This is a genomic window from Rhodococcus sp. KBS0724 (genome assembly GCF_005938745.2).
Classification (GTDB): Bacteria; Actinomycetota; Actinomycetes; order Mycobacteriales; family Mycobacteriaceae; genus Rhodococcus_F.
On sequence record NZ_VCBX02000001.1, the window covers coordinates 6,493,178 to 6,549,760 of the forward strand.

The window sequence follows — 56,583 nt, forward strand, 5'->3', positions numbered from 1 at the left end:
TCGCTCATAGTCGCCAGTATTGCACCTCTTGACATTTATACCCACGTCGTGGATAAAGGTGTGACGCACGATACCCACACTGTGGGTTTCATGATGCACAGCGGAGGCGACATGACGATCCAAGGCATAACAGCAACGGCGACCGACATCGGACGAAGAATCGATGTGCTGGATTTCGACGGACCTGGCGATCCAGGATCGAACCTCGAACTGGCGCGCGTCCGGGGCGCCGACTTCCGAAAAGAGTTCGCTGCAACGGGAACGCCGACGCAGGTCGACACATGTGACCTTGTCTCACTCCCCTACCCGACACGATTCGGGCTGTTTCGCGCATCACGCGCCGTCGCGCCTTTCCTCTCGATCACCAACCGCATGTTGGTCATTCGCTGGAATGACAGTGACGGCCGGCCTCGAGTTCTGCTCTTCGAACCCAGCGATGTCGAACTCGGACGCAACACCGCGTACTTCGCGGAACTGACCCGCCGCACGCCCACCATGATCGGCAACCGCATGGTGACAGAGCACGGGCGCGTCGTCGATCACCTCGCACGCCTCGGTATCGATCCGAGCGAGGTCGACTACCTCGTATTCGATCACTTGCACACACAAGACCTGCGCCGATGGGTCGGCACTTCCACCTTCCAAACAGATCTGGGCTGCCGCCCACCGGCGATATTCCCCAACGCGAAAGTCATCGTGCAGCGGGACGAGCTTCTGGCAATGTCCAATCTGCACCCGCTCCAGAAGCCGTGGTACCAAGCCGAGTCCTATACGGATCTGAATCCGAACGTATTCGCGCCGATCGACGGCTCAGTCCTGATCGGCCCGGGTGTCGCGTTGATCAAGACCCCCGGCCACGTCTTCGGGAATCAATCGCTGGTACTCAACACGTCCACCGGCATCTGGGCCAGCAGCGAGAACGTCATCGCCGCCGAATGTCTGACCCCCGAACATTCGACGATGCCGGGGATCGCGCGCTGGTCCACGCGATGGCAACAAGAAGTCGTGCTCAACGCAAACACCATCGAAACGACTGCACATCAATACAACTCGGTCATCCTCGAGAAGGCGATCGTCGATCGCAGCCAGAAAGACTCGCGCTTTCTCCAGTTCTTCCCCTCGAGCGAACTCACCCCGACGTGGACCGCTCCGGGAACGAAACCGACCTTCTCGCACCAATCCATTACGCATCGCGCCTGAAACAGGAGATCCCATGTCACGCTTCACGCTCCCTCCCGAAGACGTACTCCGCGCACGAGAGAAATTGGTGCTGGACCACTTCCACGACGAGGTCCGCCAAGACTGGGACGACGTCCTCGAGACGTTCCCACACCCTCACTACGAACTGATCGCCGGCATGATCGTGCATGACGGTGACGCCGAAGTGCGCGGCTACTACAACGACACACGCGTGGCGTTTCCCGACCAGGACCACGAAATCATTGCCTTCCGCCACAGCGTTGACGCCGTCATCGTCGAATTCTGGCTTCTGGGAACACAACTGGGACCGTATGGAAAGATCCCACCCACGGGAGGCAAACACCGCACCCGCATGAATGCCTACTTCATCTTCGACGAAGACGAAAACCTCGTGATCGAACGAATCTACTTCGACCGGCTCACTGTGTTGTCACAACTCCTCGGGACGTTGGACAAGAAGAACCCCAAAGATCTACTGACGCTGGGACGGGCAGCGGTCGGCCTGCTGTCCATGTCAGGCGACGCCCCGGATCCTCGCCTGACGAATACCACCGCCCCCGACCTGTCCCACTGACACGCTCACAACACAGGAGAACCAGACATGCGCGCACTCATCGGTGGACTCGACGACAACTGGGCCATGAAGAAGGACAGTGACATTCCGGAGATGAAGCTCGGCGCCCTTCGCGTCCGAGTGATGGCTGCGGCCTTGAACCGGGCCGATCTGTACATGCTCGAAGGAACATACAACCCGAACATGAAGCAGGGCGACGTCTACCCGGCAGGGATGGAGTACGCCGGCGTCGTCGAAACCTCCAGTCCACTCGCTCCGCACCTCCCCGTCGGCACCCGCGTCATGGGAGTCACCATGGGCGCCTTCGCCGACTACGCACTCTGCGACCCGCGCATGGTCCTCCCTATCCCCGAACACCTGTCGTTCGAAGATGCCGCCGCTCTACCGGTCGCGCTTGCAACCGAGAATGACGCCCTCACCCGGGCAGGATTCTCGGCAGGCCAAAGTGTTCTGGTCGTTGGTGGAACGACGGCGATCGGGCTCAGCGCGATTCAACTCGCCAAGGCTCTCGGAGCCGGCACGGTCATCGCAACTACGACACGTTCGGACAAGAAACAACTTCTGCTGGATCTGGGAGCCGACGTTGCAATCGACACGGCCACCGAAGATCTCACCCAACACGTACTCGACGCTACCGAGGGCGCGGGAGTCGACATCGTTCTGGACCACGTCGGCGGCGAACTGTTCGGGCGCCTACCCGCCGCCACCAAGGTCGGCGGATCAATCGTCAATATCGGCCGTCTGGCTGGACCTGCGACCGCCCTCGATCTCGATCAGGTGGCGCTACGACGGATCAACATCATCGGAACCACTTTCAGCGTCCGTACCCAGGACGAACTCGCCGAAGTCTGCAGTGCACTGAACGCAGAAGTCATGCCGGCCGTGGCTGCCGGAAAAATCACCCCTCACATCGACCGTGTCTATGCGGCGGAGGACGCACACGACGCTGCAGAACGGCTGCGCGCCAACGCCGCCCTGGGCAAGATCGTGCTGTCCTTCGCGGAGAATGGGCCCAACGACGAATCACAGCGAGCACCGGTCGCTAACTTTTTCGGAAGCATTGCGCAGCTCGGCTACGTTGTTCGCGACATCGATGCATCCCTGGAAGGGTTTGTTGCATCAGGTATCGGACCGTGGTTCCTCCTTCGAGGTGTGCAACCGGAAAACTTCACATACAAAGGAGTTTCGTCGGCAATGGCAATGGATGTCGCGGTCGCCAACAGCGGCGACATCCAGATCGAGGTCATCTGCCCCGTCAACGACGAGCCGTCGATGTACCGGGACTTCCTCGAGGCCGGCAACGAAGGCCTCCAACACTTTGCCTACTGGTCATCGGACTTCCAGACGCTGTACGACAAAGCCATCGCCGCAGGCTTCACCGTCGGCCAAGAAGGCCAACTCGGCGGCCCTACAGGACGATTCGCCTACCTCAACACCGAACACCACCCCGGCACCTGCGTCGAGATCTCCGACCTCGGTGGAGCAAAAGCCCAACTGTTCGACTACGTCAAGCTCGCGGCAGCTCACTGGGATGGATCCAATCCCCTACAGGTCATCGACCCCAACATGCTAGCGGCACACTGATGCGAGTCCACCACATCAACTGCGGCACAATGCATCCACGACGCACACCCGACGGTCTCGTGTGTCACGTGATCGTCGTGGAGACCGACAACGGCCTTGTTCTCGTCGATTCCGGCTTCGGACTGCAAGATGCCGTCGACCCGAAGAACCGCTTCGGACCCGCACGGTTCTACGTCCGCCCTATCTTCGATCCCGAGGAGACAGCTCTCCGGCAGCTACCCCGCCTCGGTCTCGATCCCGCTGACGTCCGACACATTGTGTTGACTCACTTCGACGCAGACCACGTCGGAGGACTATCGGACTTTCCCGATGCTCACGTCCACCTCACCACCGCCGAGGCGACCGCAGCGCTGCATCCACTCACAGCCACCGAGAAACGGCGATACCTCCCTGCCTTACGGGCGCACCATCCACGACTGACCCAGCACTCGTCGCTGCGAACCGACACGTGGAAAGGCTTCGCCGGTGCGACCGAACTGAGCGACATCTCACCCGGCATCGTCCTCGTCAACCTGCCCGGACACAGTCGAGGGCACGCCGGCGTCGCCGTGGATGCAGGCGACCGTTGGGTACTGCACGCCGGCGATTCCTTCTACCATCACGGCCAAGTCGACGGCACAGTCAAGCCGCCCTTGGCATTACGGATGATGGAACGAATCATTGCCCAAGATTGGGAACGAGTACAAGCCAATCACGAACGCCTCGAGGAGATATGGACGGCAAAGGACCCCAACCTGGTCCTGGTCAACGCCCACGACCCAACACTCCTGAAGACTGCCCAATTACGCAACGGTCGCTAGTCGACTGGAGCCCAGGAACGGAGTGGAGATATCAGTAGTTGGCCAATCGCGTGAGCACTGCCGCTGCTGGTTCCACGGTGGCGTGGCGGTAGCCGGTGCCGGCCCACAGGTGCATTCGCTCCGGATCACTGTGGGCCACCGCAGCTTTACGCATCGGGTTGGTCAGGTGATGGATGGCCGGATATCCGATCGGCGCCTGTGCGTCGTAACGGTCGATGAACTCGTTCCGGAGAGCACGAGCGGGACGACCCGTGAAAGCGCGTGTAACTACGGTGTTTCCGCGAGAAGCGTCGGCCAGAGCTGCCTTGTGAGTAGCCGAAGCGCCGCTCTCCTCGGTACGCAGCAGCACAGTACCGACTACCGCGGCCTCTGCTCCGGCGCGTAATGCCGCTGCGACGTCGGCGGAGGTCGCCAATCCACCAGCCGCCAACAGTGGAACAGCCGTGCGACGGCGGATCTGCGCGATCAAGTCAGCGATCGGCACGTCAGCCGGAATCTGCTGGGGCGTCAACGTTCCGGAGTGGCCACCAGCGGCAGACGCTTGGGCGACAAGGAGATCAGCCCCTGCATCGACGGCAAGGTCGGCCTCATCCGCAGAGGTTACCGTCAGTACGACAAGAGAGCCAGCAGCACGCAGCGCCTTGATCACCGCGGGCCCAGGAATGCCGAAAGTGAAGCTGACCACCGGAACCGGGTTGGCCAGGAGCAGATCGATCTTGTCCTCGAAATAGTCGTCGTCTTCGACCGGTTCGCCCTGGGCAAGAATGACGCCGTAACGATCCGCCTCGACCTGGATCGCCCTGGCATAGGTTCGGAAAGCGTCGGCGTCGACCGGCACCGGGTTGGGCGCAAAGATATTGACACCGAACGGAACTCCCTCGGTGCGCACAGTGTCGATCTGGTCGGCCAGGGCCTGTGGCGTCTTGTATCCGGCGGCGAGGAAGCCGAGACTGCCAGCACGAGAGGCGGCTGCGACAAGAGCCGGTGTTGACGCACCGCCTGCCATAGGGGCCCCGATGACGGGCACCTTCAGATTGAGATCGTTTGTGAGTGCACTCATTCGAACATCTCCAGTCCTACGACGGATAGTGCTCCGGCGGTTTCATCATCTGACATCAAAAACTACCTCCTCATTCGGCGTGGCCGTCCGAGGGTCCGCCTCGAGATCGGAAAGGAATCGGAACCGCACTGCTGCGGCAGCGACTGCCACGGTCAGGACGACGGCCGGAGTCGGTCGAGAAGGTGGCGCCAGACCTTGGAGCAAGTCGAGTACCTGTTGCCTGAAGTGGCCGGTGCGTCATGGCGACAGATCCACGCATCCGGACCTGACACTGCCGAAATACCGGGTGGGGGCGTGCTGTCACGGATCGGGTGGTCTTCTGATCCCGTTTCGCCTTCTCGACGTTTAACCGTCGATCTCAGGCGTGTCCTCACCGCTCCGCCGCCGTGCAATGATTGCGCCGTGGGGCCGGTAACCGCTCCCCGTTCGAGTATATGTCTCGATCACTTCGAAGCCCGCCGTGACCAGTACTTGGCTGAGTTCGGCCACCGACCATCGATAGCCAGTCGTCGCCGCGTGATCAAAGGCCTCTACGGTTGCGCCGTTGAAGAAGCCAACCAGCAATCCACCACCGGGACGAATCACGCGTGCGAATTCCGCGATCGGCACCTCGATATCGTGCGGATTGTGGTGGATGAGCGAGTACCAGGACAGCACGCCACCCATTGATTCTGTCGCGGCGTCCAATGCTTCGAATGCCCCGACTTCGAAGGAAAGATCCGGGTACTGCACGCGGGCTCGTTCAACGAATTGAGGAACCAGATCGATCCCGCTCACAACCAGTCCGCACTGGGCCAAGAAGTCTGTCCACTGCCCCGGCCCGCACCCAGCATCGAGCACGGCACCTGTCAGGGTGGTGGCCCAGCTGGCCATCAGTGCCTGATCGGATGGGTGCGTCGAATCTATGGAGCCGAAGAGATCCATGTACTCCTGAGATCTGGCCGAATACGACTCTCGGACGACATCGCGGTGCATTTCTCTCGAGTTCTCCACGTCGCCAATGATCGTCGATGTGCACCGATCTTCAACGGCAACGCGCCGATCGGAACGAATCCTCCTGCCGCCCTTCAGATCATGCTTCTTATGTCTACTTGTTCTCTCCGTTCGCGCCGCCATTGCGTGCTTCGATCGCCTCGATGGACTTCGTGAACTGCTTTCCCAGCACGCGGGTACCGAAAAGCCCGAGTACTGATGCAAGAAGCCGTCCCTTCAGGTTCTTGCCATCGCGGACCACGACGGCATCTACGTCGGTAATCCCCGTGGGCTGCTGCGTGAGCGTGTAGGTGTGGCCTGAGGCACCGCCCCACAAGTTGGAGTCGGTGGTCGTCATCACGACGCGATGTGGGTCGGTCCAGTCGTAGTGCAGGCGTTCCCAGATGCCGCTAGAGCCCTCCGTGACATCAGCGTCATGCGGGCCTTCGTGGTGCACTTTGAGGTAGCTGTCTGCGCTGCGGCCGAAGATTTCCTCGCGCCCCGGGCCGAAGTCGGTCAGGCCGGCAAGAACCTGCTCTGGCGTCGCGGTGGTCGTCTCGTGAAGATGGATCGTGGTCATGGCGCCTTCCTTGAACTTGGAAAATCCGCTCCGGTCCCAAAACCGAAAGGTGACTCATCCAGCACACCACTCTCGCGAGCGTTGCGAAAGAGGGCAGCCATCCAGAGGTACGGCAGCTCGGTCACCGATCTCACTGGAGACAGCGATGCAAGATCTGCAGACACCACCCGGCAAAAAGCTTCACATCTACTGCAAATGTAGTAGTCGAAGTTGATCCATCTGGACGATTCGCGCTTCGGATGTGCGCGGCATCATCGGTAAGGCAACCGCAGCGCACGAGTGAGTGGGACAGCGCGCAGAAGCGCCCGTGCAGGCAGACAATCCACCTGAGGAGTGACCGATGGCCGCCGAGATACCCGAAGCACCGATCCCCGACACACCCAACGCCCGCCGCTACGAAGGCAAGGTCGTCTTCATCACCGGAGCAGCCCGCGGGCAAGGCCGCGCCGAAGCAGTCCGCTTCGCCGCTGAAGGCGCAGACATCATCGCCCTCGACATCTGCGCAGACCTGCCCACCACCGAATATGCCGGCGCCACAACAGAAGACCTCGAGGAAACAGTGCGGCTGGTCAAGCAGCACGGCCGGCGGATCATCACAAGCATCACCGACATTACCGATTTCGACGCCCTCAAAGCCGCGGTCGAACACGGAGTCGGCGAACTGGGCAGACTCGATGTGGTCGTCGCCAATGCAGGCATGACCACCGCCTCCCTGTCCTGGGAAATCGACCTCGATCACTGGCATGCGACCATCGACAACAACTTGCACGGTGCCTTCTACACCGCCAAAGCGACGGTGCCTATCTTGATCGAACAGGCGACCGGCGGCGCAATCGTCTTCACAAGTTCGGTCGCCGGACTGAAAGGCCTTCCGTTTCTCGGTGACTACGCAGCGGCCAAGCACGGGGTAACAGGCCTGGCGAAGACGATGGCCAACGAACTGGCGAAATATCGAATTCGCGTCAACACCGTCCATCCCCACGGCGTCGCTACCGGTCTCACAGTCCCTGAACTGCATCAAAAGATGGAGACACGCCCGGACCTCGGATTGCTTTTCATGGGAAGCCTTCCCGACCAGGTCAGCCAGTCCGAAGACATCGCAGCAGCCGTCGCCTGGATCGCGTCCAACGAAGCCCGCCACGTCACCGGCATCCAACTGCCCGTAGACCTTGGACGCACCAACCGCTGACGGTCGGCGTACCACCGACAGTGTTGTGGTCCTCGGCATCACTAACCGGGGGAGAATGGCGACTATGTCCTTGCTCGATTTCGAACACCTCATCCGGCGTCCGTGGTTCCGGCAGGCCTCAACTCTGGACCGGATAGCGCTGGTGGTCTCGATACTTGCCGTATGCACCGAGGCGTATCGGATGGTCGTCGAGGCCGCACCGCTCGGTGGGTACGTCGCGATCGCGGTCACCGCCCTAGGTGTCGCGATATCGCGGCGCTACTCATGGGCCGGTTTGATTGTTGTGCTGGCAGGTTCGGTAATCGATGCGGTCTTCTGGGATCCTCTGGTGCCGTGGACTGTTGCGGTCTTCACCGTCTTCTCCCTGACACTGCGTGGGACGTCCGGACTCGGCGCCGGACTGGCCGCAGGATCAGTGGCCTACGCAGCCTCCGTATACGCGAACTCGGCCGGATTTTTCGACGCAGCCGCCATTGCAGGATTCGCTTCCGCGATAGCAGCGGCTGCAGCGGGCAACGCAGTGCGAAACCGCGACCGGTACTGGAAGGCACTCGAAGAACGTGCACTGGACGCGATTGCCGCGCGTGAGAGTGAAACGAATCGTCGTGTCGCAGAAGAACGTGTGCGGATCGCTCGCGATCTCCACGACATGGTCGGACATGAAATCGCCGTAGTGAACATGAATCTTGGTGTGGCTGAAGTAAATCTGCCTCCTGATTCGCAGCGTTCACGGGACGCACTCGACGCGGCCCGCGCCGGCGTCACAGCGGTGCTTCGTGAGACTCAGAGCATTCTCCAAGTTCTACGCGGCGGTTCGAGCGCTGTCGAAGATCAAACTCAACCCGTACCGGGAGTGGATCAGATCTCCGGGCTGATCGACTCCTACCGACGGATCGGTTTGAAGGTCAATGCCGAAATCGACACAGTTGTAGATAAATTGGATCCAACTGTCGACACGGCAATCTATCGAATTGTGCAGGAAGCGCTGACCAACGCGCATCGACACGGCAACAGCGACGTCGACCTGGCGATCAAATCCGCAGCAGGTTTCATCGTCGCCGCGGTAACCAATCGACGCAGCAGTACCGGATCAAGAAATCTGCCGGGCGAAGGCTACGGTTTGGTGGGGATGCGTGAGCGTGCGACATCTGCTGGTGGTGTGCTCGATATCGGAGGCGACGAAACGATGTTCACAGTGACAGCGACTGTACCCATCCACGGCAGGTCGATCCGATGATCCGAGTGATGATTGTCGACGACCAGGAAATGATTCGCCAAGGCCTACGTGCCATCCTCGCCGCGAATGACCGTATCGAAGTCGTCGCCGACGTCGCCGACGGGTACCAGGCAGTCGAGGTGGCGAAGACCGACCAGATCGACGTCATTCTGATGGATATTCGTATGCCGGGCATCGATGGGGTGGAAACAATTCGGCGCATACGCGAATTCGCACCGACAGAGACAATGAAGATTGTGGTGCTGACAACGTTCGATCACGATGCGACAGTGCTGACAGCACTGCAAGCCGGCGCGAACGGGTTCCTGAGCAAATCTGTCAGTCCCACCGAATTGGCTGCGGGTATCGAGGCAGTTTCCAGTGGTGGTGGTGCGCTGTCGGGTTCAGCGGCAGCGTCGGTAATCACTCATGTCTCCGAACAACCCGCGCGAGCAGTGGACACGGCGCTGGCTGCTCGGTTCGCTGCGCTTACTCCTCGTGAGCGTGAGGTGGTAATCGCTGCGGCTGAAGGCAAGAGCAATACCGAAATTGCCACCGTCATGTTCGTGTCTCCGTTCACCGTGAAGACTCATGCCAATCGCGCGATGGCCAAGGTGGGTGCTCGGGATCGGGCGCAGTTGATCGCGTTTGCATATCAGGCCGGGTTGCTCGCCTGATCGGACGCCGTGTTGCGTCGGTTCTACTACATTTGCAGTAGTTTTTTCGGTCCCGATGTACGACGACTTTGGGACGTTCCGCAGGGAAACTGAAACAGTCCACTTCGCGTGTATTGCTGTGCGCGAGATGTTTTCACTTTCCTGTAGGAGAATTATGCCACTCACATTAGCGTGGATCGGGCGATTCAGCGCCCGCCACCGACTCGTTGTAGTCCTCGCCTGGCTTGTCGCATTGTTTGCGTTGACCGGAGTGTTGGTCTCGGGCGGGTCCTCGGACGAGAGTGCGTCTGCCTCGATTCCGGATACCCGAGCATCGCAGGCAATGGCGGTGATGAACGAGCAGTTTCCATCGGATCAGCCCGAAAGATCCCCGGGCAGTTTGCAGTTGGTGCTGCAGACAGCTGGCGGAGCCAGCGTAACGGATCCCGGTGTCAGGAGTCAGATCGACGATGTACTCGGCGCCGCTGCGGCGGTCGCGGATGTCGTCACGGTCAGCGATCCTTTCGACTCGTCGAATCCCTTTGTTTCAGTGGACAAGTCAACCGTCGTCTCGACTCTGACTTTCGCTGCGATGGACGATGATCAGCAGCATGCCGCCTACGACGCTGTCGTAGCAGTCGCGGAAAACGCCCCCGGCACCTTGGAGGCAGAAGTCGGAGGGCAACTCTTCGAACCGGCGACCTCAGTGGGCGGCATCGGTGAGATTGCGGGCATCCTCGTCGCCTTTGTCGTCCTGTTTCTCACCTTCGGTTCACTTCTCGCCGCAGGCGCGAACATGCTTGTGGCCCTGAGCGGTGTCGCGGTCGGCACCGTGGGAGTCCTTGCGTACGGCACGATCAGTCCGATCGAACCGACCACCATCACCCTGGGCACCATGCTCGGTTTGGCTGTCGGTATCGACTACAGCCTCTTCATCCTCACCAGGTTCCGGGCCGAACTACGCGCGGGGCACACGATCGAGAGTGCGGTGGCGCGCGCAGTCGGCACAGCCGGAACGGCAGTCGTGTTCGCCGGCCTGACAGTGATCATCGCACTGGCCGGATTGAGTGTGGTCGGAATCAGCTTCATCACCGACATGGGCATGGGCGGCGCGTTCGGAGTTCTTGTCGCAGTACTGATGTCACTGACCTTGTTGCCGGTGTTGATGCGCACCTTGGGCCTACGGGCGTTGCCACGCAAAGAACGCCACATCGCCGCAGGCGTGCCTGCAGTCGGCTCGCATACTGATGGTGAAAAGCACCGCAGTGGCGCATTCTTCGCAGCCTGGGTCGGATTCCTGGTGCGGCGACCGGTCATCTCGATCGTCGCGGGCATCGGCGTCCTTCTGCTCGTGGCTATTCCGATGCTCGGAATGAAAACCGCGCAGAACGTTCCCGGCGGTCTTGATCCTTCGTCTACGCAGCGCCATGCCTACGATCTGATCGTCGAAGAGTTCGGCGGCATCCAGAGTCCGTTGATGGTGATCGCCGAGGGCGAGGGCGCCGCAACGAATACCGCTGCGGTGCAATCACAACTCGCCGAGCTCGACGGTGTGCAAAGCGTCGATCCGGGCGTAATCAGCGCAGACGGGACGGCGGCATTGTTCCGACTTGTACCAACGGGTGGACCTATCGACGAGAGCACCGAGAACCTGGTCGACGAAATTCGGGACCGAGCCGACATTGCGCCTGGTGTTCATCTCGAAGTGACTGGCGAGAGCGCAATCGGCATCGACATGGACGGCGCACTGCACCAAGCGTTGATCAAATATGTAGTCGTTATCGTCCTTCTGTCCTTCGTGCTACTGACCATCATGTTCCGATCCTTGCTCGTACCGTTGATCGCCACACTCGGATACCTGCTCTCGGTCGGCGCCGCATTCGGTGGCAGTGTCGCGGTGTTCCAGTGGGGCTGGTTGGATGCGATCATTCCTGCACCGCAGGGTGATCCGATGCTCAGCGTCCTTCCGATCATTCTCGTCGGCGTCCTGTTCGGTTTGGCGATGGACTACCAGGTGTTCCTGGTCTCCCGCATCCAGGAAATGCACAGTAGAGGGCTCTCCCCCAAGGATGCGGTGGTATCCGGCTTCAAAACCTCAGGACCTGTTCTGGTGGCGGCAGCGGCGATCATGGTGTTCGTGTTCGCCGGTTTTGCAACCAGCACGATGGCGGTCGCGGCATCGATCGCATTCGGGTTGGTGGTCGGAGTCATCGCGGACGCATTCATCATTCGTATGGTCTTGATGCCGGCGATGCTTGCCCTATTGGGTAAGAGCGCATGGTGGCTCCCGCGCTGGCTCGACAAGATCATTCCCGACCTCGACGTCGAAGGCCGTGCACTCGACGATCATTCCGACGCGGAATCCGAGGAAAGTTCGGAGCAAAGATCGGTGCTGGTTCCGTGACAACGGCTGCTTGACAGTGTATTTCGCGGGGGGGCGGCATCGAGCCGCCTCCGCGGGATCGAACGCCAAGCACTTCAGGAGGGAAGATGGAAGACGATTGTGTGCGAATGACAAATTTGCTCAGTGCGATTCTTCAAGTCGAGATATCGCTGGAGGAGCTGAAGGCAGCTGCTGATCTCTACGCCAGCTACCCGACTCCGATCAGTTCGGCGCTCGTGGAACTGACGCGCGCACAGTTGGTCCTCGTGTCGCGAGAAGTCCCAAGAGTCGTTGATTGAATATTCCCCACGGGTTGTCGCCGGATCGTCAATTTCTCGCGCTGTGCGGGCAAATCCGAGGGTGAAGTAGGGGGTGAAACAGAGGGTGAAAAATGATGTCCAGATTCAAAATGCATTGATGAAACTGGTATTTCGTGCATATGCTCAAACAAATCACTGGCCCGGCACATCTGGGTCTGCTCTCGAATTCGTGACGACGACTGCACTGGAATTGGCTGATTGAAGGCGGCGCGGAACTACCTATCGATAAAGGACACGACCCATGCGTAAAGCCTCGCTAGTCCTCGTTGCATGTGCCGCGCTACTGGCGGCCTGCTCGTCAGCTGCCGATTCCACCGAATCGGCGACAGCATCCGCCGACGACACCCGAGGCGGCATCCCTCCCGGCTACCCGATTGATGCCGATGTGATGGCGCCACTTGTCATTACGACAATCGGTCCGGAACCGATTCCGGTGACCGGAACCGACGGCAAGGTCCATGTCGCCTATGAAATATCGGTGCTCAACCTGTCGCCTCGGCCCGCAACGATCACCGCGCTCGACACGCTGGCAGGTGGGCCGGACGGCGAAGTGGTGGCGAGCCTGACCAAAGACGAAGTGCTCGCTCGGACATTCCCGTTGGCGAATTTCGAAGCGGCGCCGGTCACCGACATCCCGGTCGGGGGCACTGTTGTGTTGGTTCTCGACGGCATCTACGACACCCGCGCCGACGTACCGGCTGAGGTGACCCACCGACTGGTCACTACGTATGGCCCTTTCATCACGCAGGATTCAGGGCTCAATGCGAGGTATCCGGACACCGTGACTCAGATCGGCGGAGCCGTCACGACAGGCACGGGATCGCCCGTGAAGATCGGACCACCGCTCGCCGGTGATGGTTGGGTAGCTGCCAACGGATGTTGCGTGATCACATCACACCGCGGAGCCATGATGGCGGTGGGCGGACGGATCAGCGGAACCGAGCGTTACGCCGTCGACTGGATGCGTATCGATGTGAATAAGCCAGAGCTGAGTTCCAGCGACGGTGACGGATCGAAGAACGAGGACTACTTCGCCTACGACGCACCGCTGTTGGCGGTCGCCGACGGCACCGTTGTTTCAGTGGTATCGAATAAGAAGGACGAGCCACCGCACCACGTCAATCCGAACCTCACGTTCGATCAGCTCGGCGGCAACTACGCGATCATCGATATCGGCAACGGCAACTACGCCTTCTATGCGCACATGATTCCGGGATCGGCGTCGGTGAAAGTCGGCGACACCGTTTCGCGTGGTGACGTGATCGGAAACTTGGGCAACTCGGGAAATACCTCCGAGGTTCATCTGCACTTCCATATCTCTCGAGCCCCGACCCCTCTGTCTAGCGACAACGTCCCTTACGAGATCGACGGCTTCACATTCGTGGGCTCGACGGCCACAGATGCCCTCGTGAAGGGGCCGGATGCGGGAGAGCGCACCGATCAGCTTCCCCTCAATTCGGATGTCGTCAACTTTCCCAAGTAAGGAGACCGACAATGCGTAAGGCTCCGCTCGTTCTTGTTGCGGCCGTTGCACTTTTGGCGGGCTGCTCATCGTCGGTCGAATCCACCGAATCAAACGCATCCCCGGCATCGACAGTCGATCCCCGCGGTGGAGTTCCGCCGGGTTACCCCCTCGACAAAGATGTGGCGACGCCGTTGGTGATCACCGCCCTCGGACCGGATCCGATTCCGGTGACCGGCACCGACGGAAAGATCCACGTGGCCTACGAGATCCAGCTGTTCAACGTCACACCTCGTCCGGTGACGATCACAGAGGTCGAGACTCTGGCCGACGGACCTGACGGCGTGGTGGTCACCACGGTGGGAGAAGCGGAGGTGGCAGCACGAACTCTCCAGTTCCCGGCGGCACCCGTTCCCGTCACCGATATCGCCCCGGGGCGCACAGTGGTGCTACTGCTCGATGACGTCTACGACAGTCGCGATGACGTTCCCGCTGAAGTGACGCACCGCATCACGGCCACGCTGGGCACAGCGTCGCCGGGATCGGAAGCATTCGGCGCGTTGTACCCGGATGCCACTACCCAGATCGGTGGGGCGGTCCGGACGAGTACGGCGTCGCCGGTTGTGATCGGGCCGCCGGTCGCCGGCGACGGTTGGATTGCCGACAACAGTTGTTGCGTGATGAATGCGCACCGCGGAGTGGTGCTGGCATTGGGTGGCAGGATGAACGGCGCCGAGCGCTTCGGCATCGATTGGATGCAAACCGGCCAGGACAATGCAGTCGCTGTGGGTGACGGAACACGTAACGAGGACTACTACGGATACGGCGCCGAACTCTTGGCGGTTGCCGACGGCACGATCGTGACTGTGGTGTCGGACAGGCCGGATGTGCCACCCAAGATTCTGCCCGAGGGCGTCGCCTTCGAACAGTTGGCCGGAAACTACGTGATTATCGACATCGGTGACGGCAACTTCGCCTTCTATGCGCACATGATCCCAGGCAGCGTGTCGGTGGAGGTCGGCGACAAGGTCACTCGCGGGCAGGCTATCGGCAGACTCGGTAATTCGGGAAACACGACTGCGCCGCACCTGCACTTTCACCTGTCCCGAGCGCCGCTGCCGCTGTCGGGTGACAACGTCGCGTACGAGATCGACCGGTTCACATTCATCGGGGCCGTCGACGTGGAGGCTGCGCCGACCGACGAGGGCATTTTTGTCACTGTCTCAGAGGGACCGAACGCCGGAGAGCGCACGAACCAACTCCCGCTCTATTCCACCCTGGTCAACTTTCGGGCATTCCCTGATGTTCCGGCCTGATCGCCGATCATGCGTACTGCTCCGCTCGTTCATGTTGCGGCCGTTGCGCTTCTGTCCGGATGCTCGTCATCTCCCGAACCGGTTTTGGATCAACTTGGAGGAAATTACATGATCATCGACATCGGCGGCGGAAACTTCGCTTTCTACGCTCACACGATTCCGGGGAGCACGTCATGAGGACGCTCGCAGCCACAACACTCGCGATTGCGGTGGTAACTTTGACAGCCTGCGCGAGCGGGGAAGCCGGCCAGACCAACTCGGCGTCAACCGAAGTCGCTGCGACACAGGGCTCGTTAGAGTCCGCCATCCTCCCCATCGTCAACGAGCAGATGGAGGAAATGGGGATACCTGGAGTGGTTGCCGTTGTCGTCAGCCCCGATCGAGGCACCTATGAGGTTGCGGCAGGTGTTGCGAATATCGACACAAACGAACCCATGAAGGTGGAGAACCACTTTCGGATCGGGAGTATCAGTAAGACTCTGACCGCGACGGTGGTTCTACAACTGGCACAAGAGGGCAAGTTCGGGCTCGATGATCCACTGGCACCGTACTTTCCAGCGCTTGACACCAACGGGGCGACGATCAGGCAGGCGCTCAACATGACGTCGGGCATCCCCACCTATACGCCAGATCAATTCCTGAATGATCTTGCGAACAATCCTGCGCGCGTGTGGACTCCGGAAGAACTCCTCGCAACAACGGTCGGTCAGCCGGCCGAATTTGCGGCAGGAGATGGCTGGGACTACTCGAACACCAACTACGTGATGCTCGGCCTCATCGCCGAGCAGCACGGCGGTGCCTCACTCGGCAAACTCGTCGCGGATCGCATCTTCACCCCTTTGCAGATGACCGGCTGTTCGATGCCCGCACAGGCGGATTCGACGATCCCCGCTCCGTACAGCCACGGTTATCAGTACGGCCCTACGTGGGACAACCCGAGCCCGCCGGCTCCGAAACCGGATTTGATCGACGTGACGAACTTCAATCCTTCCTGGGGATTCGGCGCGGGAGAAGCCATATGCACTGCTGCTGACATGGCGATCTGGGCCCGCGCCCTTGTTGCCGGGGATCTCTTGGACCCCGAAATGCAAGGAGAACGACTCGACTTCGTTACCGAAGGAGCGATGCCCTACGGACTTGGCATCGCAAAGCTCAACGGACTCACCGGGCACCAGGGACATATCACCGGCTACCAAACCCAAACGTCGAGTCGCGCGTCCGACGGTACCGTCATCGTTGTTCTGACAAACGTCACGCAGGCACCTGACGGGGAGCTGCCGGCGACCAAGATATCGGAGCTGATCTCGCGGGCGATTCCGGCGCAGGATAAGTAGTTTCCACAACTGACACATCGCGCCAGGATGGCGACACTGCGTCGCGAGGATCGCCGTCAACCTCGATTGACATTCCTGACGAGGGATACCGTGGAGGGGAGTTCGACAAACACACACAAGGAGATTCCATGGCACTGTCCAAGACCGCCGTTTCCGCCCTCGCCGCAGGTGGCCTCGTCGGCGGCTATGCCGTCGCCAGGCAGAGCGGCAACCGTCAACTCGGAGGCGCCGTGCTCGGCGTCGTCGGAGCCGTGTGCGTGACGCACTGGGCACGCACCAGTGGGCCGGCCCGCACCGCAGTACTCGTCGCCACGTACGTGGGCGCGTTCGGCGCCTCGCACCCACTGGCGAAGAAGATCGGCCCCTGGCCATCGGTCGGCGCCGTCGCCGCGGGCACCGCAGTGGCGTCCCAGCTGATCAGCAGGTGATGCCGTCGTGTACCTCGGACATCTAGCCGTTCAGCTAGTCAGACGCTCCACATCACTCAGTGACCATTGCTTCTTCATAACCTCGGGTCCGACGCCGTAGAAGCGGAACATGAGCTCGAAGCGTGTGGATGCACCGGTGTCAATGGAGTTCGCTGCACGTTCGGATGGCGGGTTCGGCCCGAAGTAGACATCGACGGAACCGTCGTCGTTGATGACCAGGCCAGAGGTCTGCGAGGAGACCGAGTATTTGGTGTTGCCCTGAATGAAACCGTGTGTGCCGGCGTCGTACATGGTCACCGACCAGTACTGTGACACCGGCACACCGGCGGGCACCCGCATCCGGTATGTCGCGGCAGAGTCGAAGAGCACACCATCACTGTCACGAAGGTCCACGAGGTAGAACTGGCCCACACCAAGGTGTTTGATGCCGATGAAGGCCATGTGATAGATCACGGCGCGATCGGTGTACGGGTACACCTGGTTGTGGACGTCATACCCGTCCCGCTGTGCCTCGGCAAAATTTTGGGTGGCCGGGAAGAACCACTGAGAGTCTGCGAAGAACGGTTCGAATCCATTCTCGTAGATGTTGCGGACCCACTCGTGCGCTTCGACAACGGCCCGTTCCAGCGTCGCTGCACGTTCGGGGGACGGGGCGAAGGGAGTTCCCCGAGAAATTCCGATGCCGGAAAGTATTTCGGCGAAGGCACGGTCGCGGGCGAGCCACGGCTCATCCTGAATGACTCGGTGCAGCAGTTCGTAAAACCGGAGGTCATACGGAATAGTTGTATCGACTATGTCGCCAAAGAGGTCCCGCGAACGCGTGGGGGGTGGATTGTCGGCCTGCGCCAGCGGGTACACCCGGATACGTTGGCACAGTTCAAGTCCGCGGTCGAGAGCCTGCTGAGTTCTTTCGCTGAGCACCGAGCGAATCAAGGCATAGGTACTGAACGTTTCCGTAACCAGCGGGATGTAGCCCTCGGGGATCGAACCGTCGTAGCCAGGAGGCAGGATCACGTACTTGCCGCCGCGGCCTTGGTCGAGTCCGAAGTGACCGACGTCCTCGAGGGGGACTTGCCACAAGCTGCAGATCGACCCGTTGAGCGCCTGCCCTTCGCTTTCTGCAGGGATTTCCACCACTACGGGGCCGTCATGGGTGTCGAAGAACGCCATGTAGTAGATCAGGTCCGGGTTGGGAGTCAGTGTCTGGTTACGCCAGTCGAGCAGTTGGGACCAGTACACGAACTCATTTGATTTGCCCGACGCCAACACTTCTCGCATCAGTTCGAAGTTGACCGCCGGCATAGCCCAGACCGCTGCCTCCACTGCGCGCCTGAAAATGCCGCGCTCGACAATGTCGCGACGAGAATCATCAGTGGTCATCGTGTCTCCCTACGGTTTACGTTCGAAAAGCCCCTGAGTGTTCGGACCATTGACGAAGGCGCCCTGGGCTGGCTGATCAAGAGGAGCGAAGATCGTCGCCCAGTCACGTTGGACGCTCGCCACGGTGTAACCGCGGCCGACTGCCTCGCCGAGGATGCGCACTGGCTTTTCAGGGCCATCGTCCATGAACTCGAAAGTTGATTCATACCGCACATCATCGATGGCGTTGTCGTATCTCAATCCGAGCGCTGAACCGATGACTCGTTCAGGTGGAATCCCATAGCACTGTTCGACTATGGGTCGCATGAAGTCCCGGTCGCCGACCGAGACGATATAGCAGGTGAAACTGTTGTCCGCCAGAAACCGGAGCAACTCGACCATCGGTTGATACGCCGTCTGAGCGTATGACCGATGCAAGGTCGGATGATGTGCGGCGCTCATGAATTCGGCCACGGATGCGGACTGCCCGCGCCACTTCTCAACGATGAAATGCACCTGAACGGGCATCGGTTTTTCCGGCCACAACGTCCCGTCGTTGTCGAATACAGCTACCCGATCTTCAAGCCGCACAGCGTTCGTCCCGCAAGTTACCGTATCGACGAAGCGCACAATCGCCTCACGGGTGGGCGAACTGCTCCACGATGGCAGCGCCGGTGAGGCCATCGCTCACACCTCTGTCACGTCAAACGACAGTGCGGTTGCGTGCGATTGCCGAAGCATCTGAGCTTCATTCGTCGCCGATCCCCAAAGCGCCATGATCAGAGAGTATTAGAACTCGGGCGCCATTTTTGCTTTTTGCCGGAATTCTCGGTCATGAGAAATACTCCGCAGTGGCACGGGCGACAACGCGCAGGACGACATCACATCAACCTACGCGGCGCCGCCGACAGTTGGTCCGGCCGACTATGTCTTGTTCCAAACTAGTTGTTCGCGATGAAATCGATTACCAGACGATTGAATTCGTCTGGATGCTCGATCATTGCCCAATGCCAGCAGTGATTGAATATTACGAGGCGCAAGTTGGGGATCAGCGCGAGCAACATCAATGAATGTTCGAAGGGGACAACGCGGTCGTCACGTCCGTGGATCAGCAACGTAGGAATGTCGACACCCGGCAGGTTCTCGAGTCTCACCCAGTTCGGGATCGGCGCCCCTTTTGGAAGCCCCGCCAGGTAGTTCTCGAGATGGTCGGGACGTGCCAGCGCTGCGCCAGAGCGTGTCGCGAGCAGTTCCGGCGTCGCGAATTGCTTGTTGTGGACCATGATCTCGATCAGCTTGCCCATGGTCCCGGGGCTTGGGTTCTTGTACACCTCAATGCCCAGCCGAGAACAATTTCGGACCGGGTGTGGGTGACCCCACCGTGATGAGGCGCGAGACTCGGCCAGGACGCACGGTGGCGAATCGCATCGAGGTCGCGCCCATCGAGTTACCGACAAAGGCCGCCTTGTCGATTCCGGAAGTGTCCATGAACTGGAGGGCCGCGTCGACATGATCGAGTTGATCGACGGTTGCGCTGTCGGAGGTTCCCCCATCCGGGCATGTTGTCTCGGTGTCAGAATTCCGCCGGGCCTTCGGTGTTTGCTTTGGGACAAGCGCAGCCGGCAGCATGGGGCAATCTCCAGTCTCGACTGGGATCGATTCGAATCCCTGTGCCCAAGAAGGGTTGTCGCATGTTCGGCACGGATGACATCGTGACAGTGCCCGGCGGAGCGCGGGAGCCGAGGCGAGCACGACCGGCATTCCGCTAAGGACGGTCTATCGGACGGTCCGCGCCTTTTCGAAAACGAGTCGCGGGGCGCGTGTCAGATCTCCGTTCGTAGGGGATTCCCGAAACCCGTCGATGGCGAGGACGGCGAAGCGCCGCGCTGCCGCCTCTCGGCTGGAGGGTGGCGTCGATGACAATCCTCGCCCCGCGAGCAGGACGATCACAAGGTCGTCGATAACGAAGTCGCGGCGCAGCTGACCGGCCGCTCGAGCCCGTCCCGCCAGTTCCGCGAGCATCCGCAGCAGCGAAGCGCGATGAGCGGAGAAGGTGTCGATCCCGGGGTTCGCGGACATGAACGCGTCCACGAACCCCTGGTTCCGGACGTTGAGCAGGCTGATCCGCTCGATAACCGAACAGAACCCTCGCCACGGATCGGGATCGGCGCAGCCGTCGTCCACTATCCCTCGGCACGACCGCAGTTCGTACTCGAAGGCCTCGTCGACGAGTATCTGCTTCGTCGGGAACCGTCGGTACAGGGTCGCGGGCCCCACGTCAGCGCGGCGAGCGATCTGGCGCATCGTTACGTCGATCCCGCGTTCCGCGAACAGAGCTCGAGCGGCTTCGAGGACTCGGTCGCGGTTGTCTTGCGCGTCGGCGCGGAGCATGTGAGGCAATCGATCGGTCATCGTTCTCACTTCCGTAAGTGGACGGAGGCGTCCGTTACCGTTGCGACGGTACCGCAGACAGCGACGAAACGAGATGGAGACGATGGTGCGAGCAGTGGCGATCCAACGATTCGGCGACCCGAGCGGAATGGCGTTGATCGAGACACCGGATCCGGTTCCGGGACCCGGCCAGGTGGTCATCGAAACAGAGGCGATCGGAGTCGGCGGCGTCGACGCGGTGATTCGCCGGGGAACCCTGGGAGGGTACGGGTTCAGCGAGGGACTGGTCCCCGGCAGCGAGGTCGCCGGCACGGTAAAAGCAGTCGGAGCGGGCGTCGACGACTTGTGGGTAGGTAAGCGCGTGTGGGCATTTACAGGCACCGGTGGCGGCTACGTCGAGCAGGCGGTTGCGCGGATCGATGACGTCGTCGGACTCCCCGCGAAGCTGTCGTCGATCGACGCGGTGACACTCGGAAGTGCCGCTCCTGTAGCGTATTTCGCGCTCGCCCACGCGCACCTCGTACCTGGTGAGTCCGTGCTCGTGCGCGGTGCGGCGGGCAGCATCGGCATCGCGACAGTGGAACTCGCGGTGCGCGGAGGGGCGAGCACGGTCGCGGTCACGACGTCATCACCGGAGCGCGGCAGCCGACTCCGAAGCCTCGGAGCGACACATGTGCTCGACCGTGCCGGAGAGGGCGATCCGACTGCGCCCGCATCCTTCGACGTGATCATCGACATTGCCGGCGGGGCGGAGGTGCCGGCGTTCATCGACCGACTCGCCCCGAACGGGCGCATGGTCGTCGTCGGCGTAGTGGCCGGCTTGCCGCCGGCGGACTTCGGCATGCGACTCATGGACGCGTTCCAGCAGTCCCGCTCGTTCTCGACTTTCAGCCTCAACACCGTCCCGGTTCCAGTCAGGGACGCGGTCCGGGCCGAGCAGTTTGCCGCCGCAGCACGCGGCGATCTGCACGCCGTCGTGCATGAGGTCCTGCCCCTGGAACTGGCCGCCGAAGCGCACCGCCAGATGGACCTCGGCAAGGTTTTCGGGCGCATCGTCCTCACCCCCTGAGCTCCGGCACATTCAAGGTGTTGACGACGGTGGATCCTCGGCCGTAAGGGCAAGGGGAATCGCGCGGCGGCACCAAGGGGTAGCGCCGCCGCGCGAAGTAACGAGGTGTCTGTCAGATGTCAGACCGAGTAGCGGCAGAGTGTTTCGCCGCCGCCGATCTTGACCAGATCACCGTGGATGTAGCTCGACTCGTCGGACGCGAGGAAGACCGCGAGGTTCGCGACGTCCTCGACCTCTCCCCACCGCTTAAGCGGGATCGACTCGGTAAATGAATTGTCGAAGTCCTTGTCGTCGAACAATTCCCGAGTCAGAGCCGTCTTTGCGTAGGTCGGACAGATGCCGTTCACTCGGATTTTGTCCTTGCCGTATTCGATGGCCAGGCACCGGGTGAGGTTGGCGGCTGCACCTTTGGAAGGACATCGCGCCACCGATTTGGTGCCGCGCAAGTTCAATCCGGTTAGACCGAATATGTTGTGGGTAGCCGATTTTGCCTAGTGGGGTAGTCGCAATCGCTTGGGACTACCCCATTAGACATCCCACGCGCCACTGAGGTGTCTACGTTTCGACGTGGCCGGGTTGGATGGGGGCACCTCCCCCACACTCAGTGCCTGGGGGAGATGTCGCGTTTGTGATCGACGCGATCGAGCACCCGATGGTGAGTCGGAGAGCAGCGGCAGCCACCGCTGCGATGGTCAGCGTCGACGAAGTGGATCTCGATAGAACGATTCTTCGTCGGCGATGCGCGGATTCTCTTTGGGTGCCGGAATCTCGGAATGCGATGGATCTACTCTTCGGGCGGCGTCGAGCTCGGCCATGATCTGAACTACGCGGGGATCGTTCAATAGCTTGTCGCGAATGATGCCTGCCGTTGCCCTCGCCGACCTGCATGCATCATGTTGTGCGGCAACGATTGCACTCGCGAGAGCCGACGTGGTGAGTTGCCGCGTCGCGACCTCACTGACGCGAAGTTCGGTGATTGCCCCGAGTGCATCGACTTCGACTTCGATGTTGCCGTTGGCAGCACCGCCCCGGCCCCGCACTGTCGAGACCTCGTCTTCGACGCGCCGTGCGGTGACGGTGAGTTCTTCTGTGATCGCCTCGCGGGTTGTCATGGCCGTTCGATCGTTTCGGGTGCGTCCGGGCGGTCATTGATATCTGGGCGAGGAAAGCATGGGGATGAACCGACGAGGCTGACCGTCGAGCCACCGTCCTCGAGGATCATGCGGTACCCCGTTGGTGAGATCACCTCCGTGTTGGTACTTGATGCGGTGGTGAATGTTCTTGTTGCCCAGTTTCGTTGCTTCCAAGCGGAATTGATGAGGTCGGTGAATGTTTCGACCTCCTGGCCTTGCGCTGCCCGGAGGTAGTAGCGCACGTTGTAGTCCACTGAGGTGTTTTCCGACAGGTTGCTGTCGTCGCAGGGAACGGTAGCTCCGGCACTTTGCATGCGGGTGGGGTCGACGGCGCTGCGACGTGTCAGATAGCTGCCAGCGGGAAGCGGTTCGAGGCTGCTGGTGAGGTTGTCGATGACTTGCGCCTGCGCAGCGGATCGGGTCAGGTTCGGATCGAAGTCAGGGCTCACCGGAGTCTCCTTTGAATTGCATGCGGTCGACAGGGCGACGACCGCGAGGACTGCGATCGTCACCGAACACGGCTTACTCGAGGTTGTGGTCATGGCGCTCCCAGTCCTGCGATCACGCGTGCCATCCCGGTCAACGCGCTGTTGCCGGAGTTCCAATACTCGCTGTGCGCGGCGGGATTCGGTATCGGGCCGAATCCCGGTACGTCGTAGTACGTTCCGGGGGCACTTTCAACGACGGTAGCCCCGAACGGTGCATAGCCCAAGATCTCGCGCGCGGGGTTGGGGCCGTGGACACCGGCGACGTCGCCGATCATGGGCACCGGATCGAATGCCGCGGCGGTGGCATACACGTGGCCACCCATTTCCTCGGTGCCGATGCCGTCGAGGTGCAATCCACTGACGTGGTTAACGTCCACTCCGGGGCTGCCGACGAAGAAAAGGTCGTCGGCAGCCAACGAGCGTGCATCGTTGGCGGCGTTGCCGATAACTGTACTTCCGTAGCTGTGGCCGATGATCGTGTTGTGCGACGGGGTACCGTCATGCGCGGCCCGCAATCCATCCTGGAACCGATCGAGCTGAGCGGTGCCTGCCTCGGCGAACTTGTCCAGACCGGCATCGGGAATCGTTTGAGGCGCGTTGTACCCGTACCACGCCACCACTGAAACAGATCCAGGTAGACCGGCGTCATCGAGTTCGTGAGTGGCTGCGTCGAGCATCCACTGAGATCGGTCGAGGTCACCGCCGATTGTCCCCAAATGGCTTCCGGTGCCGGGGACGAAAGTGGCGACGTGTGTGGCAGTGTCCGGGTTCTCGAGAGCGACGGCAGCACGTCCCTGCTCGTCGACGCCGAGAAGGTAGCGCGGCGTGCCGTCTGCGTTGACGTGTTCGGTCAATGTCCGGTACCCGTCGGCGGTACGCTGGGCGTCGGCGCGGTCACTGACCCACTGGTCGTAGTCTCTGCGTGCCTGATTGTCGTGATCGGACACAACTCCTGAGTCCGGCGGAATGTTCCTGCCGTCCGCCCAGTCCGGGTGCGCGTCATGCAAGGCGACGACATCTGCGTCGGCCCGGGCGCCGAGTGCATCGAGGTAGACCCGGTTGAGGTTGTCTTTGTCGACTGCAGGCATCCCGTCGCGGTTCCCGATGCTCGGGTCGTAGGCGGCGAGTGCGTCTTTGTCGGTGGGGGAGAGTGATTCCCAGAAGTCGTTGAACGCGCGCGGATCCTCGGGGACGAAGGCATGACCGTCGAGGATTGCCGTGACGGAATCATCAAGCCTGGTGCCGCTGGGCGATTGGTTCAGATCGCCGAGATCGGTTGCGGCTTTGTTCAGCGCTGCTGCGGCGGTCTGGTCCACTTCGTCCGCGGTGTTCAGCGCAGGAATCAGTCGGGCTTCGATTTGTTTGGCTTGATCGTTCATTTGGGCCTGGAAGAACAGATCTGCCAGAGCCTCGCCGCTGCCGAAAGTCGGAGCTGTGACGTGACCGGAATCCGAGACCCTCATCCCGCGTGCAAGTGCATCGTCGACGATGCCGAGGACTGTCGTACGTGCCGCTCCGAGCGCGGCCGCGGCTTCGGCGAGCGCATCACTTTCGGCGAAAACTGCTGTGATGATACGGTTTCCGGTCAACCCGTCTGCGAGAGCCCGCGCCGATGCAGCCGCTGCACCGTCACCCTCCCAATGTTGCAGGACATTGTCGACATCTGCGTTCATCGACTCCAGGGATTGACGGAAGGTGCGGTTGTTGTACGAGATGGTCGCTGCGGCCGATTCGAGTACAGTCGGATTCCATTGCCGTACTTGAGATATCGTCGTCATTCAGAGCCCGTCCCGGTAACGACTCAGTTGACTGCGGAACAATTGCTCAGTCTCTTCGTATGATGTGGCGCTTGATTCGGCTGCCGCTGCCATTTCCCGAATTTTCGCGGCAACCGTTGTGTATGCGACCTCTGCGGGCGCAGCGGCAGCCGCGACGGCTGATCCTGTAGCCGAGTCCGGCATGGCTGATGCAGCTTCGGAAAACGGAGTCGCAACAGCGACTGCCGTGATCTCGTCTGCGCGGCCACGAATTGTGACGGCCAGCGCGCGCAGTGCATCACCGTCCGCACGTAGCAGTTCCCCCATTACGTCCCCCCGACGTCTGTTTGTATCGGACCGAATAGTAGCAACACCGAGAGCTTCTTCCCGCCCTCTCGCCCAAATCGGCCGTGCATTCACAGCAGAGTTGGTAGCCCGACGACGGCATATCGGACCTGGTGTGCGCCGCCTGGTCAGCGGAATGAATCTGTTGAACCATCAATCCTTCCGGCACTCGGTTGTCTTGGGCATTGACATCGACAGATGCCACAGACCTCGACCGCTTGGCTACATTCTGGAAGATAGTCGCTGGATAGGTCGATGAACTACTACCGCAGCCTTTTTCGGCCCGCGAGGAGTGGCTGGTCACTATCGACAATGAAGACGACGGGCCGAGCGGCTACTACGTGCGGGCGCATCCGAATTGCGAAGATTCGAAGGCCACCATGTGATCATCGCCGATCCCGAGGTCAACGAATCCTGCGTAGCGTGATTCGCCCAACTGCCTGAGATCGCAGCTGGATTGTGCCGACCTCCGCCCACACGCACAGCAGATTTTCGACTGGAAGACGAGGATCGAACCAACCCGAGATTCTCACGAGAAGACATGGCAGTCCGGATGTTTACCGGAATAGGGCAGAGCCTTCTCGAGCGCGCGACCTTTCCCGAGGACGGTGCGGTCGGTCGGTCGTACGGTCGTACGGTCGCGTGACCATCTATGTGCCCGTAGGATTCCATTCCGTACGAAACTTGGGATTGTCAGCACTGGGCAGCCACTCAAGATGCCGAAGGCGATGGCCGGTACAGCCCCGAGGTGGAACTCAAATTCTGTTCCAGCTAACTTGATTCCGCACTCACCGTAGTCTTCGTCGGACAGAAGAGCATCCGTCGCAACTGCCGGCATGATCGACGCACCACGGGTGCCGAACAGGGTTCCGATCGATTACAGTTCGGCTGCGATTTCGTCCGCCGAGGAAAGTAGGGCAACCACGGGTGCGGCATGCCCATCGGGCGAATTCCTTCGCGGTGGTGCTGATTTCGTAGGTGCAAATCTCAGTGACTCAAACCTGTCGGGCGTATTTTTCCGGGGCCGACCTGACCGGCACCGTCAAACGAACGATTTCCTCATTAACCAGCCCCCTCTGAGAACCAGCCCCCTCTGAGCGATTCACTTTCCGAGAAAGGCTTGAAGTACACATCACGCTGCAGTGCAGCAGAATTCGATTACCCAAAAGGATAAGTCAAGAGTTGTCGACGGCAACAACCGGCCGTGCCCACGCATACCAAGCCACTCCGGAGAACGCGGCGACCATGACGAGGTCGGCGACGAACGCAACGGGCGCCTCGCGCGTAACTCGAGCGATCGGGAACGCGGCCGCGGCGACGAGCACCAAGACGCTGCAGATCGGGGGAACCACACGTGCACGCCACTGCATCGCTCCGAACACCACCAGCGCGAAGGGGAACGTCGGCCCGGCCAGCAGGAACATGATTGTGCCGGCTGTCGGGTAGCCGTCGAACGCCGCAAGAGCCGAACTGTCGTCGACGCCGAACACGCTCTCGAAGAACCCCTGCAGCCCGAACGCGACCGTCCCGAACATGCCGATCAACACAAGTAGGAACCAGAGCCCGGACACGACGGGGAAGTGGGTACGAAGCTCCTCGTACTCTCCGAGGAGCCCGAACACCCACGGCACGGTCGATACAGCGATGAGCATGCCACCGACCACTCCGTAATGCCCATCGTTCCAGAACAGCGGGGACAGCGCGAAGATCGCCGGACCCACAATCAGTGCCAGAGTTTGCATCCGCGCAATGAGCATGGACTTCACGATAGCCCCGGTTCGGGAATAGCACTCGGCATCAAGCGATCGCGTCGGCGCCCCGACATAAGAGTGCAGGAAATGTCGGCAGCGGCACGCTCGAACAACGCCATGCACACCCGCCTGCTTACCGGCCCCCGTAGATAGTTCCGTCCAGACCGGGCGCTGGTCTGTCGACATTTCTCGGACGGCAACGTTGGTGACGAACGCTCTCGGAATGGCCATTTCGAATCGCGGTCCGACGCCCGGTACGTTGATTCATTCCGATAGTGAGACTGTTTGTGCCGGTGTTTTCAGGTTTCCTGGCGGTGACAGTAACGGAAACGAGAGAATGCTGGTGCCGGGTGTTCCTAGATCCGGAGCCGATGTCCCCGCGGACGGAGTCACCCGCGGCTAGATTCGTACTTCGCGGAAACACCGTAACGCTCGGCTACTACAAGGACCCCGATGGTTACGTCGAGCGCCCGGGCCGGATGAAGGACGTCATCATCTCCGGCGGAGGGAACATCACCTCGATCGAAATCGAGAACTCACTCACCGAACATCCGGACGTAGCCGAGGTCGCCGTAGCCGTTGCGCCGCAACAGAAGTGGGGTGAGCCCCGGTTACGTTGGTGACATTTCCGATCCATGCGAAGCCTGAGCGCCCGGTAATGCCGCCTCTACGCCTGCGCAATCGAGCGTCGCCCGACCCCGCCCATCTTCGACAGTCACTACCCCCAAGTTCCGCAGATAGAACCGGAATCGCTTATAGTGGAGTGTGTTTCGGTTCAGCCGATCATCGGCGGCACAAAGACACAGGGCACACTCTCCGCGTTCGCCGGGTCCAGCGCGTTGAGCACGAATTGCTGGCCGCGCACGTTGGCCCCAACGGACGCGTGCCCGGAGAAATCCTGATCGCAGCTGTCCTGCACCACGATGTTCGTCGCGTTCGGCGCCTCGATGTAGCCGGCCGTGTACGGCATCACCATGTCATCGTAGCGGGTCATGATGTTGGTGTACTTCACACCTGGCGCGTATGGGCCGCCCTCCGTGATTTCATTCATGAAGTCCGAGCCCTTCGCCATCTGCAGCAGTGCCGGGGCCACAGGATCCCAGAACTCCAGCATCTGGTCCTTGGTGCCGAGCTGGGTCGCGAGATCGAGCGCTATACCCGCCCCGTGAGCTTCGTTGCCCTTCCATACCGGCGTCAACGCGATGAACTTGTCGACGACCTCCGCACCACCGAGGAGTTTGACGTAGTAGCCGCCCACCAGGGTGCCCTCCGAGTGTGCGACCATATCGACTTTGTCCGTCTTGGTGGCCGCGAGCACATTGTCTACGAACTCCCCGACCTGCGCAGCGCTGTCATACATTGATGCGAGGCCGCCAACGGAGTCCAGCGGCCAATTGGTTGCGGTGGGAAGTATCCCGAAGGTAGGTGCGAACAGGCAGTAGCCTTCGCTCTTGAGCGTCGGTGCCATCGCGTTCCAGTTGATCTGCGCATTGGCAGCAGTTCCGTGGACGAGCACGACGGGCAGCGAATGCTCCGGTGTCGGTTCACAGTCCCAGTCATTTACCCCGGGCAGGGTGCCACCATGATTTGCGGCCTCGGCTGCGTAGCCCGCGAAGAACCCGCCGGGCACGGCCGTTGGCTCCGCATTGGCCGAACCCACCCCATCGCCAACACAAGTCCCTCGATGACGATCGGCACTGTCGACCACAATCTACGCATCAGGACACCTGACCGTCCATGGAAAACTGATACAACGACGCGTTGCACACTACGCCCGAGGGCGCGCGAGTGGGCTACTTTCACCTGCGCTACAACATTTCTACCAAGTGGATCCTTCGACAATCCTGCGGCCAGGAGGCTCATCCGTCCCCGGAAATTCACGAAAACTTGAAGGCCGTCATAAGTGGACTGCCAAATTGATTGAGAGTCTTGATGATTCATTCTTGATATCCTGGCCCGACGCTCGCCACCGGGGGGGTGCGTGCCACAGAGACCATCTACCACTGAGTCGACGCCGACGCACCGCTGACCGTTCAACTCGAGGCGACCGACATCGAACACACCACATGCCTTTCCAGCCACCCGGGACGTGATATCGACTTTGCGGTGCGAGATGCATCAAATGCGCGGATAGCTGGTGCGAATTCAAGCGCCACGATCGGGTGTAGGTCTGCGAGTATCTGGCCCACCAGAGAGGAATCGTTTGCACCGTCCGGAGCGATGTAGGAGTGCGTCCGGGAACTCGCGACGATGACGGGTGGTGGGCTCTTGATTAGGTCAACGACGTCAAGCCTCTGCCCGTGCCTGCCACGAGGCCGCGGTGTCCTGGTTCTCGACGGCCGTGGTCGTCTCGTCGATCGCCGGCGAATGAGTTCCCTATCGGATTCGGGAGCCAGCGCAGACGAGCGCCCATGGGCGGCGTCGATGTGTTCACGGGCGGCTTCGAAGGATCCCAGCCGGCGATAGCTATCGGCGCCGGGGTTGAGGTGAAGCGAGGGATAGAAGCCGGCGATGCGCAGGCTGGCGTGATGTTCTTGGACGCGCCACTCGGTGACGGCGTCGGTGGCGTCGAGTGCGCGCACCTCCCAGGCCAATGCCTGCGCCGGATCGGCGCAGAGTTCAGCGAAGTAGTGCGCGAGTGTGCAGCGGTGAAAGGGATCCCCCGTTGACTCCGATCACCTTCCACAAGTCCAGGAACTGGCCGCAGGCACTGGCGATATTTCCGCTGCGCCCTCGGTGATGGCCTTGCCGATCACGTCCATCACAGGGTCCGTACTGGTGGCTTCTGGGGAAAGCGCACCCCTCCGCCGTCCAATAGACCTGGTCTAGCGGTCGGCGTCCGGAACGGAGGTCTGCTGGTAGAGCGTGAGTCGCCACTGGCCGTCGCGACGGGTGTAGACGCTGGACATCAGGGCGTGGAACGCCGGCGCGCCCTCGCCGCGGGAGGCCCGGCCGGTGTAGACCAGGATCGCAGTGTCCTCACTGACCTCGATGAGGCGGTCGCCGCTGATCTCGTAGTTCCGCCACGGCGGGGCGTCGTCGAGCGAGGCGATCACCGCGTCGCGATCCAGTACGAAGCCGTGCGAGAGAACCATGGCCTCGGAAATCGCAGGCCGATCGGACAAGTAGATCGGGAATCTACATGTGACGCGCGGCACGACGCCCGTCCCCTGTGCGTAATTGACCGTCCCGAGCGAGTCGTTCGAATGCGTCTGCGAGTGCGCGGTGCGCTCGACGCGGGCCGGCTTCCTGCCAGGCATCGAGAGCAGCCCGCGGAACATGTGCAGCCTCGACATTGATTTGCCGCATCGCGAAATGATCCGAGAATTCACTCGAAGACGGAGGGCTCACCCAGGCGCAGCCTATATCGGTCAGACTCGGAACCCGGGCACAACCACAAGGACACCGCGCGAGTGCACGACCTCACCCCACGAGAATCGGAAGTGCTCGTCCTCATCGCAAGCGGACTGTCCAACAGCGAAATCGCCTCGAAGCTCTTCGTCTCGGAGGAAACCGTCAAAACCCACGTCGGCAGGATCCCCGGCAAACTGCAACTCCGGGACCGCACCCAAGCCGCGATCTACGCGTACGAGTGCAGACTTGTCCGCCCGAAAGACCTATAGTCTCAATACATCTCAAGCCAGTTTACGGAATCTACATTTCTGCCGGGACGTAGGCGATCGGACGAGCCCGGCACCGCCCGATCAGGCGGCGTCTTCCTTCCACAAGTGCGGGACACCACGGTGGGTCACAGGGCTGGTCCTTTTGGTCGAGAACGGTTGTGTCGCAACTCCCATCCTCACGCTGAGGACCAGTCCGTCTACTTCGGTCCCGCGTCAGCAACGTCCATAGCCACAACAACAGCGGCGGCCGTCGAGATGCAGCGAAGATCAGCGAAACGCGACGGTAGTTCAACTAGACCGCAGCCGACCCTCGACGCCGTTGACCTGCTCTTTGCCTGAAAGTGCTGATCGAACGCGGCGCCGGTGATCTAGGTTGATCATCGTTGATCTAGGTTGATCATCGTTGATCTAGGTTGATCATCGTTCGATCTGCTCGAGATGGGGGAAATACGTGTTCGGCTTCTATGTGACGATGCTGTTCGTCAGCGGAATCGTCTTGACCGTTTGGGCGCTGGTGGCCTCCGGACTGCACCCCGGTCGCCGCGTTGTCAACGGTCTCATCGGCACCGCGTTCCTGAGCTACGGCATCTACCTGGCCGTGTTCTTCCACAGCGGCGAGTACACAATCTTCTTCTTGGTCTTCATCGTCCCGTTCATCTTGCTGGCCGACGCGATGCGCACCGTCGACCCCGCAGCGCCGCACTGGGAGCCCTCCCCCGACCTCGACGCCGACCTCGACGCCGACCTCGTCGATCCCGCCCCGACTCCGGCTCGTACAGCCGCCACCCGCGAACGCATTGCCGCGGCCAAGTCTGCCCAACTCGAGGCCCTTCGCGCCAAGCATGCCGCCAAGAGCGATGAGTTCGACGATCACGCGCCGTCTACGCCTGCCTGACGAGAGGCATAGCGGCGGCAACGAAACCATCAATGGTTTTGCTCCGCCAATATCTTCCCCGCCACCTCGACCTGCGCGTCTTCAGCCAAGCCGGCCTCGATGTACTCCGAACCCCAGCAGCCAGCCCGCTCCAACCGTGCAGCCGGACATCAAGACACACCGCATACCGCACGCAACCTGTCCGCCTGGGACTGTTCTTCTCCCTGCTTCTCCATACTGGCCGCCCACTGTGGAAGGGAGTCGGGTCAAGGGTGGGTGTATGCCCCTCGAACTGCCGTGCGGTCCGACGCACATACTTTGACGAAGTTCGGCGACTCGCCCGAGACCCGTCTAAGTAGCGGGGCGTGTCTCGCTAATCTGCGCTGCATCTCGACAACAAGCTCTAGCCGCGCGCCATATCCACGAACTTGGACAGGTGAAGTTGGTGCGCCACAGTGATTGTCGCGGTCGGACCGTTACGGTGCTTACCCAGAATCAGGTCGGCTTCACCACCACGAGGATCATCACGCTCAGTCGCATCGGGACGGTACAGCAGAATCACCATGTCGGCGTCCTGCTCGAGTGAACCGGACTCGCGAAGGTCGGCGACCTGAGGACGCTTGTCGGTTCGCTGCTCAGGACCACGGTTGAGCTGGCAGATTGCGACAACCGGAACTTCGAGCTCCTTCGCCAAAAGCTTTAGGCTACGGGAGAATTCGGAGACTTCCTGCTGACGGGACTCGACCTTTTTACCCGAGCTCATCAGCTGCAGGTAGTCGATGACAATCAGGCGAATATCGTGTTTCTGCTTGAGCCGCCGCGCTTTTGCGCGAATTTCCATCATCGTGAGGTTGGGGGAGTCGTCAATGAAGAGCGGCGCTTCACTGATCTCACTCATACGACGCGCGAGCTTGGTCCAGTCGTCGTCTGTCATCTTGCCGGAGCGCATGTCACCGAGCTTGATCTTTGCCTCTGCGGAAAGCAGACGCATCACGATCTCGGTTTTGCTCATTTCCAGGGAGAACATGACGCTGGCCATGCCGTGAGTGATGGAGCAGGAACGCAGGAAATCCATTCCGAGCGTGGAGTTATGCGTCGGCACCATCGAATGACCGGCCAAGTACATGTGGTCGCGGTTGTCGACCTCCACGCAGCGAACCGGAACGCTGGCAACCGGACGAACATCGACAATGAAGCGTGATCCATGATCACTCGCACGAAGTTCCTTGTGCAACAAAATCTTTTGTGAGACTCGGAACACATCAACGTTTGCCGTCAGCGACAGAGCGGATTCGCTTGCAACGCCTACTCCGAAGCCGAGGCCCACGGCCAACTCTGCGACATCGCCCAACAAACCCTGATGACCAAGTGCCAACTCAATCGCACCATCGTCGCCGACAACACCGGCAACGTCGAGAAGGCCGGCTAGGAGATCGCGTCGCTGCCCAATGTCGCCACGGAGATAACCGGCTGGAATGCGCTTGTCTTCCAAAGAATCCGGCGCGAAACCCTCACCTTCGATGAACATGGCGATCTCGGGATCAATCGAATCAAGGGCGCCGCCAGTACCCAACCAGGCGCCAAGTGAGTAAGCGGGAATCAATAGGTCTTGCGCCGCGAGATCCAAGGCGGCAGCATTGACAACTCGATGCCCGGACTGCACATCGGCGTAGATGTCCGCAGTAGTGCGAACCGCCGCAGTGGAACTTTCCGTCAACCACTGATGCTGCTCGTCGGCAACCAACACAGTTCCGTCGGAGAACTCGACCTCATAGCAAGGGCGGTCGACCATCACGTCGGTTGCGGCAACAACCCGCGTCGGCTTCCCGTGGTTGTCGATCAACAAATCACCGACAGCAACGTTGCCCATGGTGGTCCAGCCGCTTGGCGTCGCGAGGGGAGTGTCGAGGGCAAGCGCCTTACCCACACCGGGACGGGCCGCGACGATGATCATCTGACCGGCGTGAAGACCGTTGGTGATTTCGTCGAGATCCTTGAACCCGGTGGGTACACCGAGGGAGATGCCGCCGCGGCTGGCGATGGAGTCGATTTCATCCATCGTGGGCTGGAGGAGTTCGGTGAGGGGCACGAAGTCCTCGGTGGTACGACGCTCGGTGACCTCGAAGATTTCGGCCTGCGCGCGGTCGACAACCTCGGCGACATCTTGGCCGTCGGTGCCGGCGTAGCCGTATTGAACGATGCGGGTGCCGGCGTCGACGAGGCGTCGCAGCACTGATTTCTCGGCCACGATCTCGGCGTAGTAGGCGGCATTGGCAGCGGTGGGCACTGTCTGGGTGAGAGTCACCAGATAGGAGGCGCCACCGATTTTGCGGAGCTCGCCCCGACGGTCCAGTTCAGCAGAGACTGTCACCGGGTCGGCAGGCTCACCGCGGCTGTAGAGGTCCAGGATCACGTCGTAGACGGACTGATGGGCGGGCCGGTAGAAGTCGCCTGGCCGCAGGACTTCGAGGACGTCAGCGATGGCGTCCTTGCTCAGAAGCATGCCGCCGAGGACGGACTGCTCCGCAACCATGTCCTGGGGTGGTTGGCGGCCGAATTCCTGATCGGGCTCGGACTCGGGAGGCCCCGGGTAGTCCTGTCCGGAGTAGTCGGAAGGTCCTCGATCATCCACAACAGCCATCAGAGAGACCTTCCCGTAAAACACTCGACGACACTGCGAGAAAAACGCAGGGCCCTCACCATTTGTACCTGCCCGCACCGACATCACGCTGGTAGAAAATCACCGGTCGGTAGATAGACGCCGAGACGACGTTAGGGACTTGCCGGCCCACAAACAAACGGCCCTGTGGATGAATCTGTGGAGTAATTGTGGAAACTCCTGAAAAACTGTGTGCACCATCTGGGGATAACCTGGGGACAACTTTGGGTGTTTCCCGTAAAACGCCAGATAGAGGGGCATGTGAAATTTCACATACCTGTTGATGAAAAAACTTTCTCCACAGTCGGCGCGTCGGCGTGTCGGGCGTGTTGCGCAGCCTGAATCATCACGGTTCAGCACGTTGAACATCACACTGTGACAGTTATCCCCAACCCCGGATCGGGTCGTAGCGAGCACAATCCGCGTGCGAAAAAGAGTCGAGCCCCGCACACCGAAGTGTGCGGGGCTCGCCCGAAGAACGAATCGACTATGCGCCGACGACGTTCAGGTTGAACTTGGCAACGACATCGGGATGCAGGTTCACGGACACGGCATGCTTGCCCGTGTTCTTGATGTGAGCCTTCGGCAACGCGATGGTGCGCTTGTCGAGAACCGGTCCACCGGCAGCCTTGATCGCAGCAGCGACGTCAGCAGCGGTAACGGAACCGAAGAGCTTGCCCGAACCACCGGCGGTCTTGACCGACAGCGTTACGGACTCGAGTCCCTCGATAGCGGCCTTGAGCTCCTTGGCGTGGTCCAGGCCGCGCACTGCGCGCAGTTCCTGTGCACGACGGATTCCTTCGACCTGCTTCTCGGCGCCACGAGTAGCGACGATTGCCAGCCGGCGGGGGAGCAGGTAGTTACGGCCGTAGCCGTCCTTGACCTCGACGGTGTCGCCAGGCGCACCGAGGTTGTCCACGTCAGCGGTGAGGATGAGCTTCATGTTCTTTCCTCCCTTTCCTTAGCGAGCCACGGTGGCGTAAGGCAGCAGTGCTACCTCACGTGAGTTCTTGACGGCAATGGCAACGTCGCGCTGATGCTGGACGCAATTGCCGGTGACACGACGAGCACGGATCTTTCCGCGGTCGCTGACGTACTTACGCAGCAACGTCGTGTCCTTGTAGTTGATCTGCGTGTTCTTCTCTTTGCAGAAGGTGCAGACCTTCTTCTTCATAACCTTGTCGCGCAAGGGCGGCTTCGGCATGTCTTTGCTCTTTTCTGGATGTCCCTGATCAGGTACGGATCAGAAAGGCGGTTCGTCGTTGCCGCCGCCACCGAAGGAGCCCGAAGCCGGAGGGGCACTGCCCCACGGATCGTCTCCACCGGAAGGTGCAGCGCTCGGACGTCCGCCGCCCGATCCGCCGGAGGAACCTCCGAAGTTGCCGCCGCCACCGCCGCCACCACGGTTGGCCTTGTTGACCTTTGCCGTGGCGTACTTCAGTGAAGGACCGATTTCATCAACTTCGAGCTCGACGACAGTTCGCTTTTCGCCCTCACGAGTTTCGTACGAACGCTGCTTGAGCCGGCCACTCACGATTACTCGCGAGCCACGGGTCAAGCTCTCCGCGACGTTCTCGGCTGCTTCGCGCCAGATGTTGCAACGCATGAACAGCGCATCGCCGTCTTTCCATTCATTGGAATTACGGTCGAAGGTGCGGGGTGTGGAAGCAACCGTGAAGTTTGCTACCGCAGCACCCGCCGGGGTGAAACGAAGCTCAGGATCAGCCGTCAGGTTTCCGATGACGGTGATGATGGTGTCGCCAGCCATGTGGTTCCTCCTGCTTTTGATGTAAGTCTGTTGGGTGCGAGGTTAGAGTTCGCTACCGACAGAAATCACTTGTTGTGGCGCAGAACCTTCGTGCGCAGAACCGACTCGTTCAGACCGAGCTGACGATCGAGCTCAGCAACGGTGGCGGGAGTGGCGTTGATGTCGATCACCGCGTAGATACCTTCAGCATGCTTCAGGATCTCGTAGGCGAGACGACGCTTACCCCAGACATCGACCTTGTCGATCGTGCCGCCGTGCTGGCGCACAACATTGAGGAACGTATCCAGCGAAGGAGCGACAGTGCGCTCGTCCAGGCTGGGGTCAAGGATGACCATCAATTCGTAATGACGCATAAGACCTCATCACCTCCTGTGGACTAAGTGAAAACGGCCACGGACTATCCGTGGCAGGAGGGTCGTTGCGTCAGCAACCCTCGTAGGTTACACGAGGTGCCCCTGACCAGCGAAATCGCGTCGTCGATCACAGGAAACGCCCAGAACGTACACGGACGCTCAACGAACCGCCTTTCGGCACCAGCCCATAGGGTGGGACTCATGCGAACGGACCGAAAAACCTCGGCGTCGATCCTGACGCTTGTCGTCGGTCTCTGCGGGCTGGCCATGACCCTGGGCTACTTCAACAAGGCACGATGCGCCGGCGCGCCCTTCGCGCCGGACGGCCGAAGCCTCGCCTTCGACGTCGACAAGAACCTCCGTGTTTGTTACTCCGACATCCAGCTTCTGTGGCTCGGACGCGGCATCGACCAACACCTCTTTCCGTTTGTCACCGGCGGCATCACGCCGGAAGGCATCCTCTACGGCGGAACCGTCGAGTACCCGGTGCTCAGCGGAATCCTGATGTGGCTGGGCGGAATCGGATCAAACAACGACGCGGAGTTCCTGCTGCATTCCGCGTTGATCCTGGCCCCGTTCGGGTTGCTGACGGCCTGGATGTTGGGCCGGATGAGCGGCGCGTACGCGTTGATCTGGTCGGCCACCCCGCCGCTGGTGTTGTACGCGTTCCACAACTGGGAACTGCCCGTCGTCGCAACCAGCGTCGGCGCGATCTTCGTGATGACGTTCGAGCGCATACCTTTTCGGACGCGGGCGATACTGGCGTCGATCATTCTGGCTATCGGTTTCTGCCTGAAGTTGTATCCGGGGATCTTTGTACTTCCGCTCATCGCGTATGTCCTCACGCGTGGCCGAGACGGCAAGAAGTACGACGTCCGCGGCGCGCTGATGACGGCCGGTGCTGCGGTGGCGACCGTGGTTCTCGTGAACCTGCCGTTTGCCCTCATCTCGTACGACGGCTGGCGTGCGTCCTTCAGTTTCCAGGAGAAGCGCAGCGCCGACATCACCACCAACTCGCTGTGGTTCTGGGGTCTGCGACCGTTCTACGGCTTCGGTGTACGCGACATCAACGCGGACTACGACGCGTTGGTGGGCATCCTGTCCCCGCTGATGATCCTGTTGTCGTTCGGGTTGGCGATGTACGTGGGTTGGCGACGCTTTGTGCGCGACGGCTATTTCCCGTGGATCGCAGTGAGCGCGGCAATGTTGTGCGGATTCATCTTGCTGCACAAGGTGAATTCTCCGCAGTACACGCTGTGGCTGCTGCCGTTCCTGGTTCTGTTCCAGATCCGTTGGTTCTGGATCGCCGCGTATCTCGTGGCGGATGCGGCATTGGGAATCGGCATCTTCCGCTACTTCTACCAACTCGACATGAACCTCGATCCGAGCAAGTACGAAGCCGTCGTACAGGCCAGTGTGTGGGGTCATGTGGTGTTGCTGATCGTGTTCTTCTTCCTGTTCCTGCGGGTACCGCTGCGCTATCCGCTCGCGGGGACGGCCGTCGAGAAAACCCCACCGATACCGGAGCTCACCAGATGACCGAAAACTGGTTCCGATCACCGATATTGACCGGCACGCATGTCCGGCTCGAACCATTGGTCCGTGAGCACGCCGACGCCCTGATCGCCGCGTCGGACGATCCGAGCATCTTCCGCTGGACGGCCGCGCCGATCAACACTCACGCAGAGGCACTCGCATACATCGACGCGGCCGAGTCGAATCCGGATCGGGTTGCGTTCGCCCAGATCGACACGGTCACCGGCGCCGTGGTGGGTAGTACGTCGCTGTATCAAATCGACCCGACGCATCGGAGCCTTGCGATCGGTTACACGTGGCTGTCGAAGTCCGCTCAGGGAACTCGAATCAATCCGGAGGCAAAACTTCTCCTGCTGCGGCGGGCTTTCGACGATCTCGACGTCGTCCGCGTCGAATGGCACACCGACGAGTTCAACGAACAATCCCGGGCCGCAATCGCCAAACTGGGTGCGCAGTACGAGGGCCTGCTCCGTAAGCACCGCCAGCGCGCAGACGGTAGTTGGCGCACCACCGCTCTTTTTGCCATGACGGACGAAGACTGGCCGGCAATCGAACCGCAGTTGGAGCGACGCGTCGGCAGCTAACCAACCGCCTGCGCGGTTTGCCTGACTTCGTACCGCAAAATCAGTGCATGAGCGAACCGGGCCCGTACGGATATCAGCAGCAGTACCCGCAACAGAACTGGCAACAACCGCGGCCGACCAACGTCTTGGCGGTCCTGGCGCTGGTGTTCGCGTTTCTCTTTGCTCCGCTGGGAATCGTGTTCGGCCACATCGCGCGCAGTCAGATCAAACGAACCGGCGAGCAGGGCGACGGGTTGGCGCTCGCCGGCCTGATCCTCGGATACATCTTCACCGCGATCGGCATACTCTTCTTCATCGCGTGGATCGCCTTCTGGGGACTGTTCGCGACCGCGGTCAGCGAAGCCGCCGACGACGTCCGCTCCAACACGTACAGCTACACGACACCGCAGTCGTACGCGGCAACCCCGGCGCCCCGCATCACCACGACTACCAGGGCGCCGCAGACCACCACGGCGCCCCGCGTCACCACCACGGTGTCCGGCCCGCTTCCCACCGTCACCGGGACGGACCGGCAAGGATTCGTCTCGAACGGGCCCCGCTGCAATGCGTCCAACCCGGCCGTTGCTGTTGCGATCACCACCGCTTCACGAATCGTCGTGTGCGAAACCGGTGTCGGCCGCTACTACTACAAGGGCGAGAGGCTCAGCGACGGAGCAGCAATCGAGATCGACGATCCGATTCGCACCCGAGAAGGCTTTGCCGCCCGCAACGGCGATGTCACGTACCAACTCAGCCCCAGCGGATTGGTGATCCTGGACGGTGGAAGCGAACTGGACAGCGAGCCGGCCCTCGAGGTGTGGTTGAACTGAGCAGCCTCTAGACCTCACACAGATCTCGGTACGGCACCCCGGGGAGGTAGCGCTCCCATTCCTCTTCGGTGATGAGAGTTCCGGCGCTGCTGCATATCCGCGCGGAGACGGCATCAGGATCGGTGCCCCACAATCGGATCGTCTTGTCGGGACCGGCGGCGGCAATCTTGTCGCTGCCACCGGCGAATTGGGCATCGTAGACACGCACGGGATACGCGGTCAGTTGAGCAAAGCGTTGTGGGTCATCGGGATTCGAAATGTCCCACAGCCACACCGATCCGCCGCTGACCCCCGCCGCCAACTGGTTGCCCTTCTGGTTGATCGCCACCGAATAGATCGCACCTTCGGGACCGGCGATCCGTGACAACGCACGAGGCGACGACGGGTCATGCACATCCCACAACTGGATGCTGTGATCGGCACTACCGGCAGCGAGAACGTTACCGTCGGAGCTGAATACGACTGCTTGAGCGTAACTTTCGAAGCCGTCCACAGTAGACACCACACGCGGCGCCGCGGGGTCGGAGACGTCCCACAAGTCGACTACGTTCTTTGCATTGGCAATGGCAAGTATGTTGTCGTCCGGCCGGAATGCCATCATCAGCGGGTAAGCGCCGGCATCGGTGGACGACAACAGTTTCGGTGCGACTGGATCGGAGACGTCGACCAAGGCAAAGACGTTGTCGTCCTGAGAGGACACCGCCAACAGCTTTGCCGACGGATCAAGGACGACAACCCCGACGATCCCCTCGACGTATTTCTGCGGGTCGCCCACGAGCCTCGGGGCCGCCGGGTCACCGAGATCCCACAAATACACGGTGCCGGAACCGGTGCCACCCACCGCAAGCCGACCGTCGGTCGACAATGCGGACGCTCCGGTGAACCTGTCCTCGCCGCGCGACGTCAACTCCGGCATCAACACCGGATTGTCGAAATCCTCGGTGTTCCACGCCATCATCGCACCACCTCGGGCACCCACACCGGCGAGAAGTCGTGAGCCACTACCGTCGAAAGGACTGGTGAAAACAGCGTCTCGCGGTCCCGCCCAGACCGGACCGGGCATCGACCACACACGCGTCACCCCGTTGAGGCCGCCGGTAATCAGAATCTGCCCGTCCTCGCTGTAGTCGACAGTGGTGATGGCACCGGAATCCGGCAGCACCTCGATCAGCGCTGCGGTGCGCGGATCCCACACTCGCACAGTGTTGTCGGAGCTACCTGCGGCAAAACGGGTTCCGTCCTTGCTGTAGTTGATCTCGTTGACGTAGCTGGTGAACCCGGTCAGCGCGTCGAGTGACCGCGGATGCGCCGGATCCGTCATGTCCCAGCGCGCCACTTCTCGAGCCGTCGAGCCCGCCGCAAGTTCCCGTCCGTCAGGGCTGAATGCCACACCTAGATAATGATTGGTGGTGCCGTCGGGTTCGGTTGCGAAAATCGGTGGCGCAGTTGGGTTGCCCCACTGCGCGACGTCCCACACACGCAGGGTGCTCTGCCGCCCACCGGCAACGAGCGTCCGCCCGTCGGGGCTGAACGTCGCGGTGACGACTCCCGAAGCCGGATGCGGAAGCGGCGGCAGGGCGACCGCGTCGGCGGTGTCGTCGATGTTCCAACGCAACACGTCCGGCGTCGACGTGCCGGCAATCAACTTGGTTCCGTCCGGACTGAACTCCATGTCCTGCACTACGTGATCCGCGTGAACGAACAGTGTTCCGCGCACCGGGTTGGCCGGATCCGATACATCCCACAGCGCACCGCCGCCCTCTCCACCGGTCGACAGCAAACGCCCGTCCGGACTGAACGATGCCGCAAACAGTGCCGTCCCCTCCTTCACCCCGAGGAATTCCGACACCGGCGTTGCCGCCGCGGCACCGTCGACTATCGGATACAGGCGCACCATCCCGTCGGAACTGGCCACGGCCACAATGGTTCCCGCGGGATTGATTCGGGCTTTCATGGCACCGGACGGGCCGACGATACGCGTCGCCGCATGCACACCGGACGCGTCGAGCAGCGCCGAGCGGGCTTCCGTGGTCTCGCTGACGTCATACGCGGCCAGCGCAAGCTGCGCCGCCAACGAAGGATCCTTGTCACGCATCCGAGTCGCTTCGGTGGCGACCTGACGGGACATCGCTTCGTCGCGAGCCGTGTCCGCTTCGGCGCGTTGATGATTGGCACTGAACCCGGCGACCATCGCGACCACGGCCAGCACCAGGGCAATCACCGACGCGGCGGCCAGTGCCGAGACTAGCCGTCGTAGCACGCGGGTCCGCCGCCGATCGGCGCTCTCCTGCTGATCACGATGGGCGATACTCGCGGCGAGGAATTCTCGCTCGACGGCGTTGAGATCAGCGGCGCGAGTCTCGCTGGGCTCGAGCTCGAGGCCCAACTCACCGGTGCGCAGCCATTCTTCGGTCAGGTGGAGTCTGGCGGCCCCAAGCAAGGCACTGGGGTCACGGCCACTGTCCTCCCACACCTGCGCCGCATAGGTGAATCGGCGGTGGACCGCCAGCCCCGCCCGATCCGAATCTATCCAATCGCGCAGCCGGCTCCACGCCGACAGCAATACCTCGTGTGAGACCTCGACTGTCTCCTCGTCGACGGTCAGCAGACGCCTCAGTGCAAACAGATCGATGACGGTGTTGACGTCGCCGAAGTCGTCACCGAGGAAAAGTTCGGCACGGGGAGCGCGCCGACGCGTCTGCGTGACCTCGTCGACGTTGACCAACCGGAGGAAGATCCTGCGCGCCAACTTCTGCTGTCGCTCGGTCAGCTCGCCGAACACCTCTTCGGCGCTCTGCTGAACTGCTCCGGCAATACCATCGGTGGCGTAGTAGTCGGACACGGTCAAGGTCTTGCGGGTCGAGCGTTGCCAGGTTCCCAACAACGCGTGGGACAGAAGGGGGAGTGACCCTGGATCACTGGCGGTGTGCGAACCCCGCGGCGTCAGCTCACGGACCAGAACCTGGACCAGTTCGCTCTGAACCGTCATTCCGGCTTTGAGCGCCGGTTCGACGATCACGTCACGCAACTGCTCCTCGGTGAGCGGACCGACCACCATCGGCGAATTGTCGAGCAACGGAAGCAACAACGGTTCCTCGGCCGCGAGCCCGTAGAAGTCGGCCCGCATACCGATCACGACGATCGTGTTCTCATCCAAAACAGCGAGCGTCCGCAGGAACTCCTCGCGGCGATCACGATCGCGCTGCGTCCACAGTTCCTCGAACTGATCGACGATCAGCACAGTGCGTGTGTCGCCGATCGACGACGGAATGTCCTCCGAACCCGGGTGCAGAACCACCACGTGCCAACCGCCGAACCGTGGATCGCCGGCGGCAATCTTCGGAGCCAGACCGGCCCGCAGCAACGACGACTTTCCGGACCCGGACGCTCCGATGACCATAAACTGACGGCTTCCCTCACCCCGCATCGCCGCCGCGACTCGATCCACGAGAGCGGTAGTGAGTTCGCCTCGCCCGAAGAACCACTCGGCGTCCTCCTGTCGGAAGGATTCGAGTCCGCGATAGGGCACGACGGTGTCGCCGCGGCGGCGGGCGGTCAGTTGCCGCACGCGCTGGACCGCGCTGATCCAACCCTCCCGCTGCTCGTCCGAATCGACTCCGCATGCCTTCAACAACGCAACGAACATCGGGGTGCTGGCCGGTGTCGGAAGGTGCTGCCCGGAGAACCAACCAGCGACGGTTCCGTGGAGACCGCCCGACCGTTCGACGGCTTCGCGGATCGTCAGTCCCGCGGCCTTCCGCAACGCAGTTAGCGCTTCAGCAAACTTCCCCCTCGACTCGATATCTGCGGGATCGACGTGATTGCGCGTGCCGGATTCCGCCTTCGAGTTCATAGCGAGGCACTTTATCCGACCAGGTCAGCGAATTGTCTGTTGTATGGACTGTGTATCGACCGTGCCGTCGACCGGAAGTTCGGGCGAAGGCCTCGACATACTGATCACGTCGCGTTCCGGCCCGCCCGCAGCCCTTCTGCAAAGTTGCGCCGACGCAGTCGCTTCCTCCCTGGAACCTCAGCCGAAAGGTGTCTTTGTCATGGAGCTTGTCCAGTCGACACGAACAATCCCGACCTGCATGGCTCACGTCAGGGGACGCCGTACGAACTCCCACATTCCACGATTGAGCGCCCGCGAAATCGAAGTGCTGCTGGCGTGGCTTCGGGCGGATTCCAAGCAGGACGTTGCGCTCGAACTGCACGTGGGCGTTGGCACAGTCAACACGCACATCTCCCGGATCAGAACTAAGTACGTCAACGTCGGGCGACCCGCGCCGACCAAAGCGGCACTGTTCGCGCGCGCCATCCAGGATGGTCACACCACCCTCGACGAATGGTGACTCAGACGGGCGAAAGCTCCGGCTCCCGGACCGCTTTCGGGCGCAGCCACTGCGGGAACCACGACGGCTGCTTGTCCGGTGCCTGATCGAGAACACCACCGGCCGGATCGTCGATGAACCCGTACCGCACCAGGTCCTCGTCGGGGCGGTAGATCTGGCGAAGAATAACCGCGCACAGCACCAGAACCGCGATATCTCGCAGCACGACAGTTCCGGTGAACCACTGCTCGGGCAACCCCTTGTTCGAGACCCCGAGGTAGTACATCATCCGCGGAACCCATACGAGTGCGTCGATGGTCATCCAGGCAAGAAGCAGTCGGCGATGCGGCAGCGCAAGAACCGCGAGCGGCACCAACCACAGCGAATACTGCGGACTCCACACCTTGTTGGTCAGCAGGAACCCCGCGACAAGCAGGAAACACAGCTGCGCGACGCGGGGGCGTCGTTGCGCCGTCAAAGCGACGTAACCGATTCCCACACAGACCACGACAAACAGAATGAACGACACGGCGTTGAGATTCGACGGCGATTCACCCTGCGCCAGGGGACCGTCGAGACCTGTCCACGACGTGAACGACGCGATCACGTTGTAGATCGAGTCCGGATCGGCACCGCGTTCGGAGTTGAGCCGGAAGAACTCGTACCAACCGTGCGGGTAGAGCGCGGCGATCGGAAGGTTCACGGCAAGCCACGCCGCGACCGCACTGAGTGTGGTTACCAACCACTCACGCGTCTTGCCCGCCCGCAGGCACAGAACCAACAGCGGCCCGAGCAACAACAACGGATACAACTTCGCGGCGCCGCCCAACCCCAGCAAAATGCCGGCGAGGACCGGTCGCTTGCGCGCCCACGCCAACAAACCGCCCATGGCAAACGCCGTCGCCAACGGATCGAAATTGGTGAACACGTGCACGATCACGAGGGGTGAACACGCGACCAACGCGCCGTCCCACACTCGTCGGCCGGCTAAGAGCGTCGTCGCCCACACTGTCACCAACCACGCCAACGCCAAACCGAATGCCACCACGTTGAAGTACAGGGCAACTTGAATTGCGCCCGGCAGCCACGTGATCGAATCCCACGCCTTTGCCACCTTCATCGAGCCGTACTGATAGAGCCCCGACAGAACGGGATATTCCATGTACCGCGTCTGGACGGAACCGTCGGAGCGGGTTTCCTCCCACGACTTCTTGTACGGGAACGCACCCTGATCGAGGCGCTCCGCACCGTACAACGGCACCGTGTCCGAATAACACAGTGCGACGTACTGGCGGGAACCTCCCCAGTCCAGACCCAACTGGCCCTGCTCACCGAAGGGCGCCTGTTGAATACACGCTGCCTTGGTCGACCAGCCCAACGCCAGGAACACGACGGCCAACAGCAAGATGACGCGCATCGGGGTGAAAAAACGAGTCCGGCCGATCAGCGCATGCCGACCGACCGGACCACCTACCGTGCCTGACAACGCAGACACCATTACATCGTTACGACTGGGAACGTCGCGCCAATCCGCCGACCGCGTGTCCTCCGCCAACGGTGCCGGAGACTCGTACACCCGAGACTCCGCATCGTCTGTCACAGAAGTCGCATCGGCATCATCTACATTGGCGGCCACTCCGCGAGGCTACCGCCTTAGCGGCCGGGGCTGACACCCGCCGGAGCCTCTTCCGTCGTGGTGACGGCGCCCGGTTCCTCGGTTTCCGTCGTCGGCCTCGAGATTCCGGGAATCGGAATCGTGATGCCCGGCAGGATCTCCACGTCCGTCGTGGTCACGACAACCGGCGGTGCCGTAGTCGTGGTGGACTCCGGCGTAGTGGTCGGCGGTGCCGTCGTCTTCGGAGCAGCGGGAGCCGTGTACTCGGGAACACCACCGGCCTGGCCGTTGATCTTGCCCGGCTTCGGGAACGTCTCGTTGTCCGTACCCTCCAACGCTCCGTCCATCGTGTCCTTCCAGATATCGGAAGGCAGCCCGGAACCGTAGATCAATCCGCCGTTCGAGTTGGTGATGGCCTGAGCGTCCGCGGTACCGACCCACACAGCGGTCGACAGCGACGGCGTGTAACCGACCATCCAGGCGTCCTTGTTCTGACCGGTGTCACCGAGCTGAGCGGTACCCGTCTTCGATGCAGACAGACGCCCACCGGCCAGGTTGTGCCCACGCGAGTACGCGGCGATGGGCTGCATAGCCGCCGTCACGTTGTCCGCGACGGCCGGATCGATCCGCTGCTCACCGGACGGAGTACCGCGGTCCAGGAGAACCGTTCCGTCGGCGGCAACAACCTTTTCCACGAAGTGGGGAGCGTGGAACGTGCCGGACGCCGCGAGAGTTGCGTACGCCGACGCCATATCCAACACGCGAGACTGGTACTGACCCAAGACGATTCCGTTGTTCGGGCCGGAACCGTCGGACTCGGTCAGCGACGGGCCGATACCCGGAATCGTCTCCGGGATACCTGCCTTGTGCGCGATATCCGCAATTTCCTGGGGTCCGTTGCCGTCGAGGCTGAGCATCTGACGGTAGAAGCTGGTGTTCAGCGAACGCTTGAGAGCCTCTGCGATGGTGCAGGTTCCACAGCTTTCACCTTCGACGTTGCCGATCGAGATGCCGTTGATCGTCAGCGGCGAGCTGTCGTACATCTGCGAGAGCGGAATTCCCTGGTCGAGCGCTGCTGCCAGACCGAACACCTTGAACGACGAACCGGTCTGCAAGCCGGCATTTGCGTAGTCGAAGCCGATTCCGTCGTCGCCGCCGTAATACGCCCGGACACCTCCGGTACGTGGATCGACGGAGACAACAGCCGTCCGCAGTTCCTCGTTCTCGCCCTCCATGTTGGTGCGCACGGCGTCCACCGCCGCGGCCTGAGCCTGCGGATCGATAGTCGTAGTGATCTGCAGGCCTTCGGTATTGAGCGACTGCTCACTGATCCCGGCGTCCGCGATCTCCCGGAGCACCTGATTCTTGATCAGACCCTCGGGCCCCGTCGTACCCTGACTTCCGTTCTCTACCTGAGAAAGTGGAATGTACCCCGGATAGGTCATGGGCGCGCGTGCAGCTTGATCCAATGTTCCGGCCGACACCATACCGTCGAGCACATAGTTCCAACGCGATTCCGCGCCAGTCGGATTGGTCTCCGGATCGAGAAGCGACGGCAACTGGATCGACGACGCCAGCACGGCGCCTTCCTCGACGGTCAGCTGGTCGACAGGCTTACCGAAGTACGCCTTGGACGCAGCTTCGATGCCGTACGCACCGCGACCGAAGTAAATGGTGTTCAGGTACGCGGCAAGAATGTCGTCCTTGGACCACTCGTTTGCCATCTTCGACGAGATGACAAGTTCCTTCATCTTTCGCGTCAGCGAACGCTCCGAACCGACAACCGCCGTCTTCACGTACTGCTGAGTGATCGTCGATCCACCACCCGCGCTGTCACGGCCGAGAACGTTGTCACGAGCGGCGCGCGCAAAACCGGAGATCGAGAATCCGGGGTTCGTGTAGAAATCCCGGTCCTCGGCAGCAAGCACTGCGTTACGCACATGCACCGGAATCTGATCGAGCGCCACCTCGGTGCGGTTACCCTCTTCCGGCGGAACAACGGTACTGAGCACCGTGCTTCCGTCCGACGCGTAAATCGTCGCAACCTGATTGGTCGGGAGATCGCCGGGCTTGGGTACGTCCTGCACGATGTATGCCGCCATGAAGGCAAGCACCGGCAGCACCAGGCCGAGCGCAACCAACACGTACGCCGAGCGGCGAACTGTGCGCCACTTCGACTTCTTCTTCACTGCTTTCTGTCCCTTCGGGGGCTCGCCGCCATTGCCGTCGCCACCACCGGGGCCGCCTGTCGGTGGCTTCGTCGGCGGGGGGCCTGCGGGCGGACGGGATCCGGCATCAGTGCGAGGCAGTGCCGCAGCAGCTGCGACGCGCTGTGTGGGTTCGGCGCCCGGTGCTGGTCGATTCTGGGGTGCACCTTGCTGCGGGCGTCCCTGCTGGGGACTCATTGGCCGACCCTGCTGCGGGGGACCCATGGGACCACCCTGCTGCGGACGGCCCTGCGGAGGCGGACCCATCGGGCGTCCTTGCGGCGGGGGACCCATCGGACGCCCCTGTTGGGGTCCCATCGGTCGACCCTGCTGCGGACCTTGCGGAGGGCGCCCCTGCGGCGGGGGACCCACCGGACGACCCTGCTGCGGACCTTGAGGCGGACGGCCTTGCGGAGGGCGCCCCTGCGGCGGACCGCTCGGACCACCTGGTCCCGAGGGACGGTTGCCGGGGGTGTTGTCGGGGGAACTCACGAAATCAAATCTCCAGTGGTCATGGACCGATCACATGAGACTTCGATCGGGCCCTTCTTCGGGTGTGGCGTTACTCGCTGGCGGTGCGCCGGCTCGCAGACTGCGTTCGTCTGCTCGGTGGACGTGCTCGCCGCGGTCGCGGCGGCGCAGGCACTGCGCCGAGCACATAGGACTGCACCAAGTGGTTCCAGCTGCAGGACCGGCACACTTCTACAACGTGCACCGTGAACTCCTCTGCTGTCTCCGCAAGCCGAGCGAGCTCGTCCGTCGTCCGGGCTGATCCCGAAACCTGGCCGAGCTTCTCGCCGAACACCCAGGACACGAGCGTCAACTGTTCCTTACGGCAGATGGGGCAGAGAACATCACTGCCCCGGCCGTGGAACTTCGCGGCTCTGAGTAGGTAGGGATCGGCGTCGCATACCTGCTTGACGCCAGTCCTACCCGCAGACACTTCGGCCAGCACAGACCGACGCGCGAGCGCGTAGTCCACAACTTGCCGCTGTATCCGCACCTGACCAGAGTACGTGCGTCAGGGAAACAGGGGACTGTTCGGGAGGGTCACGATAGACACACTTTTGCTCATCACCTTGGGGCTACCAGCAGAAATAAGTTGCGGCTGAGAGTTTCTCCACCCTGGCGGTGTTGCCCCGATCCGCATCGCAAACGGCAGGAACGGTCGAAAATCGCCCCATTTAGCGTGGATCTAGCCGTGACAGTTCGATACACCTAACGCACCGATGTGTGGTTTTATATATCGGCGCGATATAGTTGGGTATCGCATCAAGCGGTTAGATCCACAGACTCGGGAGGTGTCAGTTGCTCGAACTCGCAATTCTCGGGCTACTCCTCGAGTCACCGATGCACGGATACGAGCTGCGTAAGCGGCTCACCGGTCTGCTCGGCGCATTCCGTGCGTTCTCGTACGGATCGCTGTACCCGGCACTACGGCGCATGCAGGCCGACGGCTTGATCTCGGAAGACATCGACAACACCACCGGCGCCCTCAAGCGTCGGGCCCGTCGCGTCTACCAGCTCACCCCGGAAGGCCGGCAACGGTTCACTGAATTGGTCGCCGACACTGGACCGCAGAACTACACCGACGACGGCTTCGGCGTTCACCTCGCCTTCTTCAGCCGCACCCCCGCAGAAGCGCGGATGCGGATCCTCGAAGGCAGACGACGCCAAGTCGAAGAGCGCCGCGAAGGCCTTCGCGACGCCGTCGGCCGGGCCAGCGGATCGCTGGACCGATATACCCGCCAGCTCCACCAGCTCGGACTCGAGTCGAGTGAACGCGAAGTGCGTTGGCTCAACGAATTGATCGCAGCCGAGCAATCGATACCAGGAACATCCAAGAAAGAAGGAGAGCCCGACCATGGGTGAGAACAGCACCGCGGTGCGCGTAGCAATTGTGGGCGTGGGCAACTGTGCCTCGTCCCTGGTTCAGGGCGTCCACTACTACAAGGATGCAGACGAGACCGGTACCGTTCCCGGCCTCATGCACGTCAAGTTCGGCAAGTACCACGTCCGCGACGTCCAGTTCGTCGCCGCTTTCGACGTCGACGCGAAGAAGGTCGGCTTCGACCTCTCCGAGGCAATCCTCGCCAGCGAGAACAACACCATCAAGATCGCTGACGTCCCGCCGCTCGACATCCCCGTCCAGCGCGGTCCGACACTCGACGGCATCGGCAAGTACTACGCCGAGACCATCGAACTGTCCGACGCCGAGCCCGTCGACGTAGTCCAGGCACTCAAGGACGCCAAGGTCGACGTCCTCGTGTCCTACCTGCCCGTCGGCTCCGAAGCTGCTGACAAGTTCTACGCACAGTGCTGCATCGACGCAGGCGTCGCCTTCGTCAACGCACTCCCCGTCTTCATCGCCTCCGACCCGGAGTGGGCTGCCAAGTTCAAGGACGCCGGCGTCCCGATCGTCGGTGACGACATCAAGAGCCAGGTCGGTGCCACCATTACCCACCGCGTGATGGCGAAGCTGTTCGAAGACCGTGGCGTCGTGCTCGACCGCACGTACCAGCTCAACGTCGGCGGCAACATGGACTTCAAGAACATGCTCGAGCGCGATCGCCTGGAGTCCAAGAAGGTCTCCAAGACGCAGGCCGTCACGTCGAACCTCACCGGCTCCCTCGCCGGCAAGGTCCACGACCGCAACGTCCACATCGGTCCCTCGGACTACGTGGAGTGGCTCGACGACCGCAAGTGGGCATACGTCCGCCTCGAAGGCCGCGCCTTCGGTGACGCTCCCCTCAACCTGGAGTACAAGCTCGAGGTCTGGGATTCGCCCAACTCCGCAGGCATCATCATCGACGCCGTCCGCGCAGCCAAGATCGCCCAGGACCGCGGCATCGGCGGACCGGTTTACCCGGCTTCCGCTTACCTGATGAAGTCCCCGCCGGTCCAGATGGCTGACGACAAGGCTCGCATCGAGCTCGAAGCCTTCATCATCGGAGCCGACGAGGCCTGATTTTTTGCTCACCCGGATTCGGGGTCTTGCGCCAATGGCGCGAGGCCCCGATTCTGTTATCCGCATGGCGTTTCCGCATCCGCGCGGTTGGTCACGCCTGCGGGGGCGCATTCCGCGAGCGGCCAGGGCCTGGGCTGCGTGGAATGATGGACATCAGAACCTCACACGGATCGAGGACCCCATGTCGCTAACGTCGCTGCCAGTGCTCGATCTGTCGCTGGCGCAGAACCCCGATACTGCCGAGCAGTTCCGGGCCCAACTGCGCGACGCGACCCACGACATGGGGTTCTTCTACCTCGTCGGCCACGGAATTCCCGACGCTTTGCAACGACGCCTACTGGAAGTCGCTCGGGAGTTCTTCGCTCTCCCGTTGGCAGAGAAGTTGGCGATCGAGAACCTGCGCAGCCCGCACTTTCGTGGGTACACGCGACTGGGCGGTGAGCTCACCGAAGGTAAGCAGGACTGGCGCGAGCAGATCGATATCGGTGCCGAGCAACCTGCCACCGTGCGCACTGCCACCTCGCCTGACTGGGAGATTCTGCAAGGCCCCAATCAATGGCCCGATGCTCTTCCGGAACTACGCGAAGTCATCACCGAATGGAATGCCGAACTCACCAACGTGGCATTGCGATTGCTCCGGGAGTGGGCCGTAGCTCTGGGGCAGGATCCACATATTTTCGACGCCGCGTTTGCGGAGGATCCGTCGATCCTGATCAAAGTAGTCCGCTATCCGGGACGGCCGAAGGGCGCCGGAACCCAGGGAGTGGGCGGCCACAAGGATGCCGGAGTACTGACACTGTTGTACATCGAGCCCGGTAAGGCCGGCTTGCAGGTTGAGCACGACGGTGACTGGATCGACGCACCACCACTCGAAAACGCCCTGGTGGTGAACATCGGCGAACTGCTCGAGGTGGCAACGGGTGGATATCTGAAAGCCACAGTGCACCGGGTTATTTCACCGGAAGACAGTGGCGAGCGGATCTCCGTGCCGTTCTTCTTCAATCCGAACTACGCCACCCAGGTCCCGGAGTTCGACCTCCCACCGGAATTGGCGAAGCACGCCACCGGCGTCACCGTCGACGCGAACAATCCGATCCACGATTCCTACGGCGCCAATGCGCTCAAGAGTCGGTTGCGTGCGCATCCCGACGTGGCGGAGCGGTGGTGGCCGGATATCGTTGCTGTGCGCCCTTATTGACCGCCCGCGGTTGATAAAGGCGCACAGCAAATGTCGTCAGATATCCATCGCCACTTTCCACGCGGTGTGCATGGCGCCCTCGATGTAGTCGACCTCCGAGGCGTCACCGACAACACGTACGTCGGAGACCACACCGGCCAATGCGTCAGCCAGCGGCGCCTGAGCAGACACACCCGACGCAACGACAACCATGTCGGCCGGCGCGGTCAGTGTCTTGTCACCGGCGCGGAACTCGACGTGCTCCTTGGTGATTCGCTGCACCACCGCATTGCGATGGATCTTCACACCCACTTCCTTGGCGTGACGCACAGCCGTCCAACGACGCGGCATCGCCATCGGAATGCCCAACTGCTGGCCTTCCTCGACCAGCGTGACGTTGCGACCACGCTCGGCCAGGAACTCCGCAAGTTCGAGTCCGACCAGCGATCCACCGATGACCACGACGTCCTTGCCCATGGGCAGGAACTTGCGAGTGACTGCACGAATCGCGGCTGGGCTCTTGGTGATTCCGGAAAGCTTGCCCAGCTTGGCCATCGTGCGCAGGAACGGCGGAACCTGCGACGTGTCACCGGCGCCGGTCATCAAGGCGCGCAAGGTATCACCGGTGTGCACGTGGGGCAGGTCCCCACCTGGCACCGACGGGCGGTCACGAACAGCGCCGGTGGCCACCACAACCACGTCGGCGCCGAGAGCCTTGATCGAAGCGACTGTGGCCTCGGTGTTCAGCCGGATGTCGACGCCCAGTCGCGAGGTTTCCACCTTGAGCCAGTCCAACAGACGACCGTTGTCCGGGGTCGTGAGGCTCGAGAACCAGAGCGTGCCGCCGAGCCGATCTGCCTTGTCCACCACAGTGACTCGATGCCCACGTTCGCTGGCAACTCGCGCAGTCTCGAGGCCGCCGGGGCCTGCACCGACAACAACCACATGCTTCGGGGTGGCGGTGCGCACGAACGGAATGAGCGCCTCGTTGCCGAGCGCGGGGTTGACAGCGCACAGCGGGGTCTCGTCCCAGAAGTTCTCCTGCACGCAGACGTAGCAATTGATGCACGGCCGAACCCGCTCGGGCGCACCGGCCTTGAGCTTGTTCACCAACTGCGGGTCTGCCAGAAGCTGACGGCCCATCGCGGCGAAGTCCGTGCGTCCTTCGGCGATCATCTTCTCGCCGACCTCGGGGAGCATACGTCCGACGGTGATCACGGGGATCGATATCGCCTGCTTGATTCGCGTTGCATTGTCGGTGTAGTAGCCGACCTTGTCGGGCAGGGGACCGTCGGTGAAGTTGGCAAAAGCATTCAGTGCGGTGCCGGTGACGTGGATGGCGTCAGCGCCGGCCGCCTCGAACATCTTCGCGGCCGCAACTGCCTCGTCGACGGTCAGCCCGTCGGTTTCGCCGTACTCCTGACCGGCCAGACGCACGATGACGGCAAGTGAACCGTCGACCTCTTCCTTGACTGCGCGAATGACTTCACAAGCCAGGCGAGCCCGATTCTCCATGGAACCGCCGTACTCGTCGCTGCGCTGATTCGTGTACCGACTCAGGAACGCTCCGAGGACGTAGTTGTGGGCGCAGTGAATCTCTACGGCGTCGCCGCCCGCGGCCTTCACCCGTCCGGCAGCCTCGGCGAACATGCGGACCAGCCAATCGAGATCTTCCTTGGTGGCTTCGTGGTACGTCGCCCTCTTGCCCTCGTTGATGGCAGCCATCTTGCCCAGTTCTTCGGGTGTGCAATCGGCCATCGCACTCATGTCACCCGGCGGCTTCGGCGTGGACGGCACCAGCTGTGGTCGACCGTCGAGAGTGTCGATCCGCGCCACCTTGCCGTGGTGCGTCATCTGCACACACAGCTTGCTACCGGCGTCGTGCACCGCATCGGCCAACGCCTTGAGCCCGGGGATGAACCGGTCTTCCGAGAGCCCCGGTTCCTTGCGGCTGGTGCAGCCCATCGGATACGCAACAGCGCAGCAACCGGTGATGATCAGCCCGGTCCCGCCGGCCGCACGCGCCACGAAATGGTCGATGTCGCCCGACTCGATTTCGCCGTCTTCGCAGAGGTTCATGTCCATGGCGGGCAGAACGACGCGGTTGGGCACGGTGATGGGACCGATGGTCCCGGATGCGAGCAGGTGCGGGAAGGTCTGGTTGCGGGTCACGAGCACACGCTAGAACCGTGAACAGCACCTCGGGGCACCGCTCCCGATCAACGGGACCTCAAGCACCGTGATCCGCGAGACAGTCTGAAATCACCTCGAGCGCGTACACCAGGTCGACGGCATCCACCCTGCCGTACCCGATCACCAGTCCACCTGGCTCGTGGTGACTGCGCGCAGACTCAGCTAGGGTCGGTACCTCCACTCCGCGTTCCAGCGCCCGACGCGCGACAGCACTGGCCAGATCCGCATCCAGCATCAGTGTTGTGTGCATGCCGGCTCCCAGCCCGCGCAGTTCCCCGAAACGGGACAGCGCTGTGTGCACCAATCGATCACGCTCTCGATATCGCCGACGCGCCGCCCGAACCGTTCTATCCCATTCACCATCCCGCAGCAGTGAAAGCAGAGCCCGCTGCAGCGGAAGAGACGGGAAATCCCCGATGCGAACCCGATGCGCTGCAATTCTCACGGCAAGCTCTTGCGGGGCAACCAACCACCCCAGCCGAATTCCGGCGCCGAGTGTCTTGGCAACCGTGCCCAGATACACCACCCGATCCGGCGCGAGTTGAGCCAGCGCAGGCAACGGCGCTACGTCGTAACGGAATTCGGAGTCGTAGTCGTCCTCGAAGATGAGGACGCCGCGAGCCCGGGCGTAGTCGATCAACTGATTTCGACGGCTCACCGGCAAGAGTCCACCGGTCGGATACTGATGTGACGGCGTCACGTACACACCACGAACATTTTCCGGCGCCGACTCCAGCTCGTCGACGCGGAGTCCGTGTGCATCCACCGGAACGTCGAGCAACGACCATCCGCTGGCAAGCGCCGCCGTCGACGCGCTGCGGTAGCCCGGATCTTCCATTGCCAGTGCCGCTTCGGGTGATCGCAACGCCGACAACGCCAGTCCGAGACCGTGCGTGGCTCCGGAAGTAATGATGATCCGTTCGGGTTCGACTGCCATGCCACGAGCCCGGGCCAGCAGTTGGGACAATGCAGAGCGCAATTCGACGTCACCCGCCGGGTCGGGATCCCCGAAAGGTGGTGGCATGGAACCGACATCTCGCCACGCCCGACGCCAGGCCGCACTCGCCCGCGGTGGAGTCCACGGCACTCCGGGGCGCAATTGAACCTGCGGTGGCGAGGCGGCGACTACCTTCGCGGGCTGGGGCGTCGACTTGACGACGGGCGAAGGAGCTTCGGCCACAAAGGTTCCCGAGCCGCGCACCGCTACCAGCCAGCCCTCGGCGATCAACTGCTCGTAGGCGCGTTCCACGACCGCCCGTGCAACGCCGAGTTCGGCGGCCAGTTTCCGCGTACTCGGCAGCCGCAAACCCACCACGGCCGATCCACTGCGAATGGCTGACCGTAGGTGATCGGCAACCTGAATCGGCAGCGGTCGTCGATCCGTTCGGTCGAGCACCACCGCAACCGCCGAGGGCAGAAGCATCTTTGTCCCTTCCACAAGTGGCCTACCAAACTATCCACAAATTGGACCATGACTTCAAGCCACTTGGCTACGAGTATTGCTCACATGACACATACCGTCGCACTCGCCTCACTGTCCCCAACAGCACGTACAACCCACAAGCGCGCGCGTCATCACGGTGTCACCGATCGGGAAGCACTCTTCGACGTTCTGCGCTCTGCCAAGTTGTGCCACTTGGGCGTGTCCACCGACGGCGTGCCCCTCGTGCTGCCAACCGCGTACGGATTTGATCCCGAAGGCCCGGATCAAGACGGCACGCTGTACCTGCACGGTTCGGTGGCGTCACGTAGCCTGGCGCCCGACGGCGAGATCTGCGTGACTGTCACCATGCTCGACGGACTTGTTCTGGCCCGCTCCGGGTTTCACCATTCGATGAATTACCGCAGCGCCGTAATTCTCGGTCAGCCCCGCGTTGTCACGGACCCGCAAGAACGGATCGATGCATTGAATCTGATTGTCGATCAAGTAGTTCCCGACCGCTCGAGGCACCTGCGGGCATCCACTCGCAAGGAACTGGCGGCGACCTTGGTGCTTGCGCTACCCCTGTTCGAGGCATCCGTAAAGGCCCGCACCGGCGGTCCCGGCGACGACAACGCGGACATCGGCGTCGAGAAGGTCTGGGCTGGTGTCATTCCGGCAACCGTACAGTTCGGTGAACCCATTCGCGCCGAAGACCTCGCTGCGGATATCACTCTGCCGGAACATGTCTCGGCCGTGTTGTAGCCAAACCAGCACTATCGCGCGATCGGCGGGGAGAACGGCGGACGGATCTCCAGACCATTAGGTAGCGGTTCGGACGCAACCGGCCTGGCCGATCCGGACTCTTCCCGGGTGCCCTCGTTCTTGCTATCCAGGAATGGACGAACCAGGTCGAGTGGCAGCGGGAAGACGACGGTCGAGTTGTTCTCGGCGCCTATCGCATGCAACGTCTGCAGGTAGCGCAATTGCAGGGTGGTCGGGTTGCGGCTGATCACGTCGGCTGCGTCGGCAAGCGTTGCGGATGCCTGGAATTCGGCTTGGGCGTTGATGATCTTGGCTCGCCGTTCTCGTTCGGCCT

General features: G+C 61.7%; 56 protein-coding genes and 1 pseudogene (2 of these 57 only partly in view). 27 read left to right on the forward strand and 30 right to left on the reverse strand.

The features are described 5' to 3' along the window. On the reverse strand, positions 1 to 8 hold the beginning of the coding sequence (locus FFI94_RS29955) for a TetR/AcrR family transcriptional regulator C-terminal domain-containing protein (RefSeq protein ID WP_138871036.1). It extends 676 nt beyond the left edge of the window; only the first 8 of its 684 coding nucleotides appear in the window; its start codon is at positions 6 to 8; its stop codon lies off the left edge, out of view. A 103-nt stretch (positions 9 to 111) separates the two neighbouring features. On the opposite strand from FFI94_RS29955, the gene FFI94_RS29960 reads away from it, so the two are divergent. From FFI94_RS29960 to FFI94_RS29975, 4 genes are read left to right on the forward strand one after another with little or no spacing between them, the layout of a single operon-like run. After that, positions 112 to 1,200: a hypothetical protein gene (locus tag FFI94_RS29960; protein WP_138873499.1), complete on the forward strand. Its 1,089-nt coding sequence runs from the start codon at positions 112 to 114 to the stop codon at positions 1,198 to 1,200. A gap of 13 nt (positions 1,201 to 1,213) precedes the next feature. Then, positions 1,214 to 1,774, forward strand: a complete 561-nt coding sequence (locus tag FFI94_RS29965) for an ester cyclase (RefSeq protein ID WP_138871037.1) — start codon at positions 1,214 to 1,216, stop codon at positions 1,772 to 1,774. 27 nt (positions 1,775 to 1,801) lie between these two features. Then, positions 1,802 to 3,358 carry a zinc-binding dehydrogenase gene (locus FFI94_RS34435; RefSeq protein WP_138871038.1) on the forward strand — a complete coding sequence of 519 codons (1,557 nt, stop codon included), beginning with the start codon at positions 1,802 to 1,804 and terminating at the stop codon, positions 3,356 to 3,358. Further along, positions 3,358 to 4,158, forward strand: a complete 801-nt coding sequence (locus FFI94_RS29975) for an MBL fold metallo-hydrolase (protein WP_138871039.1) — start codon at positions 3,358 to 3,360, stop codon at positions 4,156 to 4,158. The genes FFI94_RS34435 and FFI94_RS29975 overlap by 1 nt, the downstream gene beginning before the upstream one ends. A 31-nt stretch (positions 4,159 to 4,189) precedes the next feature. Here FFI94_RS29975 and FFI94_RS29980 read toward each other — a convergent pair whose 3' ends face one another. The 3 genes from FFI94_RS29980 to FFI94_RS29990 form a co-directional block, all read right to left on the reverse strand. Then, a complete protein-coding gene (locus tag FFI94_RS29980) occupies positions 4,190 to 5,218 on the reverse strand; it encodes a nitronate monooxygenase family protein (protein ID WP_138871040.1) in 1,029 nt (342 codons plus the stop codon). A gap of 345 nt (positions 5,219 to 5,563) precedes the next feature. Beyond that, on the reverse strand, positions 5,564 to 6,193 hold the full coding sequence (locus tag FFI94_RS29985) for a class I SAM-dependent methyltransferase (RefSeq protein WP_138873500.1): 630 nt from the start codon (positions 6,191 to 6,193) through the stop codon (positions 5,564 to 5,566). A gap of 112 nt (positions 6,194 to 6,305) precedes the next feature. After that, on the reverse strand, positions 6,306 to 6,770 hold the full coding sequence (locus FFI94_RS29990; protein WP_138871041.1) for a hypothetical protein: 465 nt from the start codon (positions 6,768 to 6,770) through the stop codon (positions 6,306 to 6,308). A 340-nt stretch (positions 6,771 to 7,110) separates the two neighbouring features. Here FFI94_RS29990 and FFI94_RS29995 point away from each other — a divergent pair, with 340 nt between their 5' ends. From FFI94_RS29995 to FFI94_RS30030, 9 genes are all read left to right on the forward strand, one after another. Then, positions 7,111 to 7,959, forward strand: coding sequence for a mycofactocin-coupled SDR family oxidoreductase (locus FFI94_RS29995; protein WP_138871042.1), 849 nt, complete (start codon positions 7,111 to 7,113; stop codon positions 7,957 to 7,959). 64 nt (positions 7,960 to 8,023) lie between these two features. Then, positions 8,024 to 9,196 (forward strand): sensor histidine kinase, encoded by a 1,173-nt coding sequence (locus FFI94_RS30000; protein ID WP_185993348.1) that lies wholly within the window; start codon positions 8,024 to 8,026, stop codon positions 9,194 to 9,196. Further along, entirely contained in the window at positions 9,193 to 9,852 is a 660-nt protein-coding gene (locus tag FFI94_RS30005) for a response regulator transcription factor (protein WP_138871044.1), read from the forward strand. Before FFI94_RS30000 ends, FFI94_RS30005 begins: the two co-directional genes overlap by 4 nt. Positions 9,853 to 10,006: 154 nt before the next feature. Then, positions 10,007 to 12,235, forward strand: a complete 2,229-nt coding sequence (locus FFI94_RS30010; RefSeq protein WP_138871045.1) for an MMPL family transporter — start codon at positions 10,007 to 10,009, stop codon at positions 12,233 to 12,235. Between the two features lie 107 nt (positions 12,236 to 12,342). After that, positions 12,343 to 12,513 carry a hypothetical protein gene (locus FFI94_RS33865; protein ID WP_185993349.1) on the forward strand — a complete coding sequence of 57 codons (171 nt, stop codon included), beginning with the start codon at positions 12,343 to 12,345 and terminating at the stop codon, positions 12,511 to 12,513. Positions 12,514 to 12,775: 262 nt separating this feature from the next. Continuing rightward, the gene (locus FFI94_RS30015) at positions 12,776 to 14,017 is read left to right on the forward strand and encodes a M23 family metallopeptidase (protein ID WP_138871046.1); all 1,242 of its coding nucleotides are present in this window, start codon (positions 12,776 to 12,778) and stop codon (positions 14,015 to 14,017) included. 11 nt (positions 14,018 to 14,028) lie between these two features. Next, positions 14,029 to 15,312 (forward strand): M23 family metallopeptidase, encoded by a 1,284-nt coding sequence (locus tag FFI94_RS30020; RefSeq protein WP_138871047.1) that lies wholly within the window; start codon positions 14,029 to 14,031, stop codon positions 15,310 to 15,312. Positions 15,313 to 15,485: 173 nt separating this feature from the next. Further along, positions 15,486 to 16,646, forward strand: a complete 1,161-nt coding sequence (locus FFI94_RS30025) for a serine hydrolase (protein WP_185993350.1) — start codon at positions 15,486 to 15,488, stop codon at positions 16,644 to 16,646. A gap of 128 nt (positions 16,647 to 16,774) precedes the next feature. Further along, the gene (locus FFI94_RS30030; protein WP_138871049.1) at positions 16,775 to 17,074 is read left to right on the forward strand and encodes a hypothetical protein; all 300 of its coding nucleotides are present in this window, start codon (positions 16,775 to 16,777) and stop codon (positions 17,072 to 17,074) included. 30 nt (positions 17,075 to 17,104) lie between these two features. Here FFI94_RS30030 and FFI94_RS30035 read toward each other — a convergent pair whose 3' ends face one another. The 5 genes from FFI94_RS30035 to FFI94_RS30050 all read right to left on the reverse strand — a co-directional run bounded on the left by FFI94_RS30035 (position 17,105) and on the right by FFI94_RS30050 (position 20,845). Next, on the reverse strand, positions 17,105 to 18,454 hold the full coding sequence (locus FFI94_RS30035) for a DUF1214 domain-containing protein (RefSeq protein WP_138871050.1): 1,350 nt from the start codon (positions 18,452 to 18,454) through the stop codon (positions 17,105 to 17,107). Between the two features lie 9 nt (positions 18,455 to 18,463). Then, positions 18,464 to 19,117: an HAD family hydrolase gene (locus tag FFI94_RS30040; protein WP_260684433.1), complete on the reverse strand. Its 654-nt coding sequence runs from the start codon at positions 19,115 to 19,117 to the stop codon at positions 18,464 to 18,466. A 257-nt stretch (positions 19,118 to 19,374) separates the two neighbouring features. Then, positions 19,375 to 19,737 carry an alpha/beta fold hydrolase gene (locus FFI94_RS34060; protein ID WP_221937777.1) on the reverse strand — a complete coding sequence of 121 codons (363 nt, stop codon included), beginning with the start codon at positions 19,735 to 19,737 and terminating at the stop codon, positions 19,375 to 19,377. Positions 19,738 to 19,765: 28 nt separating this feature from the next. After that, positions 19,766 to 20,062, reverse strand: a complete 297-nt coding sequence (locus tag FFI94_RS34065) for an alpha/beta fold hydrolase (RefSeq protein ID WP_221937778.1) — start codon at positions 20,060 to 20,062, stop codon at positions 19,766 to 19,768. 147 nt (positions 20,063 to 20,209) lie between these two features. Beyond that, on the reverse strand, positions 20,210 to 20,845 hold the full coding sequence (locus tag FFI94_RS30050) for a TetR/AcrR family transcriptional regulator (RefSeq protein WP_185993351.1): 636 nt from the start codon (positions 20,843 to 20,845) through the stop codon (positions 20,210 to 20,212). Positions 20,846 to 20,939: 94 nt separating this feature from the next. Here FFI94_RS30050 and FFI94_RS30055 point away from each other — a divergent pair, with 94 nt between their 5' ends. Beyond that, on the forward strand, positions 20,940 to 21,893 hold the full coding sequence (locus tag FFI94_RS30055; protein ID WP_260684434.1) for a zinc-binding dehydrogenase: 954 nt from the start codon (positions 20,940 to 20,942) through the stop codon (positions 21,891 to 21,893). A gap of 119 nt (positions 21,894 to 22,012) precedes the next feature. Here the strand turns inward: FFI94_RS30055 and FFI94_RS30060 are convergent, their stop codons facing one another. The 5 genes from FFI94_RS30060 to FFI94_RS30080 all read right to left on the reverse strand — a co-directional run bounded on the left by FFI94_RS30060 (position 22,013) and on the right by FFI94_RS30080 (position 25,598). Continuing rightward, on the reverse strand, positions 22,013 to 22,339 hold the full coding sequence (locus FFI94_RS30060; protein ID WP_260684435.1) for an SDR family NAD(P)-dependent oxidoreductase: 327 nt from the start codon (positions 22,337 to 22,339) through the stop codon (positions 22,013 to 22,015). 246 nt (positions 22,340 to 22,585) lie between these two features. Then, positions 22,586 to 23,005: a YbaB/EbfC family nucleoid-associated protein gene (locus tag FFI94_RS30065; protein WP_138871051.1), complete on the reverse strand. Its 420-nt coding sequence runs from the start codon at positions 23,003 to 23,005 to the stop codon at positions 22,586 to 22,588. After that, complete coding sequence (locus FFI94_RS30070) at positions 23,002 to 23,475, reverse strand: hypothetical protein (protein WP_144298303.1); 474 nt, start codon at positions 23,473 to 23,475, stop codon at positions 23,002 to 23,004. Before FFI94_RS30070 ends, FFI94_RS30065 begins: the two co-directional genes overlap by 4 nt. An 89-nt stretch (positions 23,476 to 23,564) precedes the next feature. Continuing rightward, positions 23,565 to 25,292 carry an alpha/beta hydrolase gene (locus tag FFI94_RS30075; protein WP_138871053.1) on the reverse strand — a complete coding sequence of 576 codons (1,728 nt, stop codon included), beginning with the start codon at positions 25,290 to 25,292 and terminating at the stop codon, positions 23,565 to 23,567. Further along, positions 25,293 to 25,598, reverse strand: a complete 306-nt coding sequence (locus FFI94_RS30080) for a hypothetical protein (RefSeq protein ID WP_138871054.1) — start codon at positions 25,596 to 25,598, stop codon at positions 25,293 to 25,295. Between the two features lie 854 nt (positions 25,599 to 26,452). On the opposite strand from FFI94_RS30080, the gene FFI94_RS34815 reads away from it, so the two are divergent. After that, positions 26,453 to 26,713: a pentapeptide repeat-containing protein gene (locus FFI94_RS34815; RefSeq protein ID WP_138871055.1), complete on the forward strand. Its 261-nt coding sequence runs from the start codon at positions 26,453 to 26,455 to the stop codon at positions 26,711 to 26,713. A 78-nt stretch (positions 26,714 to 26,791) separates the two neighbouring features. Here the strand turns inward: FFI94_RS34815 and FFI94_RS30095 are convergent, their stop codons facing one another. Beyond that, a complete protein-coding gene (locus tag FFI94_RS30095) occupies positions 26,792 to 27,373 on the reverse strand; it encodes a hypothetical protein (RefSeq protein WP_185993352.1) in 582 nt (193 codons plus the stop codon). Between the two features lie 365 nt (positions 27,374 to 27,738). Here FFI94_RS30095 and FFI94_RS30100 point away from each other — a divergent pair, with 365 nt between their 5' ends. Beyond that, a complete protein-coding gene (locus tag FFI94_RS30100) occupies positions 27,739 to 27,990 on the forward strand; it encodes a hypothetical protein (protein WP_138871056.1) in 252 nt (83 codons plus the stop codon). 152 nt (positions 27,991 to 28,142) lie between these two features. On the opposite strand, the gene FFI94_RS30105 is transcribed toward FFI94_RS30100, so the two are convergent. Then, positions 28,143 to 29,027 (reverse strand): triacylglycerol lipase, encoded by an 885-nt coding sequence (locus tag FFI94_RS30105; protein ID WP_260684436.1) that lies wholly within the window; start codon positions 29,025 to 29,027, stop codon positions 28,143 to 28,145. A gap of 751 nt (positions 29,028 to 29,778) precedes the next feature. On the opposite strand from FFI94_RS30105, the gene FFI94_RS33870 reads away from it, so the two are divergent. Beyond that, positions 29,779 to 30,036 carry a hypothetical protein gene (locus FFI94_RS33870; RefSeq protein WP_185993353.1) on the forward strand — a complete coding sequence of 86 codons (258 nt, stop codon included), beginning with the start codon at positions 29,779 to 29,781 and terminating at the stop codon, positions 30,034 to 30,036. Positions 30,037 to 30,192: 156 nt separating this feature from the next. Here FFI94_RS33870 and FFI94_RS34440 read toward each other — a convergent pair whose 3' ends face one another. Together FFI94_RS34440 and FFI94_RS34820 are read right to left on the reverse strand one after the other, a co-directional pair. After that, complete coding sequence (locus FFI94_RS34440) at positions 30,193 to 30,525, reverse strand: nuclear transport factor 2 family protein (RefSeq protein WP_397495539.1); 333 nt, start codon at positions 30,523 to 30,525, stop codon at positions 30,193 to 30,195. After that, positions 30,506 to 30,676, reverse strand: coding sequence for a TetR/AcrR family transcriptional regulator C-terminal domain-containing protein (locus FFI94_RS34820; protein ID WP_221937779.1), 171 nt, complete (start codon positions 30,674 to 30,676; stop codon positions 30,506 to 30,508). The genes FFI94_RS34440 and FFI94_RS34820 overlap by 20 nt, the downstream gene beginning before the upstream one ends. A gap of 107 nt (positions 30,677 to 30,783) precedes the next feature. On the opposite strand from FFI94_RS34820, the pseudogene FFI94_RS30120 reads away from it, so the two are divergent. After that, positions 30,784 to 30,990: pseudogene (locus FFI94_RS30120) on the forward strand (response regulator transcription factor); the annotation flags it as partial. A gap of 472 nt (positions 30,991 to 31,462) precedes the next feature. Then, positions 31,463 to 31,885, forward strand: a complete 423-nt coding sequence (locus FFI94_RS30125; RefSeq protein WP_185993354.1) for a hypothetical protein — start codon at positions 31,463 to 31,465, stop codon at positions 31,883 to 31,885. A gap of 382 nt (positions 31,886 to 32,267) precedes the next feature. Here the strand turns inward: FFI94_RS30125 and dnaB are convergent, their stop codons facing one another. The 5 genes from dnaB to rpsF form a co-directional block, all read right to left on the reverse strand. Further along, entirely contained in the window at positions 32,268 to 34,505 is a 2,238-nt protein-coding gene (gene dnaB, locus FFI94_RS30130) for a replicative DNA helicase (protein ID WP_138871060.1), read from the reverse strand. A 505-nt stretch (positions 34,506 to 35,010) separates the two neighbouring features. Then, positions 35,011 to 35,466, reverse strand: coding sequence for a 50S ribosomal protein L9 (gene rplI, locus FFI94_RS30135; RefSeq protein ID WP_138871061.1), 456 nt, complete (start codon positions 35,464 to 35,466; stop codon positions 35,011 to 35,013). Positions 35,467 to 35,484: 18 nt separating this feature from the next. Next, a complete protein-coding gene (rpsR, locus tag FFI94_RS30140) occupies positions 35,485 to 35,727 on the reverse strand; it encodes a 30S ribosomal protein S18 (protein WP_003941245.1) in 243 nt (80 codons plus the stop codon). 39 nt (positions 35,728 to 35,766) lie between these two features. Further along, positions 35,767 to 36,291 carry a single-stranded DNA-binding protein gene (locus FFI94_RS30145; protein ID WP_033237097.1) on the reverse strand — a complete coding sequence of 175 codons (525 nt, stop codon included), beginning with the start codon at positions 36,289 to 36,291 and terminating at the stop codon, positions 35,767 to 35,769. Between the two features lie 65 nt (positions 36,292 to 36,356). Beyond that, positions 36,357 to 36,644, reverse strand: coding sequence for a 30S ribosomal protein S6 (rpsF, locus tag FFI94_RS30150; protein ID WP_003941237.1), 288 nt, complete (start codon positions 36,642 to 36,644; stop codon positions 36,357 to 36,359). 201 nt (positions 36,645 to 36,845) lie between these two features. On the opposite strand from rpsF, the gene FFI94_RS30155 reads away from it, so the two are divergent. The 3 genes from FFI94_RS30155 to FFI94_RS30165 are packed head-to-tail and all read left to right on the forward strand — an operon-like array spanning position 36,846 to position 39,573. Continuing rightward, positions 36,846 to 38,183 (forward strand): glycosyltransferase family 87 protein, encoded by a 1,338-nt coding sequence (locus FFI94_RS30155; protein WP_138871062.1) that lies wholly within the window; start codon positions 36,846 to 36,848, stop codon positions 38,181 to 38,183. Continuing rightward, the gene (locus FFI94_RS30160; RefSeq protein ID WP_138871063.1) at positions 38,180 to 38,764 is read left to right on the forward strand and encodes a GNAT family N-acetyltransferase; all 585 of its coding nucleotides are present in this window, start codon (positions 38,180 to 38,182) and stop codon (positions 38,762 to 38,764) included. Before FFI94_RS30155 ends, FFI94_RS30160 begins: the two co-directional genes overlap by 4 nt. Before the next feature lie 47 nt (positions 38,765 to 38,811). Then, positions 38,812 to 39,573, forward strand: a complete 762-nt coding sequence (locus tag FFI94_RS30165; RefSeq protein ID WP_138871064.1) for a DUF4190 domain-containing protein — start codon at positions 38,812 to 38,814, stop codon at positions 39,571 to 39,573. Between the two features lie 7 nt (positions 39,574 to 39,580). Here the strand turns inward: FFI94_RS30165 and FFI94_RS30170 are convergent, their stop codons facing one another. Continuing rightward, on the reverse strand, positions 39,581 to 43,426 hold the full coding sequence (locus FFI94_RS30170; RefSeq protein ID WP_138871065.1) for a helix-turn-helix domain-containing protein: 3,846 nt from the start codon (positions 43,424 to 43,426) through the stop codon (positions 39,581 to 39,583). Positions 43,427 to 43,469: 43 nt separating this feature from the next. Here FFI94_RS30170 and FFI94_RS30175 point away from each other — a divergent pair, with 43 nt between their 5' ends. Further along, positions 43,470 to 43,925 (forward strand): LuxR C-terminal-related transcriptional regulator, encoded by a 456-nt coding sequence (locus FFI94_RS30175; RefSeq protein ID WP_313905564.1) that lies wholly within the window; start codon positions 43,470 to 43,472, stop codon positions 43,923 to 43,925. A 1-nt stretch (position 43,926) separates the two neighbouring features. Here FFI94_RS30175 and FFI94_RS30180 read toward each other — a convergent pair whose 3' ends face one another. The 3 genes from FFI94_RS30180 to FFI94_RS30195 all read right to left on the reverse strand — a co-directional run bounded on the left by FFI94_RS30180 (position 43,927) and on the right by FFI94_RS30195 (position 48,729). Further along, entirely contained in the window at positions 43,927 to 45,540 is a 1,614-nt protein-coding gene (locus FFI94_RS30180; RefSeq protein ID WP_397495540.1) for a glycosyltransferase family 87 protein, read from the reverse strand. A 17-nt stretch (positions 45,541 to 45,557) separates the two neighbouring features. Further along, positions 45,558 to 47,708 (reverse strand): transglycosylase domain-containing protein, encoded by a 2,151-nt coding sequence (locus tag FFI94_RS30185; RefSeq protein WP_138871066.1) that lies wholly within the window; start codon positions 47,706 to 47,708, stop codon positions 45,558 to 45,560. Between the two features lie 580 nt (positions 47,709 to 48,288). Next, on the reverse strand, positions 48,289 to 48,729 hold the full coding sequence (locus FFI94_RS30195) for a DUF5318 family protein (RefSeq protein ID WP_138871068.1): 441 nt from the start codon (positions 48,727 to 48,729) through the stop codon (positions 48,289 to 48,291). A 305-nt stretch (positions 48,730 to 49,034) separates the two neighbouring features. On the opposite strand from FFI94_RS30195, the gene FFI94_RS30200 reads away from it, so the two are divergent. The 3 genes from FFI94_RS30200 to FFI94_RS30210 all read left to right on the forward strand — a co-directional run bounded on the left by FFI94_RS30200 (position 49,035) and on the right by FFI94_RS30210 (position 51,892). Next, positions 49,035 to 49,598, forward strand: a complete 564-nt coding sequence (locus tag FFI94_RS30200) for a PadR family transcriptional regulator (RefSeq protein WP_138871069.1) — start codon at positions 49,035 to 49,037, stop codon at positions 49,596 to 49,598. Beyond that, positions 49,591 to 50,694, forward strand: coding sequence for an inositol-3-phosphate synthase (locus FFI94_RS30205; RefSeq protein ID WP_138871070.1), 1,104 nt, complete (start codon positions 49,591 to 49,593; stop codon positions 50,692 to 50,694). The genes FFI94_RS30200 and FFI94_RS30205 overlap by 8 nt, the downstream gene beginning before the upstream one ends. Positions 50,695 to 50,875: 181 nt before the next feature. Next, a complete protein-coding gene (locus tag FFI94_RS30210) occupies positions 50,876 to 51,892 on the forward strand; it encodes an isopenicillin N synthase family oxygenase (RefSeq protein ID WP_138873507.1) in 1,017 nt (338 codons plus the stop codon). Between the two features lie 36 nt (positions 51,893 to 51,928). Here the strand turns inward: FFI94_RS30210 and FFI94_RS30215 are convergent, their stop codons facing one another. Beyond that, entirely contained in the window at positions 51,929 to 54,049 is a 2,121-nt protein-coding gene (locus tag FFI94_RS30215) for an FAD-dependent oxidoreductase (RefSeq protein ID WP_138871071.1), read from the reverse strand. A gap of 52 nt (positions 54,050 to 54,101) precedes the next feature. After that, a complete protein-coding gene (locus FFI94_RS30220; RefSeq protein ID WP_138871072.1) occupies positions 54,102 to 55,487 on the reverse strand; it encodes a PLP-dependent aminotransferase family protein in 1,386 nt (461 codons plus the stop codon). Between the two features lie 84 nt (positions 55,488 to 55,571). Between FFI94_RS30220 and FFI94_RS30225 the strand changes: the two genes are divergently transcribed. Next, entirely contained in the window at positions 55,572 to 56,249 is a 678-nt protein-coding gene (locus FFI94_RS30225; protein WP_138871073.1) for a pyridoxamine 5'-phosphate oxidase family protein, read from the forward strand. A gap of 11 nt (positions 56,250 to 56,260) precedes the next feature. Here the strand turns inward: FFI94_RS30225 and FFI94_RS30230 are convergent, their stop codons facing one another. After that, positions 56,261 to 56,583, reverse strand: partial view of a slipin family protein gene (locus tag FFI94_RS30230; RefSeq protein WP_138871074.1) — the 3' end only. Its footprint extends 535 nt past the window's final position; the window shows 323 of its 858 coding nt (coding positions 536-858); its start codon lies beyond the right edge, outside the window; it ends in the stop codon at positions 56,261 to 56,263.

What these genes read in the sequence shown, in the direction of transcription:
- FFI94_RS29960 (WP_138873499.1), top strand. Translation starts at nt 112, where the DNA reads ATGACGATCCAAGGCATAACAGCAACGGCGACCGACATCGGACGAAGA.
- FFI94_RS29965 (WP_138871037.1), top strand. Translation starts at nt 1,214, where the DNA reads ATGTCACGCTTCACGCTCCCTCCCGAAGACGTACTCCGCGCACGAGAG.
- FFI94_RS34435 (WP_138871038.1), top strand. Translation starts at nt 1,802, where the DNA reads ATGCGCGCACTCATCGGTGGACTCGACGACAACTGGGCCATGAAGAAG.
- FFI94_RS29975 (WP_138871039.1), top strand. Translation starts at nt 3,358, where the DNA reads ATGCGAGTCCACCACATCAACTGCGGCACAATGCATCCACGACGCACA.
- FFI94_RS29980 (WP_138871040.1), bottom strand. Translation starts at nt 5,218, where the DNA reads ATGAGTGCACTCACAAACGATCTCAATCTGAAGGTGCCCGTCATCGGG.
- FFI94_RS29985 (WP_138873500.1), bottom strand. Translation starts at nt 6,193, where the DNA reads ATGCACCGCGATGTCGTCCGAGAGTCGTATTCGGCCAGATCTCAGGAG.
- FFI94_RS29990 (WP_138871041.1), bottom strand. Translation starts at nt 6,770, where the DNA reads ATGACCACGATCCATCTTCACGAGACGACCACCGCGACGCCAGAGCAG.
- FFI94_RS29995 (WP_138871042.1), top strand. Translation starts at nt 7,111, where the DNA reads ATGGCCGCCGAGATACCCGAAGCACCGATCCCCGACACACCCAACGCC.
- FFI94_RS30000 (WP_185993348.1), top strand. Translation starts at nt 8,024, where the DNA reads ATGTCCTTGCTCGATTTCGAACACCTCATCCGGCGTCCGTGGTTCCGG.
- FFI94_RS30005 (WP_138871044.1), top strand. Translation starts at nt 9,193, where the DNA reads ATGATCCGAGTGATGATTGTCGACGACCAGGAAATGATTCGCCAAGGC.
- FFI94_RS30010 (WP_138871045.1), top strand. Translation starts at nt 10,007, where the DNA reads ATGCCACTCACATTAGCGTGGATCGGGCGATTCAGCGCCCGCCACCGA.
- FFI94_RS33865 (WP_185993349.1), top strand. Translation starts at nt 12,343, where the DNA reads ATGACAAATTTGCTCAGTGCGATTCTTCAAGTCGAGATATCGCTGGAG.
- FFI94_RS30015 (WP_138871046.1), top strand. Translation starts at nt 12,776, where the DNA reads ATGCGTAAAGCCTCGCTAGTCCTCGTTGCATGTGCCGCGCTACTGGCG.
- FFI94_RS30020 (WP_138871047.1), top strand. Translation starts at nt 14,029, where the DNA reads ATGCGTAAGGCTCCGCTCGTTCTTGTTGCGGCCGTTGCACTTTTGGCG.
- FFI94_RS30025 (WP_185993350.1), top strand. Translation starts at nt 15,486, where the DNA reads ATGAGGACGCTCGCAGCCACAACACTCGCGATTGCGGTGGTAACTTTG.
- FFI94_RS30030 (WP_138871049.1), top strand. Translation starts at nt 16,775, where the DNA reads ATGGCACTGTCCAAGACCGCCGTTTCCGCCCTCGCCGCAGGTGGCCTC.
- FFI94_RS30035 (WP_138871050.1), bottom strand. Translation starts at nt 18,454, where the DNA reads ATGACCACTGATGATTCTCGTCGCGACATTGTCGAGCGCGGCATTTTC.
- FFI94_RS30040 (WP_260684433.1), bottom strand. Translation starts at nt 19,117, where the DNA reads ATGGCCTCACCGGCGCTGCCATCGTGGAGCAGTTCGCCCACCCGTGAG.
- FFI94_RS34060 (WP_221937777.1), bottom strand. Translation starts at nt 19,737, where the DNA reads ATGGGCAAGCTGATCGAGATCATGGTCCACAACAAGCAATTCGCGACG.
- FFI94_RS34065 (WP_221937778.1), bottom strand. Translation starts at nt 20,062, where the DNA reads ATGCTGCCGGCTGCGCTTGTCCCAAAGCAAACACCGAAGGCCCGGCGG.
- FFI94_RS30050 (WP_185993351.1), bottom strand. Translation starts at nt 20,845, where the DNA reads ATGACCGATCGATTGCCTCACATGCTCCGCGCCGACGCGCAAGACAAC.
- FFI94_RS30065 (WP_138871051.1), bottom strand. Translation starts at nt 23,005, where the DNA reads ATGACAACCCGCGAGGCGATCACAGAAGAACTCACCGTCACCGCACGG.
- FFI94_RS30075 (WP_138871053.1), bottom strand. Translation starts at nt 25,292, where the DNA reads ATGACGACGATATCTCAAGTACGGCAATGGAATCCGACTGTACTCGAA.
- FFI94_RS30080 (WP_138871054.1), bottom strand. Translation starts at nt 25,598, where the DNA reads ATGGGGGAACTGCTACGTGCGGACGGTGATGCACTGCGCGCGCTGGCC.
- FFI94_RS34815 (WP_138871055.1), top strand. Translation starts at nt 26,453, where the DNA reads ATGATCGACGCACCACGGGTGCCGAACAGGGTTCCGATCGATTACAGT.
- FFI94_RS30095 (WP_185993352.1), bottom strand. Translation starts at nt 27,373, where the DNA reads ATGCTCATTGCGCGGATGCAAACTCTGGCACTGATTGTGGGTCCGGCG.
- FFI94_RS30100 (WP_138871056.1), top strand. Translation starts at nt 27,739, where the DNA reads ATGTCCCCGCGGACGGAGTCACCCGCGGCTAGATTCGTACTTCGCGGA.
- FFI94_RS33870 (WP_185993353.1), top strand. Translation starts at nt 29,779, where the DNA reads ATGGGCGGCGTCGATGTGTTCACGGGCGGCTTCGAAGGATCCCAGCCG.
- FFI94_RS34820 (WP_221937779.1), bottom strand. Translation starts at nt 30,676, where the DNA reads ATGCGGCAAATCAATGTCGAGGCTGCACATGTTCCGCGGGCTGCTCTC.
- FFI94_RS30125 (WP_185993354.1), top strand. Translation starts at nt 31,463, where the DNA reads ATGCTGTTCGTCAGCGGAATCGTCTTGACCGTTTGGGCGCTGGTGGCC.
- dnaB (WP_138871060.1), bottom strand. Translation starts at nt 34,505, where the DNA reads ATGGCTGTTGTGGATGATCGAGGACCTTCCGACTACTCCGGACAGGAC.
- rplI (WP_138871061.1), bottom strand. Translation starts at nt 35,466, where the DNA reads ATGAAGCTCATCCTCACCGCTGACGTGGACAACCTCGGTGCGCCTGGC.
- rpsR (WP_003941245.1), bottom strand. Translation starts at nt 35,727, where the DNA reads ATGCCGAAGCCGCCCTTGCGCGACAAGGTTATGAAGAAGAAGGTCTGC.
- FFI94_RS30145 (WP_033237097.1), bottom strand. Translation starts at nt 36,291, where the DNA reads ATGGCTGGCGACACCATCATCACCGTCATCGGAAACCTGACGGCTGAT.
- rpsF (WP_003941237.1), bottom strand. Translation starts at nt 36,644, where the DNA reads ATGCGTCATTACGAATTGATGGTCATCCTTGACCCCAGCCTGGACGAG.
- FFI94_RS30155 (WP_138871062.1), top strand. Translation starts at nt 36,846, where the DNA reads ATGCGAACGGACCGAAAAACCTCGGCGTCGATCCTGACGCTTGTCGTC.
- FFI94_RS30160 (WP_138871063.1), top strand. Translation starts at nt 38,180, where the DNA reads ATGACCGAAAACTGGTTCCGATCACCGATATTGACCGGCACGCATGTC.
- FFI94_RS30165 (WP_138871064.1), top strand. Translation starts at nt 38,812, where the DNA reads ATGAGCGAACCGGGCCCGTACGGATATCAGCAGCAGTACCCGCAACAG.
- FFI94_RS30170 (WP_138871065.1), bottom strand. Translation starts at nt 43,426, where the DNA reads ATGAACTCGAAGGCGGAATCCGGCACGCGCAATCACGTCGATCCCGCA.
- FFI94_RS30175 (WP_313905564.1), top strand. Translation starts at nt 43,470, where the DNA reads ATGGACTGTGTATCGACCGTGCCGTCGACCGGAAGTTCGGGCGAAGGC.
- FFI94_RS30205 (WP_138871070.1), top strand. Translation starts at nt 49,591, where the DNA reads ATGGGTGAGAACAGCACCGCGGTGCGCGTAGCAATTGTGGGCGTGGGC.
- FFI94_RS30210 (WP_138873507.1), top strand. Translation starts at nt 50,876, where the DNA reads ATGTCGCTAACGTCGCTGCCAGTGCTCGATCTGTCGCTGGCGCAGAAC.
- FFI94_RS30220 (WP_138871072.1), bottom strand. Translation starts at nt 55,487, where the DNA reads ATGCTTCTGCCCTCGGCGGTTGCGGTGGTGCTCGACCGAACGGATCGA.
- FFI94_RS30225 (WP_138871073.1), top strand. Translation starts at nt 55,572, where the DNA reads ATGACACATACCGTCGCACTCGCCTCACTGTCCCCAACAGCACGTACA.